Here is a 40,599-nt window from a genome sequence, read left to right as displayed (position 1 = left end):
GTTCTTTTAGTTGTTGATTTCATAACACTCTCCAATTTTGGGGGGTGGAAAGTGTCAACCTTATTTAGGACGGCACAAAATACAAAAAAAGGACCGAATTCGGTCCTTTTTTTTTCGCATATTGTAAAACAATCAGCTATTTAGAACTCAGTACAGCCGCCGGATTCAACCTTGCGGCACGAGAAGCGGGATACCACGTCGCAAGTAAACTAAGCACTATCGCCGTCACTGACACCAATGCCACATCTGGCCAGTGTAGTTGTGATGGTAAGAAGTCGACGAAGTAAATATCACCCGATAAAAACTGATGACCAATTAAGCTCTCTAACCCTTTAATTAACGGGGTCAGATTTAACGCCACTAAGACACCGATAACACTGCCGACGAGACTGCCAAATACACCAGAGAATACACCTTGCCAAACAAAGATCCGTTTGATTAGGCTATCTTTTGCTCCCATTGTTCGCAAAATTGCAATTTCCGCCGCTCGGTCTTTCACTGCCATCATCAACGTAGACACAATATTAAAACATGCCACGCCAATCACCAGTACCATCACCAAGTACATAATGGTGCGCACGAGCTGAATATCGCGATACAAAAAACCAAACTTTTGCTGCCAGCTTTTCAAATACACATAAACATCAACCATGCTACCAACCTCGCGAACAATAGAAGGCGCATTGAGAACATCGTCCGTTTTTAGTGAAATGCCAGTGACCCCTTCCCCTAATCTCGCATATTGCTGAGCATCCGCTAATGGTACTAACGCTAGAGAGTGGTCTATTTGGCCATTCAACGTTAAGAACCCTGACACCTTCACGCGCACACGCTTAGGAGCCTGCACTTTATTTGCGCCGCCTGTTTGCGGAATCATCAACGTAACGTAATCCCCCACGGCGACATTTAGCTCGTTTGCTACACCTCGGCCTAAGATCACTTGCTGCTGACCGGCATAAAAGTTTTGCCAAGCTGCTTGGTCAATAAAATTCGATAAGCTCGACACCGCTTGCTCGAAAGTAGGCTCTACGCCACGAACTTCTATCGCTTTTAACTTACTGCCTTTTTCTGCCAAGCCCGTAAAACGAACATACGGTGCTGCCGCAACAACATGTTCATGTTTTAGAGCTTGATTCATCGTTTTGGTGTAGTCATGAAGTGGTCCATTAACACCTTCTAACTCGCCGTGTGGAATCACAGACAACACACGCGATTGCAGCTCGCGCTCAAAGCCATTCATTGCAGACAAACCGATAATGATCACAGCAACGCCAACCGCAATACCAATGGTCGACGAAAGCGATATGAAAGACACCATCTTGTTGCGCTTTTTCGCTCGACTGAAGCGACCACCAATCATCAAAGCTAAAGAGGTAAACAAAACTAGCCCTCCGCAGATGCTGTATCAGTCACAAAACGATCTACGAGCAAACCATCTTGCATGTGCATTTGACGATCCATTTTTGCTGCCAGCTCTTTGTCATGCGTGACAACCAAAAATGCAATGTTTGACTCTTTATTGAGCTCGCGCATCAAATCATAGATAGACAGTGCCGTATTGTGATCTAAGTTCCCCGTAGGTTCATCAGCCAAGACCAGATCAGGTTTATTCACCAATGCACGCGCAATCGCAACACGCTGACGCTCACCGCCCGATAACTCGGAGGGTCTATGTTGCATCCGATGACTCAAACCAACTTTATCTAACAGCGCTTTAGCCGCCTGTTTTGCATCCGCTACTTTAGCACCGCCAATCATCAGTGGCATCGCCACATTTTCAAGCGCAGTAAAGTCAGCCAACAAGTGATGAAACTGGTATACAAAACCAAGGTGCTTGTTGCGTAATGCCGCCTGTTTGTTCGAGCTCAAAGCTGATAGGTTTTGCCCTAGAAAATCAACTTCACCATGAGTTGCGTCATCTAACGCACCTAAAATATGCAATAAGGTACTTTTTCCCGAACCAGAAGAGCCAACAATAGAAACCAACTCCCCTTTGTCGATATCGAAACTTACGCCTTTCAACACTTCCGTATCTAACGAACCCTCTCGGTAGACTTTACGAATATCACGACATTCTAATAGCTTATTCATAGCGAAGTGCCTCAGCAGGTTTAACAGAAGATGCTCGATAAGAAGGATAAAGCGTAGCAGCAAGGCTAAGAGCAATCGCCAACACCACCACTAAAAGAATTTGCAGTGAATCAATCAAGATGGGTAGATGACCACCAAAGCTGAATAGCGCCACACCAGCAGATTCAAGAATCGCATTTAGATTAAGTGACAAGATCACGCCCGCAGCGCCACCAACAATCGCGCCAATTACACCACTGCTTGCACCTTGCACCATGAAAATGGTCATCACTTGAGATTGAGTCATGCCTTGAGTTTTCAATATTGCGACTTCTGATTGCTTCTCCATTACCACCATGATTAAAGCGGAGATAATATTGAATGCAGCGACACCCACAATTAGACCTAGCATAAGTCCCATCATGTTCTTTTCCATTTTCACCGCTTGGAAAAGCTCACCACGCTGTTCGCGCCAATCACTCCATTCCCATCCATCAGGCATGGGTTGGTCAGCAAAATCCGTCACCATAAATGGGTCAGAGAAAAAGACACGCCAACCAGAAACCGTGTCTTTAGGGAAACGCATCAGCTTAGATGCATCCGTCATGTTCACAATCATTAATTGACCATCAACGTCCGATCCCGTATTGAAAATGCCTGAGACAGTAAAGTTTCGCTGGCTAGGAATACGGCCAAGTGGGGTAAACTGCGTTGCGTTGGTCACCATCAAGCGCACTTTATCCCCGATTGAGACCTTTAGTGAACGCGCCAAACTGTGACCCAAAAATACATTGTAGTCACCTGCTTGAAGTGACGATAATCGTCCGGCAATCAAATGGTTGCTAATCGGATCGCCTTTCTTAGGTTCAATACCGATGAGGTAACCAGCCGTCAGCTGTGCAGAACTCTGAATAACAGCCTCTCCTCTAACGATAGGCTCCGGCTGGGATTCACTCGACATCGCTTGAACAAATGGAGGAGCAGACTCGGTCATAGGCGTTTTTCCATCGTGTTGCGAAACAACGGCATGAGGTAGCACACCTAAAATGCGTTCTTTTAACTGCGATTCAAACCCGTTCATCACAGAAAGAACCGTCACCAACGCCATTACACCGATCGTAATACCCGCCGTCGACATATAAGAAACAAATCGGCTGAACCTATCTCCAGAGCGTCCCCGAAGATACCTTAAGCCAATAAACAATGAGATAGGATGATACATATAAGACAAACCAACTGGTTGTTTTGATATAAAGCTTTAGCGGATTATCTTACCTTACTCTTCTCATTAAGAAGACAAGAGAATCGCTAAATTTGTCAACGACATGCAATAAGTCTGTATTTAGGGCAAAAAGTTCAAGGACAAATCGGCTAAACTTGATAACTTCATTCAGTTAGCGATAATCAGTGCCCTATTTCTCTTTGTTTGTTGAGTGAACAGGGAGCGCTCACTGGCAAAAGGATCGACTATATGACAGAGCAAGAATACTTTACCGTCCATCATAACCTCACCATCAACGTCGAAACGTTAAGTGAGGACTTTGCTTTGCCAGATGAAGAAACGTTTGTCTCCGAAATTCCAGCACCATTTATTGTCGCCAGTGAATTTAGTCACTTAGATATGTTGGCAGACAACGCGCGTCTAGAGCTGAAAAACAAAGAGTTAAAGCATGTGATCAACTTGCTTGATACGCAAAACGCGAAACTTAACCTCTTGTTGAGCTTTATGCTTTCACAACAAGATGACGCCTCCATTCGCTATCAAACGACGCAGTTTGGTGCTAGTCAACTCAGTTTCCGCTCAGATACAGCGTTAACTACTCAACAACTCGTTCGTGTTAAACTGTTCCTCGATCACCCTGCTGCGGCGATTTACTGTTACGCTCAAGTAGAAGAATGTGATGCTTCAGAGCAAGATTTCATTATCACGCTTAGATACAAGATGCTCCGAGAATCTGATCAAGATTTACTGATAAAGGCGGCACTGTATCAACAACAAAAACTTTTACGTCAGCGCTCGATGGAGCGAGATAAAAAATAATTCCTATGACAAAAGCAACGATTCTTTCCGTCACCAACCCTTCAGAGCGTGGCGACAAAAAACAGCTAGGTAATTTGCCGGGCGCAGCTCTACCTCTAGCCATTGCAGAGCTAGCCAAACAGCATTCGAGTCACTCGCTACTCGTTGTGCCTGACCCGCAAATCGCTTTAAAGCTTCAGGCAGAGATTGAGCAATTCACCGACCAAACGGTAAGCCTGTTCCCCGACTGGGAAACGCTGCCTTACGATAACTTTTCTCCGCATCAAGAAATCATCTCTGAACGTATCGCTCGCCTATACCAACTGCCAAGTCAACGTGATGGCATAACCATCGTCCCGGTCAGTACAGTATTGCAACGCCAATCGCCACGTGATTTTCTGTTGCAACACACTTTAATGGTGAAAACTGGTGATCGGCTCTCGCTAGAGAAGTTACGTGTACAACTTGAAAATTCTGGCTACCGCCATGTAGATCAAGTATTTGGACCAGGTGAATATGCAAGTCGTGGGTCTATTCTGGATCTCTTTCCTATGGGCAGCAATGACCCGTACCGCATCGACTTCTTTGATGATGAAATAGATACCATTCGCACGTTTGATCCAGAGAACCAACGCTCTATCGACGATATTCAGCAAATCCAATTGCTGCCTGCACATGAGTTCCCAACCACTAAAGAAGCGATTGAAGATTTCCGTACACGTTGGCGCACCCAGTTCGACGCACGCCGCGAGCCTGAATCAATCTACATGCAAGTGACCAAAGGCACGTGGCCCGCTGGTATTGAGTATTGGCAGCCGCTGTTTTTTGACCATACCGAGACTTTATTTGAATATTTTCCAGAAGACTCTCAAGTCATCACATATGGTGATATCGAATCTGCGGTCGATACTTTCTTAACCGATGTCGAATATCGATACGACCAGAAAAAAGTTGATCCGCTGCGTCCTCTTTTGACTCCTGAACAGCTTTGGTTGAAAAAAGACGAACTTTTCAGTCAACTAAAACAGCTCCCTATCGCTCAATTGAGCCTAGATAAAGTGGTTAAGCGTGCCGGTCGGCAAAACCTACCAGTACAATCGTTAGCCGAGCTTGGCGTTCAACAACAAAATAAAGAGCCGCTCTCGCGCCTTCGTCAGTTTAGTGAGCAATTCAGCGGCAAAATCGTTTTCTCGGTAGAGTCAGAAGGTCGTCGTGAAGCACTAACGGAGCTGTTGCAAGGCATCAAAGTTCGGCCAGTCGTACATGGCTCACTTTACCAAGCTCTAGACTCGGGTGATCGATTCAGCTTGATCTTAGGCGCAGCAGAGCATGGTTTCATTCACGAAGAGCTGAACTTCGCTCTGATCTGTGAAAGTGATCTACTCGGTGACCGTGTTATCCAGCGACGCCGCAAAGATAAAAAAGCCGTCAACAGTGACACCGTTATTCGCCATCTTGCGGAACTAAAACCCGGTCAACCTGTGGTTCATATTGATCACGGTATTGGCCGCTACATCGGTTTACAAACACTTGAAGCTGGTGGCATGAAAACGGAATACGTCACCCTTGAGTATCAAAACGATGCCAAGCTCTACGTGCCAGTTTCATCACTGAATCTTATCAGCCGTTATTCTGGCGGCGCTGAAGAGAGTGCGCCACTGCATAAATTAGGTGGTGAAGCGTGGGCAAAAGCACGTCGTAAAGCGGCAGAAAAAGTGCGTGATGTCGCGGCAGAATTGCTGGATGTGTATGCTAAACGAGAATTAAAACCTGGCTTCAAATTTGAGCTAGATCGTGGGCAATACGCAACATTTAAAGCAACATTCCCGTTTGAAGAAACAGATGACCAAGCGATGGCCATCAATGCCGTATTGTCAGACATGTGCCAGGCAAAAGCGATGGATCGCTTAGTGTGTGGTGACGTGGGCTTTGGTAAAACGGAAGTCGCTATGCGCGCAGCATTTATCGCAACGGATAACAGTAAACAGGTCGCTGTACTCGTACCAACAACCTTGCTTGCTCAGCAGCATTTCGAAAACTTCCGTGACCGTTTTGCCAACTTACCAATCCGAGTTGAAGTACTGTCTCGTTTTAAATCTGCCAAAGAACAAAAAGTCATTTTGCAAGACGTTGCCGATGGTAAAGTCGATATTGTCGTTGGTACGCATAAGCTGCTTTCGAGCGACATTAAATTCAAAGATTTAGGTTTGTTGATCGTTGATGAGGAACACCGCTTTGGGGTTCGTCAAAAAGAAAAAGTCAAAGCAATGCGTGCGGATGTGGACATTCTTACCCTCACCGCAACACCAATTCCACGCACACTGAATATGGCAATGAGTGGCATGCGAGACCTGTCGATCATCGCGACACCTCCTGCACGCCGTTTAGCCATTAAAACCTTTGTTCGACAAAAAGAAGAGCCAGTGGTCCGTGAAGCGGTACTGCGTGAAATTATGCGTGGTGGTCAGGTTTACTTCCTGCACAATCAAGTTGAAACCATTGAAAAAACGGCAGAAGACTTACAGAAACTCATCCCAGAGGCACGCATTACCGTGGCTCATGGTCAAATGCGCGAGCGCGAACTTGAGCGAATCATGAATGACTTCTACCATCAGCGCTTTAATGTGTTGGTGTGTACAACCATCATCGAAACCGGTATCGACGTACCAACGGCAAATACCATAATCATGGATCGTGCGGACAATCTTGGCTTGGCGCAGTTGCATCAATTGCGTGGCCGTGTTGGACGTTCACACCATCAGGCCTATGCTTACTTATTAACGCCACATCCAAAAGCCATGACCAAAGATGCCATCAAGCGTCTTGATGCGATTGCTTCACTGGAAGACTTAGGTGCTGGCTTTACGTTAGCAACCCACGATTTAGAAATCCGTGGTGCTGGTGAGCTGCTTGGTGATGAGCAAAGTGGGCAAATTCAATCCGTTGGTTTTACACTTTATATGGAAATGCTGGAACAAGCAGTGCAAGCATTAAAAGAAGGCAAGGAGCCATCTTTGGATGAGCTGCTTCGTGAGCAAACTGAAGTGGAAATGCGAATCCCAGCGCTCTTACCAGATGATTACATTCCGGATGTAAACACACGACTGTCGATGTACAAACGCATTGCGAGTGTCACAAGCAGTGATGAACTATCAGAGCTAAAAGTGGAACTGATTGATCGCTTTGGTCTGCTTCCAGACGCAACAAAGAACTTACTTGCCGTCTCAGAATTGAAAATTTCGGCTGGTAGTTTAAAAGCGAAAAAGATAGAAGCCCATGATAAAGGTGGATTTATCGAGTTTTACCCTGATGCTGACATAAATCCAGCGTATTTAGTTAAACTGCTGCAATCACAGCCGCAAAAATTTGCAATGGAAGGTCCAACTAAGTTCAAGTTTAGCGTACCATTGGTGGACCGACGTAAACGCATTCAGTTTGTTCAAGACTTACTGAATGATTTTAAACAGAATTTATTACCAACGAGCTAATAGTCGAATGAGAATACTGATCCCGTTATTGCTTCTATGTGTCTCAATGCCCTCTTGGGCACAGCGCCAATTTGATATTGAAGTGATCATTTTCAAGCGAGCAGTCGACGCTGAAAGCACAACAGAATCTTGGCCGAATCAACTGCCAAAAATCGATATGGAAAATGTCGGTAGCCTAGAGAGTGAATCCTACCGCCGCTCTAAAGGCGTGACACTTTTGCCAAGTTCTTCTTTCCGTCTCAACGCGCAAGAAGCGGCACTAAATAATCATGCCGGCTTTAAAGTGCTTAAACACGTAGCCTGGCGTCAAGGTGACCGAGGTAAATCTAGCGCCCCAATTTTCCGCATCGTTGGCGGGCGAGATTTCTCTGATTCTTATCAAGCAGATGGCCGCCCAATCAATGGCAATCAAACATTTTCCAGCGACGGTTACAGTGAAGAGACGGTCAATGGTCCTTTATATGAACTAGATGGTCGATTCCAAATATACGTACAGCATTACCTCTTCGCCGAAACAACACTAGATCTGCGCGAACCAAGTGTTAGAGAGGTGCGTTTTGAACCAACCTCAACTGAGCAATTGGCGGATGACTTAGGTGAAGTCGATGGTAACGTCCAAGTCGGTAACTTGGCAGAAATATCGCCGACAGTAACCGAAGAGAAATTCCTGAAGAGTTATCGAATGGATCAAAAACGTCGTATGCGTAGCAGCGAGACTCATTACCTAGATAACCCGTTGATGGGTATGATCATTCAAGTTCGTCGGGTTCGATAAGCACGAGCAGTTCGACAAAGCGCAGCAAAGCTGCGCTTTGTTTTTATCTGCTATACCTCAGTTATTCCTAACCAACGCAGAGCAAGGAAAATAGCTGCGTTCAAGTATAAATAGACAGCTTTCAATTTACTTACACTCAACATGGAAGTCGTATTAGTTCATGAGTCCAGACTTTGAAATCATTGCGCCCCGCTTAGCGCTCAAGCTCATCCCTGCTGAAGAAGCACATTCACTACAACGATTACTTGCAGAATCCCCTTCGCTGCACCAATGGCTTGACTGGTGTGATAAAAACGTCACATTGAAAACCGCGCAGGACTTTCTGTTGGCAACCCGTCTTAACTGGGTCAAAACTGAGGCTTTTGGTTTCGGTATCTATGAGCGGCAAAGTAACACTTTGGTTGGAATGGCAGCGGTTAATGAGTTATATCATACGTTTAATATGGCGAGTATTGGTTACTGGGTTGCCGACCGCTATCAACGGCAAGGCTATGCCCAAGAAGCCGTTAAAGCCTTAGCAGAATTCTGCTTCGCAAAGCTAAGTTTAACTCGACTAGAGATTGTTTGTGACCCCGACAACGAAGCTAGCCAAGCCTTAATTGAGTCCGTCGGTGCACAAAAAGAAGCCATCGCCAGAAACCGGTTTATTTTTCAGGGTAAGCCTAAAGATGGCGTTGTGTTCTCACTTTTACCGACAGATCTAACATAAAAAAAAGCCACCGACTTGCGGTGGCTTCTGCATTTTTTAAGATACAACACATCCACACAGAGTGGATTTAAAACCTTAGTGCAGCTTAAGGTTTGGACGCAGCACGCGATTAATGCGGCCGACGAGCATCATCAGACCGGTTTTGAATACACCGTGCAACGCCATTAGGTGCATGCGATACAATGAGATGTAAACGACACGAGCAATACGGCCTTCTACCATCATCGACCCTTTAGTTAGGTTCCCCATCAGACTACCAACGGTTGAGAAGCGACTTAGAGACACTAATGAACCGTGATCTTTATATACGTAGTCTTTCAACTCGCGCCCGTTGATCTTCGCGACGATGTTACTAAATGCCTGGCTTGCCATTTGGTGTGCAGCTTGAGCGCGTGGCGGCACGAACGAACCGTCAGACTGGGTGCATTGTGCTAAGTCACCAATAACAAAGATGTCATCATCTCGTGTTGTCTGTAGTGTGTTTTTCACTACAAGCTGATTGATACGGTTCGTTTCTAAGCCAGCGATATCTTTAATAAAGTCTGGAGCTTTGATACCCGCAGCCCAAACCATGATTTGAGCTGGGATCTTCTCACCATCTTTTGTAGTAAGGCCATCTTTTTCAGCTTTAGTCACCATAGTGGCGGTGCGCACGTTTACGCCCAACTTCACCAACTCTTGATGAGCAGCAGAAGAAATACGTGGAGGTAACGCTGGTAAAATACGCTCACCTGCTTCAATCAGATTGACGTTCAACTTGCTAGAATCAAGATCACCGAAGCCATAAGTGCGCAGCTCTTTAACAGCATTATGTAACTCAGCTGATAGTTCAACGCCAGTTGCACCAGCACCAACAATAGCAATATCGACCGTACCGTTACCGTTTTTCGCGTGCAGCTTTAGGAACTCGTTGTTCATTTCTGTACGGAAACGGTGTGCTTGCTCAGGGCTGTCTAGGAAAATACAGTTTTCACGAACGCCAGGCGTGTTGAAGTCGTTTGATGTCGAGCCAATTGCCATCACTAGAATGTCGTATTCTAGCTCACGGCTTGGCATAAGAAGTTCACCGTGTTCGTCTTTAAGCTCACTTAAGATGATCACTTTACGTTCACGGTCGATGTCTTGAAGACTACCCATTTGGAAGTCGAAGCTGTGGTTTTTTGCATGAGCTCGATAGCTCAGTGCATCTACTCCTTCGTCCAAAGAACCTGTAGCAACCTCATGCAATAATGGCTTCCACAAGTGGCTCGCTTTTCGATCGACTAGCGTAATTTGCGCACGGTTTTTGCGACCTAGAGTTCGACCAAGCTTAGTTGCCAACTCAAGACCACCTGCACCGCCGCCTACAACGATAATGCGTGTCACAATGATTTTCCTCTACAAAAATGAATATATGGGGTTCAGCTCGATGCATGACTCACAAACATTTGTGGCATCCATCCAACCGATGAATTCTTGGTTCTTAGAGGTGTCTCAATTACTTGGATTAAAAAACTGCCACTCACCTTGATTCTTTATCTATCAATGACTTGTCAGGGTTTGGCATGTTTATCTGGTACGCATACGACGCCAGAATTTTTTGGGCAAGTTTATTACTCACTCTCAATTTTTTTTGATATTTATCAAATTATTTTAGTCCGGTTCATTATATAGAGACCAACTTTGAAGGCAACCAAAATCCGTGTAACGAGTACGGATTGACTACTTTTCGACTACTCTACAACAAGGTGTTCGTGCTACATAGGAGGGAAGTAAGAAAACGGTAAGGAGAACACAATATTCAAAGCGTTAAACCAAGAAAATGTGCCTTTCAAAGAGACAGTGGCTCGGCATACTCAAGAGAAGGAATCGCAGCAAAGCAGCCGATAAAAACGCCGCTTTACTGTCTACACTCAACATTAATAAGTATTTTTAAATGCCTTTATCGCTTGTAAATGATGAGAGATTTTTTTGAACTTATGAGACTGAGTTTCATCCCAAATGATTTGATAGTGTTTTTCTAACTCAGCTGCCGTTTTCGAATTGTCATGCACTTCATCATCTTTAGAGAGAATCACTAAGCAGTGCGCTTGATTTTTCGCTCGGAACTGATCAACACATTTTGTTGCGATATCTTCATACTCTTCTGGGCGATCGATTCGACCAGCCATCGTTTTTTCTGGGTGCAAGTTCGGGTTGAACATCACTTGCTTGATACCGCATAGAAAACCAATTCGCTCAGACCAGTAACCACCTAAACCTACCCCACAGATTAACGGGTTTGGGTCATCAGATTGATCGATAACTTTAGACACTTCTTTTAACAAGTGTTGCATGTCGTGCTTTGGGTGAAGGGTGCTGTAATTGATAAAACGAACGTCGTCGTCGATAAATTGCAGTTGAAGAACTTTTTCGTGGTTACCCGGGCTTGTGCTGTCAAAGCCGTGTAAGTAAATAATCATCTGTACCTCTCCCTGTGTGTATCTGGTACTTTTATTAAAACTACCACTATTTCCTTACTGTTAAAGGGGAAAATATCACGAGTTCTCAAAACAGTGATCTTCCATACACAATGAGCCTTTCAACTCATACGCACTGTTTAAGTATTGTTCATTTCCCCACAATTTATAGGCAAGTAGATACCAGAGCATCGCCATCACCAAGGTTCTTGGTTGCCAAGCATGTACACCTCTCAGCCAAAGAGACACATCTTCGATACCTCGAATTTGGCAATACTGCTTTACCGCTTCTTCCACAGGCGAATTCGCGACCTGAATAGTTAAGGTCAAATCAAGCCTAGGGTCAGCAATCCCGGCATACTCCCAATCAATGACTTTCACCCCACTCTCCCCTCGCACTAGGTTGTAACACCCCAGATCGAAGTGACATAGGGCAAGCGGAACAGGTGCAACGTTCGGTTCCGTACGCCACTTCATGTACAAAGCCTCAAACTCCGTACCCACATACTGACCATCAAGCTCAAGCCAATAATGATCGATGCGAGAAATATATGAAAATGGAACCAAAGGAATTGCGCTTATCGGATATTGATGAATCTTCGCCGCAATGGATAATAAATCGCTTAGTGCTAAGCCTGACTCCGTCAGTGCCTCTCCTTCTATCCATTCCACCAGCAACCCTTGCTCATGAATAAAAACTGGCTTGGGGCCAATTTCCAATGAAGAGACTGCATTCAGCACTTGATATTCACTGTGACGAGAAATTGAAAAAGCCTTGCAGACATGACTGGTCGGTCGCCAGATGTATGCAAGGCCTTGAGAAGATTCCAACCGCCAACAGCGGTTGGTTAGCCCCCCGGTAACAGTTTGTACTTTTACCGGAGGCTCCGTAAAGAAGCCATCGAGAGCGTTAAGACTCGGATCTAACTGTTTTGCTTGTTGCCAAGAAAACCATGCCATTGATGACTTCTCCACCCTGTTCGATTAAAGACCGAATAGGCTCTTAGATTGCGCTTTACGAATTTCAGTTTCATCCGCCCACTCAATCAAACCTGTTTCTAGGTCCATTAGGCGCATGGTCATCTTGTAGTATACATCTTTATCGCTACCTGCATTTTTCACAATGCTAGATAGGTTGCCGTAAAGCATGTATTGAGCACCAACCATTTTACCAAATTGGATAGCTGTGCTTTGGTTAACAAGCTCATCCGTGTTTTGGAAGTTAAGTTGTTCACGCACAGACTCAACACGATCCATATCAACAAAACGGAACTTACCTGAGTTCAACATCTTAGTAGAGATCGTGTCAGTAATGGATTCAGTGTCAATATGTTCACTGGTTTTGTTCTTAATTCGCTCAACAAAAACGATAGGACGTTGGTCACGAGTAATTGCTGCTACAGAGCCCGACATCATCATGCTATCCACCATTTCAGCCGCGATTTTTTGTAAATCTGTTGAGCCAAAATCGATAGTCGTGGTTTCTGTTGCTTGCGCATCGCCGTAAGAGACTTTGTTAGAACAGCCACCTAAAATGACGGCAAGACCTAAAAGAGCAATAATACTTTTTTTCATGAGAGTTCCTTAGTTTTTCAATACCAGCGCATCGTTAGCGCGGCAGCTTCGGCAGAGCCGTTAAGATTAATCGTCTTGTGCTTCTCTAATTTGCACACGGAATTTTGTGCCATTTGGATTCACAGTAACTTCAGATAACGTGACTTGCTCAAATCCTCGCACAATCATTTTTCGCCACGGACCAGGTTTGGTATTCACTTCTAAACCATTGTTGTCATACCAATAAAATCGGTAAAGAATGTGCTGATCACCTTTGTAATTGCTACTCAACTGCACGACTCCTCGTGGGCGATCATCAACGTAAGTGGTGGTGATGTTGTCAACTAATAAGCGACTACCTAAAACGTTATCATTAAAGAATACTTTTTGCGTTTGGCCATCAATTCGAATACCAGCCGTGTTTTCGGCGCATCCAACTAAACCAATAGCCATTGCTAAACAAACAAGCCATGCTTTCATTACAGTCTCCCTAGCTGTTTATGCCACACGGTTGAGTGTGCTCCCTGACGAGATACCCATACCAATGTAGTCTGCTGTGCAGGCACTTCAAACTGATAGGTTTGATCACCCAAGTTTAAACTTTGTGTTCCCGGTTTCACGATTTTTGAAGCCGTTTTCACTTGCGCTGGCAATGTTTGCCAACTTCTTGTATCTGGCTGTTCGGTCAATGTGTTCCATACATTGAAAAGTATGTTGCCCACATCATCGCCTTTTTTCGCCGCCTCTTTTCGGATTCGATCTTTTGCCCAAACACGAAGAGCTTGACGGATCACTATTGTAGTAAGACGTTCATTAAGATCGTTTTGCGCCATCGCATTAACATCAGTCAGCGTACTGGAAGGCAATACCTGACCATTTAAAACAACATCGCTAAAACGTTGAGCACCTCGGTTCTGATAATAAGGAAGCGCCAACGAATAAATCGCGCCATTATCGCGACTGTCGTAAATCGGTAAATCAATACGCCACCCTTTCATCGCCTCAACAACACCCTGCTCATCAATAACGATGACTCGCCCTTGTGACTGAGTTAATCCAGAAGGTGCTTCGCCATACCGCTTCTCTAGCATGCGCAAGTCTTCACGCATGCCCAGCTTCTTAGCAGCGTATAAGGTGCTTTCCACAACTTGCTTGTTGTCTGGCATTACAGCGAGTGCTCGTCGGTAATCAACATAAGCACTGTTTAAGTCTCGCGACGCTTCATATAACAAGCCAGAAAGATAGAACAGATAACCATTTTGTACCGCGCTTAGTTTTTTACCAGCATCAGGGTAGTTCGCTAACACACTGCCTAAATTGGCAGACATGCCTTGCTTGTTAAGGTCTTTCTCTGCTGCTTTTAGCTCTTTTTCACGCGCCTTTCTTGCTGCTTCCTGAACTTGATTAGCTCGACGCACTTCAACTAGTGCCCCTTCTAAATCGTTTTTCTGTAAGTAATTTAGTCCTAGATACAGGTGCAAAAAGCCAAGTTCGTAATCGGCGGGATGATAGTCTTGGAGATTGTCGTTCACTGCGAGAGAGCCGACGCTCGTTGCCGTGTCTGACACAGATACCGTCGCTCGATCTTGTTGAACACGTACAGCACGATCGCTGCTTTCTAGCGCATTTAAACTTGTTGGGTAATCTTCAGCAAGAAAAGAGATGCGACCTTTTTCAAAATTGCCAAGTATCTCGCCACCCACTTCACTTGATTGAAGTTGTTTTGCTTTGGCATATTCCCCTGCAACAACGGCTTGATAAACTTCTTGATTCTGGTTGCTGTAATGGCTAAACAGATTGCCCGCAGATAAATTCGCGCAGCCAGAGGCCATTAAAGCCCAGCTCATCAGCCCTAACAGCTTTACACCTAGTTTCACATTTATCTCCACAAATGTGTCATTCGACAGGAAAAAGAAGTGGGTGAATCGCCACCCACTTTTAAAAGCTTAGCTCAATACCATTGGACCTAGAGGGCGGCCGCCTAGTAGGTGCATGTGAATATGGTAAACCTCTTGGCCACCATGTGGATTACAATTAACGATTAGGCGATAGCCGTCTTCAGCAATACCTTCTTCTTTCGCTAACTTTCTAGCAACAGTGAACAAACGCCCCATCATTGCTTCATCTTCAGCTTCTACATCATTCGTTGTTGGGATCAGTTTATTCGGAATAATGAGAATATGGCTTGGTGTGCGAGGGTTAATGTCGCGAAACGCAGTCACCAAATCATCTTGATAAAGGATATCGGCAGGGATTTCCTTGCGAATAATTTTACTAAAGATCGTTTCTTCCGCCATGAGGACTCCATTTTATAAACGTAATTAGACCCCAATTAGTATGCGCCAACCAAAAGCGGAGCTCAATAAAAACAGTGTTCACTTAACATTATTAATCAAATGCTAATTAACGAAGCTTTTTTTGTCGTGTGCGTCATAAAATGCGCGTCACAAACTGAATACAATCCAATGAATTTTGTTACTTTTTTAAGACAATTATTATTTTTATACCCAAGTAAACTCAAAATGCTTGGGTAGCTTGTCTATTTTTGGGAGAGGAAGCTCACTTATGCGAGGTTCAGTTATTAAAAGGATGTATGCCGGCTTTGCACTGATCATCATCCTATTTGCCGTCACAATTGCCATTATGATGGGAGGAATGAGTGATATTCACGGAAAATTTGGCACGGTTTCTAAATCATCCCTACCGTTGGTATCGTTATCTAATCAAACCAGTGTTGAGCTGCTTTCTGCCGACAAATCATTTAAAGACTTCCTGACGACAGAGAATAAACAACGCATGGATGAAATGCGTCAGGAATTTGCTAGATCTCAACAGCGCTTCGAATCCACATTGGCTCAACTGAAAACCGCAAGCCAAACCTACCCTTCTCTTGCCGAACCGTTTTCACAGTTAAAAACGTTAGAGCAGAGCTATTTTACAGAAGCTCTAGAGGCCATGGACAACTACGAAGCAATGTTCGCGGCTCAAGAAGAAGTGCAAAAATCCTCACGCCGCTTCCAAAAACTGAATACCGAACTGTCGGTTGGTCTTAAAGAATATGTGGCAGATCAAACCAGCATTTCTGTCAAAGTCATGGCAAAGAGCTACTTTATCAAGTTAAAAGATGCCGAAGTGATTACTTCTGATGCCCTCGCCAGTTCCAACCCTGAGTTTGTTACGCAAGCCGTGGCTAAAAACCGCAAAGCAGTAACGCACTTGAATTACGCATTCCGCGGGTTGGTGACTCAGCTTCCTGAGCTAGAAAAAGCATTTGGCGAATCTGTAGAGCAATTTACTCGTGACGTCGGTATGCGTGGCGGTGTGCTAGACCAACATAATAATTACCTCAATGCTCGCGCCGCTTTGTATAACAATATCGCCAACCTAGCAAATAAAGTGGATTCAACTATGGCGATTCTTGAGCAATTTACGACAACCGCAACAGATAAGCTCAATGAATCATTGGCAGATGCAGGTGACATATATTCGGCGGGTGTAACGAAAGCCATCATCATTGGCGTTATTGTCGTTTTACTCGCGACAGCGATTGGCTACCACATCGCACAAAGCGTTCGCGAGCCGTTGACTCGTATTCTAAAAGTGTTAGAAGGCCTGACTGAAGGTGATATGACACAGCGTATCGATATTCGCTATAACAACGAATTCAGCCGTGTGAGTGGACACATTAACTCACTCGCCGACAACCTTCACGAGATCTTGGTGAAACTCAACGAAGCGTCAGAAAACCTATCGTCAACCGCGACAACCAACGAACGCACCTCTTCGCAAGCACAAATCAAATTGAGCTCTCAACGCGAACAAACAGCAAACGTCGCTACCGCGATGACAGAAATGTCTCATTCAGTGCAGGAAGTCGCGCAAAGTGCGCAAGGCTCGCTAGAAATGGTGCAACGCGTCGAATCTGCCTCTGAAGAAGGCAGAAATGTTATGAGCAGTAATATCTCAACCATTAATCAACTAGAAACACGTTTGAACGAATCGGTCTCCGCAGTTTCTGAGCTACAAAAGATGAGTGGTCAAATTGGGTCTATCCTTGATGTGATCCGCAACATTGCGGAGCAAACCAACCTACTGGCATTGAACGCGGCAATTGAAGCGGCTCGCGCTGGTGAACAAGGTCGCGGCTTCGCGGTAGTGGCAGATGAAGTACGAGTACTCGCATCAAGAACGACTCAATCAACCACTGAAATTGAATCCATGATCAGTAATCTGCAATCTAGCTCGCAATCGGCGAACCAAGTCATACAAAGCTGTATGAGCGATATGGAGATGTCGGTTGAGCAAGCATCAAAAGCGAACAGCTCAATGGAAGAGATCCAAGCGCTAATCATCGAAATCAGCCAAATGAGTACGCACATTTCACAAGCAGCAGCAGAGCAAAGTGAAACATCAACAGACATTGCTCGCAGCATCGAAGATATCAACAGCATCGCCGATGAAAGTTTCCAAGCCATGTCGAATATCGCACAAACCAGTGAATCACTGACCCACTTGGCTCATCAGCAAAATGAATTGGTCCACCGATTTAAGTTATAAATACTTTATAATTAAGAGCATTAATTAGTGCAATCAACTGTATAAGGGCGACTTTTTGTTAAGTCGCCCTTGTTTTTTGTCGGCCATGTCTACATATGATTAATAAGGCCAGCTCATCCCCTTGAACAACTCTTTTCGAGCGGCCTCATAAAAAGGAAAATCTATGGCTGTTCATGTTGGTATTATCGACCAAGACCCAGTGAGATTGGTCACTCCTCTATTAGATAATCGTACGCTAAGCACACATATCGTCTTCATCGGAGACAAGAGCCAGTTAGATATATTTGACCGACTGAGTGCCGTTTTAGATCAACGAGAAATTACTTCTGAATTTTTTGAAATTCCATCCGCTGTTAATACATCTCTGATCAAACAAGCAATTCAAAAACTGGCAAAAGACCTCCATGAACGCGGCGAAGATGTAAAATTGAACGCGAGCTGTGGTCTTCGTCATCGCTTGTTGTCGGTGTACGAAGTTTTCCGTACCTATCGCTGGCCAATTTTTGTGGTTGAGCCTAGTAGCGATAAGCTTTGTTGGTTATACCCTGATGGCAAAGAAGATACCCAAGTCGAAGATCACATTACGATTGCAGATTACCTCACTATCTTTGGTGCACGCGGCGAGTTTCACCACGTTGATTTACCACCTCTTCTTGATAAAAAATTGTATGAACTTGGTGAACGATGGGCCTCAAATGCGCTTGAACTTGGGCCAGGTCTAGCAACACTTAACTACCTTGCAACCACATGCCGCAAAGAACAAAAGCTTGATGTCGAGCTCTCCGAAAAACAGCAGGGCTACCGTGAGCTCAACATGTTGCTTTCAGATTTAGTAGAAGCAGAAATCGCCACCTATGAAAATGGCGTTTTAACGTTTGCAGATGAAGATGCTCGACGCTTTTCAAACGGTGAGTGGTTAGAAACTTTGGTTCACAGCACCGTGAAGCAAATCCAAGACACTATGCCGACGATTCAAGATCGATCGTTAAATGTTCAGGTTTATCGTAAACTTGGTGAAAGTGAAGTACGCAATGAGTTAGATGTCGCAACAGTTGTAAACAACAAGCTGCACATCATCGAGTGCAAAACCAAAGGCATGAGAGATGACGGCGACGATACTTTATATAAGTTAGAATCGCTTCGCGATCTATTAGGTGGCTTACAAGCGCGCGCAATGTTGGTGAGCTTCCGTCCTCTTCGTCACAATGACATTACTCGTGCTGAAGACTTAGGGCTAGCCCTGATTGGCCCTGATGAGCTTAAAGATTTAAGAACGCACTTAACGGCTTGGTTTAAAGACGCGGGCGGTTCAGACGAGATATAGTGCCATTAAGAAAAGCTAAAATTCACAACGATAAAAAGCAGCATTAATGCTGCTTTTTTTATACCTAAATTTTAGCTGTACGCATTTCTATAAGTAGAAAAAAACCAGAGGTTAGCCTCTGGTTTTTTCTGTTTGTTTAAATGCCAACTATAGAGGCTTAAAGCATTTTACGCGCTGCTTCTACAACCACTTTAATTGAACGCGCTTCCGTTTCTTTCAGAGTTGAATGATCTGGAATCTCTTTTTGTGTACGGTTGATGATAACACCAGCCACACAACCCGCTTTTAAACCAGAGCTCGCACACATTGTTAGCAGTGTTGCAGACTCCATCTCGAAGTTAAGTACGCCCATGTCTTGCCATTCTTGCATAGAGCCTTGGAAACGCTTAACAACACGACCAGAGAACGTATCGTAACGTTCTTGACCAGGGTAGAACGTGTCGCTTGATGCAGTCACACCCATGTGAACTGTAGCGCCAGACTCTTCTACCGCTGCTTTCATTGCGGTTGCTACTTCAAAGTCAGCAACTGCTGGGAATTCCATAGGAGCAAAGTGTAGGCTCGCACCGTCAAGACGAACTGACCCCGTCGTTACGATCATGTCACCCACGTTTACATGCGGTTGAATTGCACCCGTTGTACCAACACGTAGGAAAGTGCGAACACCAAGCTGTGCCAATTCCTCAACTGCGATAGAGGTAGAAGGACCACCAATACCTGTAGAACAAACCACAACAGGTTTACCGTCTAGCTCTGCACGGTATAGCGTGTATTCACGATGGCTTGCTAGAAATACTGGATTTTCCATTTGTTCTGCGATTTTTTGAACACGCGCTGGGTCACCAGGAATGATCGCTAGAGTCGCACCATTAAGATCAGCTTCAGTAACACCTAAATGGAATACAGCTTGAGACATAAGTCGCTCCTTATTGTGGCTTATTTTATGAACAATAAGCTCATTAATCAGTTATTGGGTACAGATGCACTGTAGCGAACCTTTCACCAACATAGAGTGATCACAATCACAATGATAAGATGTAATGAAAATGAAATTTCAAACAAAACTGGTATTGATCACACTTTAAGGGGCATTAGATCATTTTGTTGCATAGCAATGCGTGATTTCAAGGACGAGAAAAACGTCTGATCGCATCAGGTGAATACGGTTAAAAAAAGCCCGATACACGAATGCCTCGGGCTATTAATGAGTGGGATCATTGGTTAGGTCAGTTATTTGATCTGTTTGGACTCAAAACGAAGTAATCTCAACGCATTCAATGTCACCAGTGCTGTTGCACCACTGTCAGCTAATACTGCAACCCACAACCCAGTAACCCCAAGTAAACTTGTCACTAAGAATACACCTTTCAAACCTAGCGCTAACGCGACATTCTGACGAATGTTACTTAGCGTCGCACGCGACAGTTCTATCATGGCAGGTAGCTCAATCAAACGGTTGTGTGTTAACGCCGCATCAGCAGTCTCGAGCGCAACATCCGTACCGCCTCCCATCGCAATACCAATGCTCGAAGCTTTCATGGCTGGAGCATCATTGATACCGTCTCCCACCATCGCAACGGTATGTTGTTGTGATAGTTTCTCGACGTAATGCACCTTGTCTGCAGGTAACAAACTCGCTTTATAATCCAAGCCTATTCTATTTGCCATTGCTTCTGCACTTCTCGGGTTGTCACCCGTTAGCATCACCGACGTGACCCCAAGTTCCTTCAACATTGCGATGGCTTGCTTGGCATCTGAGCGCAATGTATCTTGCCATGCGATCACGCCAATGACCTCGTCATCGTAACGAACAATGACAACCGTTTTACCTTGTTGTTCCAACGTAACCACTTGCTCTTTGGCTTCTTGAGAAAGTGGAAAGTCTGCCTTTGAAGGCGTGACCACTTGGACCATTTTTCCATCGACGTAACCAGTGACACCAGAGCCTACTTGCGCGGTTTTATCCAACGCTTCAGGAATAGTAAGCCCCTGCTCTTGCACTTTGGTAACTAAAGAAACCGCTAGAGGATGACTTGAACCAACCTCGATTGACGCAGTTAGGCTAAGTAACTTGTCTTCATCCATATCAAAAGCAAAGACGTCGGTCACTTCTGGTTTACCTTGCGTCAGTGTCCCAGTTTTATCAAATGCGACAGACTCAACCTTGCCAAGCAACTCAAGCGCCGCTCCACCTTTGATCAATGCGCCCCGCTTAGCCGCTGCCGCCAAGCCAGAAGTGATCGCCGCAGGCGTTGAAATGACTAATGCACATGGACAAGCAATCAACAGCAGGGCGAGTCCTCGATAGATCCACGTTTCCCACGGTTGGGCAAATAGTAATGGCGGCGTAACGATAACCATCAGAGACACCAACATCATTAGTGGCGTATACCAACGGCTAAATTTATCAAGAAAGCGTTCTAATGGTGCCTTACGGGATTCTGCTTCTTCAATCAAATGAAGAATTCGATCTATCGCATTCTCGCCCTGACGGGAAGTCACCTGTAAACGAACCACTTTATCGACAACCACAGCCCCGGCCATCACTTTGCCACCGGTTTGATGTTCAACGGGAACAGATTCTCCCGTTAACGCACTTTCGTCAAAACTCGCAAGCGCATCTTGCAAAACACCGTCGGCAGGCAAACGACCTCCGGGTGCGACTTCTATGATATCCCCTGGTTTAAGCTGCGCAGCTGGTACTTCTTTGCGTTCACCATCAATAATTAAAATTGAATTTTCTGGGACTAAGTCCATTAACGCCTGGACACCGCTTCGCGCGCGAGATGATGCATATGCTTCTAACTTTTCACCAATAAGGAAAAGCAATAACACCATTGCGGCTTCGGCGGTTTCACCTAAATATAAAGCGCCGAGCGCCGCTACACTCATTAACGTTTCAATCGCAAAAGGCGTACCGCTACGCGCCAACTTAAATGCTTTGAGCGCGATTGGGTATAAACCAAGTAAACACGTCAAAGTGAATAACCAAGCGCTTATTTGAGGGTCGATCTTAGAAATTACTGCCGCAGTAGCCATTGCACCAGCAATCGAGAGAATTTGGATGTTGTCTCTTATGACGCCAAGCCAGCCTTTCTTTGTAGTGCTTGGTTTTGGAGCATCAAGTGAAGAGAGCGGGAAACCCGTTTTTTGGGCTGTCTGCTCTATCGTAGCTATCAGCTCTAGACCATCAAAATCGACGACCAGTTTTTCTGTTGCAAACAAAACCTTGGCTTGGCTGACGCCTTGTAAAGACGTAATGGCTTTCTCAAGCTTTTGCGCACAAGATGGGCAATCCATACCTGACACAAGCCAAGCGTTCCGAACGGAGGAATTACTCTCCCTTGTGGGATCGTCTTCCTCGCCTGTGTCAACGCTGCAGCCTCCTCCACTACAGCAAGAGCTTTCAGAAACATCAACACTGGCCTGAGAGATATTGAGCGAAGATTTTACTGGCGCACAGCATGACTCGCTTGCACCAAGCGGCACCGCAGTTTTGATTTTGCTAGATTGGCAACCTTGATGTTTTGTACACATAATTTTTTCCTTATTGGTATCGGTGATTTACCTATTGCTAAGGATAAACCTTAGAGTAAGCTCCAAGGTCAAGATAAATTTGTACAGTTCGGCGATAGAAAATAAAAAAGACGCCGAAGCGTCTTTCCAAACCAGTTTAAAAGCAATATTCCGTAAAGTTTAAACAGAGAGGTTAAACGGGATGCTTAAAACACTCATTTAATGTCATTCCTATGGCACGCAGCACGTCTCTTCTTGTGATAACACCAACCAACTTACCTTTGCCATCCACCACTGGATACATTTTCGGCTTTCCAACTTTCATCATGTCAGCCAGTTCAATTACTGACATTTCTGGAGAAACAGATAAGACATCATCATGCATACACTCTTGTACCGTATGTGTATCTTGGCAGTGATAACTTGCTTTCACCAACTTATCTAATAAGTCTTGCTCCGATAAAAACCCAACCACTTTTTCATTTTCATCAATGACAGGGCCACCTAGTGTGACACTTTGCATTACTTTGTTTAAAGCTGCCGAAAGTGACATATCTTTCGTGAAAGTCACCGCTTGCAACGTCATGTAATCTTTTACTTTTAATGAATGCATTCTTATCTCCTTAAGGGCATTTTATTGCGGCCTTTAGATAAGTGTCGCCTAATTTCCTGATTTTACTAAATGGAAAGGAGTAATTTTATTTATAGGCACAGCCTATTGAACTAAAACAAAATTAACTCACCGAACAACATTCACTGTATTTCGTTAAACGCAAGATTCAGCCAGGCTGATTTTTCTAGGCAAAATACAACAAAGCCAGTCAAATAGACTGGCTTTGTTATTAAGTAATTGTTGCATTAGCTATGTTGGCGGCGCATGTTGTCTAAAATAATGCCAGTCGCCATCGCGACATTCAGTGATTCGGCACCGCCAAACGCCGGAATCGTGATCTTATCTGTCACGAATTTTGCTGCGGCTTCACGCACACCATGAGATTCGCTGCCCATCAACAAAATACCTTCAGCAGCGAAATCCGTTTTATGAACGCTCTCTCCTTCCAAAAACGCGCCATATACTGGCAATTTGGCGTGTTCCAAGTAACTTGGCAAATCCACCAAACTCACTTGTACGCGGCCAAAGCTGCCCATGGTCGCACTGATCGTTTTAGGATTATAAGGATCAGCACAATCTGTACTCGCAATAATGTGCTTGATGCCATACCAGTCTGCAACACGAATAATCGTACCTAGATTACCAGGGTCGGATACACCATCTAGCGCAATCATCAAGCCTTTCGCTTGAGGCTCTTTTACACTCGGAATTTCAACCACAGCAATGGCCGCATTATTGCTCACAAGCGTGCTCGCTTTGGTCAATTCATCAAGCGATGCTTCAACACAATCAAAACGATTTAGCGTACCAGCATTTTGTTCGAGAAATGCCGCTGTTGCAAAAACCTGCTTCACCTTCAATGAACTACTTGCTAGCTCTAGTACGTTCTTTTCACCCTGAACTAGGAATAAGCCATGCGCTTTACGCTGTTTCTTTTGACCTAAAGCACGAAGCAGTTTTAATTGGTTTTTTGAAATCATTAAAGTATCCCAGGTGAAAATGGTTATTCGGCGAGCGTACCCTAAACAATCTTCACGACAGTTCGGTATCAAGCGGATGAGATTATAAATTATACCTAAATAACCTCAAGAAGCTTGATCATCAGAAGACGTTGAACACCAAGCGTAGCCAAAATAAAAGAAGGCTCAAAAACGAAAAAAGCCCTGCGATAACGCAGGGCTTTCAAAGGGTGGGACCCCAGCCACATCCCGGCACACAAGTCACACGCTGCGGCTGCTTCCTTCCGGACCTGACCGAGTTCACGAGCTATTGTTGCGAGAGGACCAGAGCCCCATAATTCTTTTCGAGAGGTCTTGCCTCAATCGATGGGGCGATTATTCAGTATCAGCTCTCATAATGCAAGAGCAAAAACCTTGAATTTCATCATTTCATTACCGTTTGAACAAAACTCGATCAATTCATTCCTTTATGATGAAACCGTGCAGTCACGATAAGAGGAGTCGTGCCGTGAGGACTGCTTACTCATGTACATGTCTTCATCAGCCAAATGCATCGCTTGCTCTAAGCTCATGTGCCGTTCCCTTTTTGCAGAGAAACCAATAGAGATACTTATAGACTCCAAATCACTACATAATTTGCCTTTCACGTCGATTCTACTGAGCTCTCTCATTGCTCTAGTTAACTCGGCTTGCGTTGGATAACCCAGCAATATGAACTCATCCCCTCCAATTCGATAACATCTTCCCGACCAGACATAATGAATTTTTAGCGCCAGTAGTTGTAAAACTTCGTCCCCAGCGCGATGACCATAAGTGTCATTGATTCGTTTGAAATGATTAATGTCTAAGTAAAGTATGGATAGATCTTTGTTTACTCCTTTTCGATACTTTACTTGCAACGCACGACGATTCCTTAACCCTGTTAAGTTGTCAGTGTTCGATTGACGGTAAAGATAAAGCGAAACACAAATAGCAAACAATAATACAAAGATAAACACAGCTTGTGTTTGCGTCGCTAATCGAATCTCATATTCAAGTGCGGTACGCCAATCTGGGCGTACATCGTACTGAGCAATGATCTTATCAACTTCTAACATCGCTATCGCTCGACTGAAGAAAGGCGCAAGCATGGCTCCTTTTTCATTCGCGACCAATCCAACAGAGAGTTGTGACTCATAAAACTCGCCAATAGCGGTATCCTGCTCTATCGGAACCAATTCACTGAGACGTAAAAAATGATTAAGCATCGCCGTATCCATCGGAATGTAATCGACTTCTTCATTTAGTAGCCCCTGAATGAGCTCTTGTTGGGTACGATAACGTTTGAGTTCTTTTAGCGGTAACAGTTGCGTCATCATTTGATCGAAAAAGTCATCCTTAACTACGCCAATCCGCTCAGATATCAACTGTGAAACATGAGAGTATGTGCTCGGTTTGTAACCTAAACGCTTGACCATCACCGATGCTGGCGCGTAATGGGGCTTTGGAAAGTAGCTAAATGCGCGCCGCTCACGGCTGACCGTTAACGGCGCCAAAATTTCGAAATTACCTTGGATAAACTCATGGTACATAGAACCCCAGCTTTCACCAGGCTCACTAATGATCAAGCAGTTTAAAGCCAAGATCTCACAGCTTCTCAGGACTACATCAGCCGTCATCCCTTCGACACTACCATCTGCGTTGTATACAACATATGGAAAGATAGATTCGAGCTTAATCCGTATTGGTTCATTAAAATCAAGGGGCAATAAACGAATAGAATCACGCAACGCTGCTCGCCTTAATTCAAATTGATACTGGGAAATTTCTTCGCGAAGCTGCTTTTGCACCGCTTCCCCGTGAATAAACGTAGCGAACGTGTCCAACGCTTCAAGATGATGATCTTTTTTACTGATGATGGATACGGGCTTTATCGAAATCTGATCATTGAGCATCTTGGCGTCAAACCCCTCCATCAGCATCGGCTTGAGCTGGTTAATGGCATCGACAACGCCATCCACAGCACCTGAACGTAGCAGTGTTACTGCTTGTTCGTGACCTTGATAAGAGATCTGTTCTAGCTCAGGGTAGTGTTGTTTAAGTAATTGGGCATAAACTGTATCTTTGGGGACGCCAACACGCGAAATGTCACTCAACGTCGAATCTTTTAAACCAAAGAGGTAGGTATATTCGATATTTGTTGGGCGGGAATAACTAAAACGTTGAGCACGTTCTTGTGTGTAAGTGATATTCGCAGCAAAGTCCGCTTCCCCATTCGCTACTGAATTTAGAATGGCATCAAAGCTGGAGTAGTTCACGTATTGAACGGTAAAGCCAAACTCCTTTGAAGCAGCATTGAAAAGAACACGAGTGACGACATCATCCGCTTCAGTCGCGACTTTATAATGAGCAATTAAAGGGGCTTCGGCTTTTACATTCAAACTCAAGAGGCAACATGCAAAAAGCAACAGTGTTCGAGCAAAAGTTGTCATGACAAACTTATCTTAAATCAACCACTTATATTGTGGTTATTATTATTATTGGAAGTGTAGTAAATATGAAATGAAGAACATATACTAATCTCCATTTTGTTCCACAACCAATTCGATACTCTGCCGCACATGTCACTTTTTACCTGACTAAAAACTCATAATTCAGCCTGTTCATCGCTACTACGTAAAATATAGTCAGTCATCCAAGCCGTCCCTAACAAACAGATCCAAACCACGAAAACAGGGTTTGGCACATCCGTGGTCGGGCTGACGACTAAAGCGGCAAAACCCACAGTCGGCAATGTCCAACATAATAATTTGCTCCAACGAATGGTATGTTGAAGCTTCGCAAGTGCTTCCATTGACGCTAACATTCCCGTCAAACTTAACGCCATAAGAACGGCGTACGGTAGGCCTGCAATCCACAATGGGAGCAACAAAAACAACGGCCACCAGCTGTGTTTATTGGATGGCGTCCAATGCGCAGCCGACCACCACATCGCCATAACCGCAATGGTTTGAACCACTGTAACCCAAGCAGAACCATCCAGCTTACCGCCTTGCTGTGTGACCATAAGACCAACTTGCAGTGTAAGTACAATAAGACCAGCGGTGAGCAACACACCTAAAGAGCTTCTACGAGAAAATACCACCATTAAAAGTGGGAAAAGGATCAAAACACCAACCGACAAAGCAATTGGCTGCATTGAGAGTGTCGCACCAAAAGCCATCATCGCGCCCAGCAATACTAAGCCAGCGAACCCACCTTGTGGCAGAACCCACAGCGCGGGGATCATAAGTGCAAGAACGGGAATGTCACCCTCGCTCAAACTCATCGCCCGAACACAGACAACAGCGAGTAAGGTCGTAACGAAAAATTGAAGTGTCGATAAAATCATAGCGCCTCCTGGCTTCCCCACCTACTTGGTAACTCAACGGCAAAAACTGGGATTGAAAGTCGTTGAGAGGGTCTAGATTCAAGCTTAGCTTGCGTTTGCTTCATGCTGTTTAAGGCTCATCAACCAACGACACTAAAGAACAGAAAATGTAATTCTTCAAAGTGAGTCGCTGGCAACACAAGGGTTAAGAACCGTTAGCAATATACAAGTCCAATGGTTTACCATTCCTTAGTAACCCAAAATAGACACTTTTGAGTATGGACCAATTTTTAGCGCAAATCTTTGCTGTAATTCACCAAATTCCAAAAGGAAAAGTCTCCACCTATGGGGAAATTGCCAAAATGGCCGGTTATCCGGGCTATGCGAGACATGTTGGTAAAGCACTGGGCAACTTACCAGAAGGCAGTAAACTCCCCTGGTTTAGAGTGGTAAATAGCCAAGGAAAAATATCTTTAAAAGGCAGAGACTTAGAGCGACAAAAAAAGAAATTAGAAGCAGAAGGGATTGAAGTATCGGAAGTTGGCAAAACTTCACTTAAAAAATACAAATGGCAGCCTTAAGCTGCCATTTTTTGTTCTCAGTACGTCGTATTAACGTGTTCCAACTAGACGAATATCTAATTGGTGAGTTTGTGCTTCATCTGTAATAACACCGTTATGTGTGTCGCTGATAAAACGCAGCTTTCCATCTACCTCAATGCGAGCACGAACGCTGTAACGATGGTTTGGTTTGATTTCATTGCTGTCGTAACTCAACTCAAAAGAAAGAGGAACTTGCTTACCTTCTGTTTCGAATGTCTGTTTCGCCAACACTTTTGCTGGCGCATCCGCCAAGGACACATCTTCTAACGCAATAGTAACCACTGCGTTTGGTGGCAAGGCAATCCGCTCGCGATAAGCCACTGTACCTGTAATCGTCTTCATTGACGCTTCTGTAGATTCCATTTCTGTATTTTGAGAAGTTTGGCAACCCACTAACGCAGCCCCAAAGAGTAGAGAAGTAACAAGTAGTAGTGTTTTTTTCATATATTCCTCGAAAAGAGCATTAAACCGAGGCAATTATAGGTGTGGAATATAAAACTGTCTGCTTCCTGTCACTTTATTTGACAATAGTTTGACTGAGTTAGAATTTATCAAACAATTGATTTTGTTTCATAATTGGAACAATACTATTTCTAAGTTACTCAATAGTTCTTAACTATGCCACTTCACAAGAGTGAGGCTGTTGAGGTAACTTGGAATGAAAGACAACGGTGAGGAGACACAATGAGTAAACCACTACGAGAATTGCTCAGCCTACTACAACTCGAAAAATTAGAAGAAGGCTTGTTTCGTGGCCAAAGTGAAAACCTAGGTTTGCCTCAAGTTTATGGCGGTCAAGTAATTGGGCAAGCGCTTTCTGCTGCGCGCTACACCGTTGAAGAAACACGCACGGTACACTCCTTCCATAGCTATTTTTTGTACCCTGGCGATCCAGAAAAACCTATTATTTATGATGTAGAAAATCTGAGAGATGGCCGTAGCTTTAGCACTAGACGCGTAAAAGCAATTCAAAATGGACGCCCTATTTTTTACCTAACCGCATCCTACCATGGCGATCAACCTGGGTTTGATCATCAAAAAGAAATGCCAGATATCCCTGGTCCAGAAAACTTTGCCTCAGAGAGTGAGCTCGCAAGCCATATTGCAGAATTTCTACCCAAACGCTTACGCAAAACATTTTGCGGGGAAAAGCCAATCGAAACTCGCCCCGTTACGGTTATCAACCCTTTGAAGCCCAAAAAAGCAGAACCCAAACAGTACCTTTGGATTCGTGCTAATGGTGAAATGCCAGAGAATCAGCTAATTCACCAGTACCTTCTGGCCTACGCATCCGATTGGGGATTCCTTGTGACAGCAATGCATCCACATGAAGTCTCATTAATGACGCCTAACTTTCAAGTGGCCACCATTGACCACTCTATCTGGTTCCATCGTCCGTTTAAGATGGATGAATGGCTTCTATATGCGATAGAGAGCCCAACGGCGAGCAATACTCGTGGGTTGGTCCGTGGCGAAATATACAACCAGCAAGGTCACTTAGTGGCGACCGCCGTGCAAGAAGGGGTGATGCGCTACACGAAATAGCTCGTGTTCGCCAGACGAAAAAAGGAGTGCTGTTCCGCACTCCTTTTTTAAGGGGTATCAAACGATGATTAATTTGGTTGATACTTCATGTTAATAACCGACCATTCGTAAAGTGATTTCGGGTAACCATATTCGCCTTTCCCGTAAATGACATTTGGGTCGGCATAGAATCCACCTTTATTCGTTGCTAAAAATTCACGAACCCCACGACGGTAAGTAATCACAGGTGCTACTAACTCATACTCTACCTTTTCCATCTTCGAGTCATCAATTATTAAGAACCGAGTCATACGAATCGTGCTGCCGTTGGTGCAGTACCCTGGGTCATCATAGTCAATTGCTTCAAAAGGCTTGAGATCATCTTCGAACAGCTCTGATGTACATCCATCAAATCGAGCTAAGTGTACCCACGCTCCTTTTATTAGAGTTTGGTCATCGTTACCCACCGGCTTGAATGCAAGTAGTGCAATCTTACCTTTGCCGTATAATTTCAATTCTTCGTCCGTTGGCTCTCGCACTGAACGAACGTTCATCAAACCAAACTCACTTTCTTCTAAGTTAGAAAACTCACGTGCATTTAGCGTGCTAAACAATACTGTTTGTTCAGTTTCAAGCAATGTATATTGATCCGCAACACCTTCATCTGCAAAGCTTAGATACAGCTGGACTTTCTTACTTTCCAACGCTTTGTAATCTCGAGATTCTCCTTCCGAAACGTCGAGAGAAATCCAACGTCTTTTTACTGGTGGGAGGTCAAGTAACGTCAGCTCTTCCTTATCAACATCTAATGAAGCGACTCCTTTAATTGTTGAGCTGGATATTTGATAGCTGCGGTTTCCTATTGGTGTACCAAAGTCTAGCTTAACCTTTTTAAATGGTTCAAATTCCACCTTCATTGTAGAAGCACTTAAACCAGGGTGATTCGCTTTGTTAATAGTGCCATTTACGACGATTGTTTTAGCTTTGTAGTTGCGCCCAGTAAGAGTAACCTCTAATTGGTACGTGCCTGCATGCAGGATTTTCAAACGCCCTGTATCAGGAGAAACTAGCTCGACCACAGGGTCTTTTTGGTTAATAAGACGGTAACTTGCCTTCGCAGTCCCACCACTCATCACTGGTGAGATAACACTACCAGCGGAGAATTCTACCGTTGGGTAAGTAACCGATACAGGGTTTGTGCCTTGTTTAATCGTGACCGAGAAACTACTTTCACCCGGATCCACTTTGTCGTCCCCCGCATCCGAAACAATAATTTTTGTGCTACCCGCGTTAAGAATTTGCATGGCACCCGTTTGGCTGTTTAAGGAAACCACATCTGTTGCAGCGTTGTCTGCAAATCGGTACGTAACTTCTCCAACCGTACCAGAGATTTTCGGCGCAACAAATGTTTGGCCAACCTTCCAAATCTCTTCCACATCGGATTGAACTTCAATTCGGCTCGGCGCACTCAAAATTGTCACATAGACTTTTTGATCAGGACCAACAGTATAATTCGCGCTCTCTTTTCTGCGCACAGTTAGCGTCGCTTTACCCGCTTTATACACATGGAGACGTCCTTCACTAAAACCACCGACAACATCTGGTGCGGTGTTATCTACAATCTCAATTTGCTCGTCAGCACTCAAACCAAAATCACGGTGAAGATCAAAACTGTATTTGTTGCTGTACACAACGTCATAATCGTGCGTTGCCATCGGTTGGCCTTCAGCCTTTGCAACTTTAATGACGACATTAAATTGAATAGGTTGGTAGAACTCCCCACCATCGTCTTCAAACTTAAGGTCGTACTCACCCGCAGTCACTACCTCCAACTTGCCGTCAGTCATTCGTAAGCCATTAGGTAAGCTGCTAACTAGATTTACGTTACCTTTTTGCCCTTTAAACGCCAGAGGGATTGAAAGATTTGGTTGATAGGTAAGCGGCATTTCAATGTCTTTTATAACGGGATGAGGCGCGCGATTAACTTCAAGATCAAAGCGAGTTTTGCTTGCAGGATAATTACGCATGTCATGCTCGTAAATTTCCACTTCAGCAGCACCAACACCTTTGATCAGTAATGCTTCACCATTTTCAGTTTTAGCGACAACGTCTTCACCACGAATGATTCTCAGCTCATAGTCACCGTAGGCGTTCGTCACCTTAGGGAAAATTCGTCCACCTTCCTCATAAGTTGTGACGATATCCGCTGCCCTGATTTCTTGACGCTTGCCTTGTTTTACATCCACAAAAAATTGCGCTGTTTGCTGTTTATCCAGAAACGCGTCGCTGTAAGTTGCAGTCGCTTCAACCGTTAATCGACCAACATTATGAACAAGAAGTAAACCCGTTTCAGGGTCTAGCAACTCGGCCACCTTGCTGTCTGGTACGCTATTTATAATTTTGTAAGAAATACGTTGCGTTTGAGCTTTATCTAGACGCACTGGTTCTAACGTCAACCCTTCTCGATACTCGTCTTCAAGCAAAGCGAACTGTAATTGCCCCGGAGCTACTGCATGCAGCTTAACCGTAGCGCGAACTTGTTTCGGCAAGTAAAAGTCGTTACCTGAATCAGTAATCAGCACCGATGCCTGACCAACTGAACCTAATGAATATACCGAACCGTTCTCATCAACACGAATCAAGTTATGACCACTTTCTACCTCATAACTCAGTTCGCCTTTTTGGCCACGGACGATCAACGCTTTTCCTTCTGACTCAATCGCATTGAAATTCAGATCACTCACTGAAAGTTCAGTATTGATGCCTCGCTCTACAGTGACAGAAAATCTTGCTTCAGAAGATTCATAAGCAGAGCTACTATCTGTAGCAAGAATAGTCGCCGTTCCTGGGCGCAGAATTTGTAGTATTCCTGAGTCATTAATTTTCACGACATTTGGCGGATTAGAATCAATGACTTGGTAAGATACCGACCCATGTACATTGCTCAGTTTTGCTTCAGTAACCGTTCCCACTCCTTCAAACTTCAACACCGTGTCTTCCACTTTTAATTGCGGACGGTTCTGCTTTGTTATCGTAGTTGGTGTCTTCGTATTGTTCGGCTTAGAGTCTCCCCCACCGCCACAGCCAGCGAGTAAAGCTGCGAGAAAAAGCAAATAGTAATTTCTGTTCATTTTTAGTAATACTTTGTTACATACAAGATGGGGCGATAATAATACGATGTTTTATTAATCACTATCCCCATTTTTGAGTACTTTATTACTTAAGTAATTGCTACTGTATTAATCCTAAAAACAAATAATCAAAAATAGCGACCAAATTACATGAAAACACAAAAAGCAAACGTTTAAATCAAACTCTTCCATTAATTTAGTAAAAATTAATATTCAATAAAATAAAACATGAAAAAGAAAGAGAAAAAATTGCGTTATTTTTTCTTTCGTTATGATGTATAGGATTAATGGACTGCAAAAACAAATGGTTAATGAAAAATAGAAGAGAGAATAAATATCGTTTATATTTATAAAAATCTGGTAGGAAATAGTTTTAAAAGCATAATCAAACTACCTTTTAACATTTAAAATACTAAAAGGTAGAATTAACATTAGATAGAATTCTTATAGGGCGAGTTATTTTAGGATTGGTAACTCTGTTGTGTATTTAATGGACTCCATAGCAAATGTTGAAGTCACATTAGATAGCCCTTTTACGCTATTAACTAACCGCTTATAGAATTCGTCAAAACACTTCATATCTTTGACTAGTACTTTCATCATGTAGTCATACTCGCCAGCCATACGATAAAACTCCATTACCTCAGGAAAGTCACTCACAGTTGTAACAAAATGGTGATACCAACCTTCGGAATGATCAATCGTTTTTAACTGAACAAATGCAATGAAAGATAGCTCGAGCTTTTCTGTACTTAACAACGCCACGCGTTTTTCGATGTAGCCCTCTTCTTCCAACCTTTTCAAACGCTTCCAACATGGCGTCGTTGTCAGATTTACCTGCTCTGCTAACTCATTTAATGACAAGGTGCTGTCGGTTTGTAACAACGCAAGCAGCTGTTTATCGACCCGATCCAAACTCATCCTATAAAACCCACGAAGTGTAGAAAACTTTTCTATCAAAATAGTCATTACCGGCAACTATAGCAAAGTTTTTCTCTCGTATTATAGGTAAATTATTCCCATCTAATGCTTATCTATCGATTTCCAAGGAGAGACGCCATGTGTACTGACCACAACTGGATCAACAATGCAGTGCGTAAAATTGAAGCAGACTTTCAACGTTCTGCTGATACTCATTTATTTAAACTTGAACTGCCTTCTCTTGATGGTATCGATATCTACCTAAAAGATGAGAGCACGCATCCAACAGGCTCTCTTAAGCATCGATTGGCGCGCTCATTGTTTCTTTATGCTATTTGTAATGGATGGATTGGTCCTGAAACCACTGTAATCGAGGCGTCCTCAGGCAGCACTGCCGTTTCGGAAGCGTATTTTGCGCGTTTACTTGGCTTACCGTTCATTGCCGTCATGCCGAAAACCACTGCACGTAAAAAGATCGAACAAATTGAATTTTACGGTGGTAAAGCGCACCTTGTTGAACGATCAGATCAGATTTATGACGAGTCTCGACGCTTGGCTCAAGAACTAAATGGTCACTACATGGACCAGTTTACTTATGCTGAACGCGCTACTGACTGGCGCGGTAACAACAACATCGCGAACTCTATCTTTAGCCAAATGGAGTTAGAAGATCACCCGATTCCTAGCTGGGTAGTGATGAGTCCTGGAACAGGCGGCACATCAGCAACCATTGGCCGTTTTATTCGTTACCAAAAATACGACACTAAGCTTTGCGTGGTAGACCCTGAAAACTCAGTGTTTTACGATGCTTTCCAGTCAGGAAATCACTCATTGAAAGGCGATACTGGCAGCAAAATTGAAGGTATCGGGCGACCACGTGTCGAACCAAGTTTTATTGCTGGTGTCATTGATGAAATGCGCAAAATTCCAGACGCAGCCAGTGTGGCAACCGCCCATTGGGTATCTCAGCTGATTGGGCGTAAAGTCGGCGCATCAACAGGCACCAATCTTTACGGTGTGCTGCAATTGGCTTGTGAGATGAAACAACGCGGTGAGAAGGGTTCTATCGTGACGCTTCTATGTGATTCTGGAGAGCGTTACCTAGATACGTATTATGACTTAACATGGGTAAAAGAGAACATCGGCGATATTCAACCTTACTTAGCTCAACTCGAAGTCATTCAAGCAAAAGGTTGCGTTGAGCCAGCTTGTTGCGGCTCAACTAACGCTTAACGTGCAAACTGGACTTTAAAAAACAGCCCAACTTCATGTGGGCTGTTTTTATCGCTGGGTTTTACTTTTTCTGGCGCGCTTCAAACGCAGCCAATTGTTCTGGCGTTGCCGCTGGTTGATGATTTTGTTTCCATTCATCGTAAGTCATGCCGTAAACACGTTCGCGAGCGTCATCAATATCTAAATCCAAACCGAGATTTTCAGCCTCAGATTTATACCATTTGCTAAAGCAGTTGCGACAGAAGCCCGCAAGGATCATCAGGTCGATGTTTTGTACGTCTTTGTTAGCATCTAAATGCGCCAATAAACGGCGAAATGTCGCCGCGTCTAACTTATCTTGTTCTTCTTGAGTCAAGTTTTTGTATTTGAATTCAGCCACTTTCCTTTCCTTCTCTCTTATTTAGCTAGCTTTCGTCACCATATCTAGTTAGTCGGTAGTCATGAGTAAGAAGTATGCTTTAGCGCAACAATTCCCATTCTAAAATCACTACCTTTGATAAAAGCTGATATGATAATTACCATCCATCCTATTGATTAAATTAACATTTAAACAAATCATTACAACGGTCTTTTACCAAGGTTATCGTCTAGTTATGAAAAACGCCATTCTATTATTGTCTGCCTTGACCATTAGCGTGCCAACTTTAGCTGCTCAAGAACAAGCTCATCAATCTTATTTTTATCTGGGTACTGGTAACGTTGGTTTTGATACACCGTATTTCGGCTCGGATAGAGACAATGAGTGGTCAACACCACATATCACAGTTGGCTGGGGTTACCATATAAACCAATACCTCGCGTTTGAAGGGGTTCTGCGCTATTCACAAAATGAACTTAAGAACGATGCTCTAAAAACTGACTTAGATCTTCACTATTACCAAGCAGGTATGTCTGCTGTTGTAACAAGTGATAACTTAGGCGATACGCCGCTGTCACTGTTTGGTCGCGTAACTGCGCTTGGCACTCAAGCTGAAATGTATGTTCCAAACGAACAAAAAGTCACAGATGATTCAGGCGCGCTATTCAACATCGGTGCTGGTGTCCATTGGGATATGAGCAAAGATATCTGGTTACGCGCAGAGTACATTTATAATGTCGCGGATATGGGTTTTGAAGATTTTTACGACAGCTACGAAGGTGTACAAATCAGCCTAGGGAAACGCTTCTAATCGAACGCTTCCGAGCTAACTTTAAACCGATAAAGAGAAGCCGAGGTTATTACCTCGGCTTTTATGTTTTAACGTTTGATTTAAGGGTGCGCTATACGGCCCTTCGTATCATGGCTAATTGCTTTGTTTAACTCTGCTTCTACATGACCTGGTGCTTGTGTTTTCGCCGAAATCAATCGGTACATTGCCGGGATAACAAACAAGGTCACCAATGTCGCAAACCCCATCCCGAAAAAGATTACCGTACCCACGGCAATACGGCTCTCATAACCCGCCCCTGTCGATACGATCAACGGAATTGCGCCAGCAAGTGTGGTAAACGCAGTCATCAAGATTGGACGTAGACGTCGCGCAGCTGCATCAATGATCGCTTTTTCAAACCCAACGCCACGATCACGTAGCTGATTGGCAAATTCTACGATCAAAATACCGTTTTTCGTCACCATACCAATCAACATGATCATGCCGATCTGGCTATAAATGTTCATACCTTGGCCCATAATAACTAAACCAAGGAAGCCACCAAATACACCCATCGGCACCGTAAACATGACCACTAACGGGTTTACGAAGCTTTCAAACTGAGCCGCCAACACGAGATACGCCACTAGCAGTGCCAATGCAAACACAACAGCAACACTCGCTTGGTTCTCTTTAAAGTCTTTCGACTCCCCCGAATAACTCACCGAAATGTCACCCGGTAAGTTGTCGATGGCTTCCTGGTCTAGGTAATCCAGCGCATCTCCTAATGTATAACCTTCCGACAGGTTGGCAGTAATAGTGATGGACTTCTGTTTGTTGTAGTGAGAAAGACGAATAGAGGCCGCCACTTCTTCAATTTTTGTGACCGCATCTAACGTCACTAGCTGACCGCTATTCGTGCGCAGATAAATCTGACTTAAATCTGCAGCATTATTAAAGCTATTTTCATCACCGCGAAGATACACATCGTACTCTTCGCCACGCTCAACATAAGTCGTTTCGCTTTTACCACCGAGCATGATTTCTAGGGTGTCAGAAATGTCTTGAACACTGACTCCTAGCTCTGCGGCACGCTGTCGGTCAACTGTAACCAATAACTCAGGCGTTTTTTCCGAGTAATCTATCTCTGCTCCTTCCATCATTGGTGATTCTTCTGCTTTGTTCTTTAGCATTTCAGCCCAAACAACGAGCTCATCGTAATCAGAGCCGCCTAATACGAACTGAACTGGCTCACTCGAACCACCTTGGAAACCTGGCATAAATGGGAACACTCGAACATCTGGGATACCTGCCAATTCTTTCCGTACTTTGTTAAGGGCTTGCTGAGCCGTGATATCACGTTCGTTCCAATCTTCTAGAATCATGATCACAAAGCCTGTCTGGTCTCCTGCCTGGCCACCAAACGCTGGCGTTTGGATACTGAATGACTTCAGATAACCTTGCCCTAGTAATGGCATCAATCGGTCTTCGACAATATCCATATTGGCTGACATACGATTGTATGACGTAGCATCTGCACCGCGCACAAACGCGAATATCACACCGCGATCTTCTTGTGGGGTCAGCTGGGCCGGTACCTGATTCATCAAGAAATAGCTACCGCCCAAACAAGCTAGAATCACCAGCGGAGCAGCCCAACGTACTTTCAATGCGCCTTTCAATAATGCGCGATAACCACTCTCAAGCTTGCTAAACAAGCGATCAACCGCTTCATTGAATCGATTTGGTTTTACATTCGCTTTCAAAATCTGACTACCTAATACAGGAGTCAGCGTCAGGGCAATCAAAGAGGAGAATATGACCGACATAGCCAGCAATACAGAAAACTCTGTAAATAGTAGACCTACCATGCCATCCATAAAGGAGATCGGTAAGAACACCATCACCAGCACTAATGTTGTTGCTATAACAGCAAAACCAACCTCTCTTGTGCCTTTATATGCGGCGAGTAATGGCGATTCACCGCGTTCAATATGGTGGAAGATATTCTCTACAACCACAATTGCGTCATCCACCACCAAACCAATCGATAATATCAACGCCATCAAGGTGATCAAGTTGATAGAAAACCCAAAGTAGTACGCGGCAATGAACGAAGAAATCAGAGAAACAGGAACCGTAACCGCAGGAATTAAGGTTGCACGAGCTTGGCCGATGAAAATGTACAACACCAAAATCACCAAGCCGCCTGTGATAAATAGCGTGCTGTACACCTCTTCGATTGAACGCTCGATAAATACTGTCGCGTCGTAATCTATCGCAAGGCGTGTACCTTCTGGTAAGAACTTCTGGATGTTATCGACTTCAGAACGAACCAGCTTAGCAACCTCTAACGGGTTTGCGTCTGACTGCGATACCACACCAAGACTGATGTTTACTACACCATCACTTTTGAAGGTTGAATTTTCGTTTTCTGCACCAATGAAGACATCTGCTACATCTTTTAAATAGATAGGTGTATTGTCGCTTGCGCGTTTAATGACAAGATATTGAAAATCTTCAGGCGTGTTATAAGTACGAGCCGTACGCACGGACATTACTGTTGAGTCGTTGCGAACTTCACCACCTGGGCTTTCTAGGTTCTCACTTCGCAAAGCTGATGTAATGTCCGAAGCTGTAACTGAACGTCCAGCCATTAGTTCTGGCTTAAGCTTCACGTACATGACCTTGTACAAACCACCGGAGAGATCAATGGAGCTAACCCCAGAGATCAGGCTAAAGCGGTCCATCAATACACGTTCGGCATAATCGGTTAATTGAGTACGGTCCATCTCTGCAGAACTGAGATTGATGTAGAGCGACGCCTCTCCCGAGCCATTGTTCTTATAAACAATAGGGTCATCCGCTTCATCAGGTAGCGAGCGCTGAGCACGAGCCACTGCATCACGCACGTCGCTCACACCTGTGTTGAGATCGTAACCTAACTCAAACGTGATCGTGATACGCGACATGCTGTTACGAGTAGTGGAGCTAATTTCATCAACTCCACTGATCCCAGAAAGCTGGTCTTCCAAAACGGAGGTAATTTGGCTTTCAATAATAGTCGCCGATGCACCCTCATAACGCGTACTGATAGAAACGACTGGGCTTTCTATATCAGGCATTTCACGAACGGCTAATTTGGTGAATGACACAAAGCCAAACACACACAACAGCATGCTCAGAACCAACGCCGCGACAGGGCGTTTAACTGAAACGTCGGACAGTAACATTAGTTTTCTTCCTCATCCGATTCACTGTCATTGCGTGTCACATCCGTGGTGTTCGCTTTTAGTGGCGCGACAATTTCTTTCACTTCGACACCATCACGCATGTTAACAATGCCTTGAACCACAATCTTGTCACCAATCTCAACACCAGATTCGATCACCACCTCGTTGCCAACACGAGCACCTAGCGACACTTCTTGACGAGTAGCTTTGTTATTTTCATCAATTACATATACAAAACGTTTAGTTCCGGAGTATTCAAGTGCTTGAACAGGAATGATTGGCGCCTTAATAGCAGGAAATGCTAGTGAAGCGTTCATCAACATGCCCGGCTTCAATTGATTTTCTGGGTTATCAAACTCAATACGCACGCGAAGATTCAGTGTTTCGGCACTGATCCGCGTATCAATACCTGTGACTTGACCAGTAAAGGTCTGGCTACCCCATGCACTGGTTTTAGCGATGACTTCCATACCAATAGAAAGCATCGATAAATAGCGCTCCGGTACTTGTAAATCCAGTTCCATGACGGAAAGATCATCCAACGTCAAAAGTTCAGTACCCGCACTGACCATTTTGCCGCGGCTAAAATCGATAAAACCAACAGTGCCAGAAAATGGGGCAGTAATATGGAGGTCAGCTAAATTGGCTTGAGCAGCATCAAGCCTCGCTTGTGCTATTTCAACACTGGCTTTTTGTGCATCGATTTCAGTTTGAGTAATCGCATTCCGCTTAACCAAACGTTGGAACTCTTTTAACTTACGCTGTTCATCTTTTAGATACGCCTTTGCCTCAATCAAAGCGGCTTGAGCCTTATCGTCATCTAACTTAATTAATAGCTGGTCTTGCTGGACATTTTGATTCGCTTTAACAGCGATTTGATTCACTTTGCCAGCGACTTCCGATGCGACAACCACAGACTCCGCTGCCTTTAATTTGCCGATAAGAGTTAAGGATTGATTGATCTCATGCGTTTCTACTTGTTCAGTCACAACAGTAACCGCTGAGCCTCCTCGCATCGCAGCGCAAACCGATGGAGAACTCAGTAATATAGAAAGCGTTAAAACAGATAACGATAACGTGGCTTTCATGCTCATGATATTGACTTCTAAACGAATAAACTTATGTCATTAAACTGCTTACAGTTTATCAGTAGATACGGTGTTTAACGTCAAGTAGTGTAAATTCAAGTAAAAAGCGCGCCTCTCTTCTGTTCAAAGGACAAACAAAACGCTGACTTTCTACCATCTTTGCCCAAAAAGACAGCATTCAACGTAAAAACGTAAGAAAAACGCTTTACAGCCTGAGCGAGTTTGCTATGATTCGCTCCGCACTTGGGAGATGAGTTGGGAAAACATCTTACTAAGTATAAAAATCCTCTGGAGGGGTTCCCGAGTGGCCAAAGGGAGCAGACTGTAAATCTGCCGGCACTGCCTTCGATGGTTCGAATCCGTCC

Annotated in this window: 32 protein-coding genes, 1 tRNA gene and 1 other RNA gene; 11 read left to right on the top strand and 23 right to left on the bottom strand. The window is 44.2% G+C overall.

All coding sequences use genetic code 11. The annotated features are described in order from the left end of the window. Window positions 1–136 precede the first annotated feature (136 nt). From lolE to lolC, 3 genes are read right to left on the bottom strand one after another with little or no spacing between them, the layout of a single operon-like run. Window positions 137–1,381: a lipoprotein-releasing ABC transporter permease subunit LolE gene (gene lolE, locus R7E51_RS21370; protein WP_064376276.1), complete on the bottom strand. Its 1,245-nt coding sequence runs from the start codon at window positions 1,379–1,381 to the stop codon at window positions 137–139. A 2-nt stretch (window positions 1,382–1,383) separates the two neighbouring features. Beyond that, window positions 1,384–2,091, bottom strand: coding sequence for a lipoprotein-releasing ABC transporter ATP-binding protein LolD (gene lolD, locus R7E51_RS21365; RefSeq protein WP_005378457.1), 708 nt, complete (start codon window positions 2,089–2,091; stop codon window positions 1,384–1,386). Next, entirely contained in the window at window positions 2,084–3,292 is a 1,209-nt protein-coding gene (gene lolC / locus R7E51_RS21360) for a lipoprotein-releasing ABC transporter permease subunit LolC (protein WP_031778997.1), read from the bottom strand. Before lolC ends, lolD begins: the two co-directional genes overlap by 8 nt. A 249-nt stretch (window positions 3,293–3,541) precedes the next feature. Between lolC and R7E51_RS21355 the strand changes: the two genes are divergently transcribed. The 4 genes from R7E51_RS21355 to R7E51_RS21340 all read left to right on the top strand — a co-directional run bounded on the left by R7E51_RS21355 (window position 3,542) and on the right by R7E51_RS21340 (window position 9,062). Then, the gene (locus R7E51_RS21355) at window positions 3,542–4,111 is read left to right on the top strand and encodes a hypothetical protein (RefSeq protein ID WP_025766933.1); all 570 of its coding nucleotides are present in this window, start codon (window positions 3,542–3,544) and stop codon (window positions 4,109–4,111) included. Window positions 4,112–4,116: 5 nt separating this feature from the next. Then, window positions 4,117–7,578, top strand: coding sequence for a transcription-repair coupling factor (gene mfd, locus R7E51_RS21350; RefSeq protein ID WP_206958519.1), 3,462 nt, complete (start codon window positions 4,117–4,119; stop codon window positions 7,576–7,578). Between the two features lie 7 nt (window positions 7,579–7,585). Continuing rightward, window positions 7,586–8,353 (top strand): peptidoglycan binding protein CsiV, encoded by a 768-nt coding sequence (locus R7E51_RS21345; protein ID WP_021707672.1) that lies wholly within the window; start codon window positions 7,586–7,588, stop codon window positions 8,351–8,353. A gap of 160 nt (window positions 8,354–8,513) precedes the next feature. Then, the gene (locus R7E51_RS21340) at window positions 8,514–9,062 is read left to right on the top strand and encodes a GNAT family N-acetyltransferase (protein ID WP_005387823.1); all 549 of its coding nucleotides are present in this window, start codon (window positions 8,514–8,516) and stop codon (window positions 9,060–9,062) included. Between the two features lie 75 nt (window positions 9,063–9,137). Here R7E51_RS21340 and R7E51_RS21335 read toward each other — a convergent pair whose 3' ends face one another. The 7 genes from R7E51_RS21335 to hinT all read right to left on the bottom strand — a co-directional run bounded on the left by R7E51_RS21335 (window position 9,138) and on the right by hinT (window position 15,351). Then, window positions 9,138–10,427 (bottom strand): NAD(P)/FAD-dependent oxidoreductase, encoded by a 1,290-nt coding sequence (locus R7E51_RS21335; protein ID WP_005378463.1) that lies wholly within the window; start codon window positions 10,425–10,427, stop codon window positions 9,138–9,140. Between the two features lie 533 nt (window positions 10,428–10,960). After that, window positions 10,961–11,503: an alpha/beta hydrolase YcfP gene (gene ycfP / locus R7E51_RS21330; protein WP_005378464.1), complete on the bottom strand. Its 543-nt coding sequence runs from the start codon at window positions 11,501–11,503 to the stop codon at window positions 10,961–10,963. Window positions 11,504–11,578: 75 nt separating this feature from the next. After that, window positions 11,579–12,460: a thiamine kinase gene (thiK, locus tag R7E51_RS21325; RefSeq protein WP_206958518.1), complete on the bottom strand. Its 882-nt coding sequence runs from the start codon at window positions 12,458–12,460 to the stop codon at window positions 11,579–11,581. Window positions 12,461–12,484: 24 nt separating this feature from the next. Then, window positions 12,485–13,075, bottom strand: a complete 591-nt coding sequence (gene lpoB / locus R7E51_RS21320; RefSeq protein ID WP_005378467.1) for a penicillin-binding protein activator LpoB — start codon at window positions 13,073–13,075, stop codon at window positions 12,485–12,487. Between the two features lie 66 nt (window positions 13,076–13,141). Continuing rightward, window positions 13,142–13,534, bottom strand: a complete 393-nt coding sequence (locus tag R7E51_RS21315; RefSeq protein ID WP_005378469.1) for a YcfL family protein — start codon at window positions 13,532–13,534, stop codon at window positions 13,142–13,144. Continuing rightward, complete coding sequence (locus tag R7E51_RS21310; RefSeq protein ID WP_206958517.1) at window positions 13,534–14,931, bottom strand: COG3014 family protein; 1,398 nt, start codon at window positions 14,929–14,931, stop codon at window positions 13,534–13,536. Before R7E51_RS21310 ends, R7E51_RS21315 begins: the two co-directional genes overlap by 1 nt. Window positions 14,932–15,000: 69 nt before the next feature. After that, window positions 15,001–15,351, bottom strand: coding sequence for a purine nucleoside phosphoramidase (hinT, locus tag R7E51_RS21305; protein ID WP_005378473.1), 351 nt, complete (start codon window positions 15,349–15,351; stop codon window positions 15,001–15,003). A gap of 268 nt (window positions 15,352–15,619) precedes the next feature. Between hinT and R7E51_RS21300 the strand changes: the two genes are divergently transcribed. Both R7E51_RS21300 and R7E51_RS21295 read left to right on the top strand, forming a co-directional pair. Further along, window positions 15,620–17,611 carry a methyl-accepting chemotaxis protein gene (locus R7E51_RS21300; RefSeq protein ID WP_206958516.1) on the top strand — a complete coding sequence of 664 codons (1,992 nt, stop codon included), beginning with the start codon at window positions 15,620–15,622 and terminating at the stop codon, window positions 17,609–17,611. Between the two features lie 163 nt (window positions 17,612–17,774). Beyond that, entirely contained in the window at window positions 17,775–18,935 is a 1,161-nt protein-coding gene (locus R7E51_RS21295) for a DUF1887 family protein (protein WP_005378476.1), read from the top strand. A 157-nt stretch (window positions 18,936–19,092) separates the two neighbouring features. Here R7E51_RS21295 and udp read toward each other — a convergent pair whose 3' ends face one another. From udp to R7E51_RS21260, 7 genes are all read right to left on the bottom strand, one after another. Further along, window positions 19,093–19,851, bottom strand: a complete 759-nt coding sequence (gene udp / locus R7E51_RS21290) for a uridine phosphorylase (protein WP_005378479.1) — start codon at window positions 19,849–19,851, stop codon at window positions 19,093–19,095. Window positions 19,852–20,165: 314 nt separating this feature from the next. After that, on the bottom strand, window positions 20,166–22,472 hold the full coding sequence (locus R7E51_RS21285; protein WP_206958515.1) for a zinc/cadmium/mercury/lead-transporting ATPase: 2,307 nt from the start codon (window positions 22,470–22,472) through the stop codon (window positions 20,166–20,168). A 172-nt stretch (window positions 22,473–22,644) separates the two neighbouring features. Further along, the gene (locus tag R7E51_RS21280) at window positions 22,645–23,064 is read right to left on the bottom strand and encodes a CBS domain-containing protein (RefSeq protein WP_005378483.1); all 420 of its coding nucleotides are present in this window, start codon (window positions 23,062–23,064) and stop codon (window positions 22,645–22,647) included. Window positions 23,065–23,309: 245 nt separating this feature from the next. Next, the gene (locus R7E51_RS21275; protein WP_005378485.1) at window positions 23,310–24,044 is read right to left on the bottom strand and encodes an RNA methyltransferase; all 735 of its coding nucleotides are present in this window, start codon (window positions 24,042–24,044) and stop codon (window positions 23,310–23,312) included. 212 nt (window positions 24,045–24,256) lie between these two features. Next, window positions 24,257–24,353, bottom strand: an RNA gene (gene ffs, locus R7E51_RS21270) — signal recognition particle sRNA small type. Between the two features lie 137 nt (window positions 24,354–24,490). Beyond that, on the bottom strand, window positions 24,491–26,494 hold the full coding sequence (locus tag R7E51_RS21265) for a GGDEF domain-containing protein (RefSeq protein ID WP_206958514.1): 2,004 nt from the start codon (window positions 26,492–26,494) through the stop codon (window positions 24,491–24,493). Between the two features lie 155 nt (window positions 26,495–26,649). Next, window positions 26,650–27,393 carry a hypothetical protein gene (locus R7E51_RS21260; RefSeq protein WP_005389942.1) on the bottom strand — a complete coding sequence of 248 codons (744 nt, stop codon included), beginning with the start codon at window positions 27,391–27,393 and terminating at the stop codon, window positions 26,650–26,652. A gap of 257 nt (window positions 27,394–27,650) precedes the next feature. On the opposite strand from R7E51_RS21260, the gene R7E51_RS21255 reads away from it, so the two are divergent. Further along, window positions 27,651–27,953: a DNA base-flipping protein gene (locus R7E51_RS21255; RefSeq protein ID WP_005378570.1), complete on the top strand. Its 303-nt coding sequence runs from the start codon at window positions 27,651–27,653 to the stop codon at window positions 27,951–27,953. A gap of 30 nt (window positions 27,954–27,983) precedes the next feature. On the opposite strand, the gene R7E51_RS21250 is transcribed toward R7E51_RS21255, so the two are convergent. Beyond that, window positions 27,984–28,418, bottom strand: coding sequence for a YbaY family lipoprotein (locus tag R7E51_RS21250; RefSeq protein WP_005378572.1), 435 nt, complete (start codon window positions 28,416–28,418; stop codon window positions 27,984–27,986). A gap of 240 nt (window positions 28,419–28,658) precedes the next feature. On the opposite strand from R7E51_RS21250, the gene tesB reads away from it, so the two are divergent. Further along, window positions 28,659–29,519, top strand: a complete 861-nt coding sequence (gene tesB / locus R7E51_RS21245; RefSeq protein ID WP_005378575.1) for an acyl-CoA thioesterase II — start codon at window positions 28,659–28,661, stop codon at window positions 29,517–29,519. Between the two features lie 68 nt (window positions 29,520–29,587). On the opposite strand, the gene R7E51_RS21240 is transcribed toward tesB, so the two are convergent. After that, the gene (locus R7E51_RS21240) at window positions 29,588–32,629 is read right to left on the bottom strand and encodes a cadherin repeat domain-containing protein (protein WP_206958513.1); all 3,042 of its coding nucleotides are present in this window, start codon (window positions 32,627–32,629) and stop codon (window positions 29,588–29,590) included. A gap of 456 nt (window positions 32,630–33,085) precedes the next feature. Beyond that, window positions 33,086–33,550 carry an Lrp/AsnC family transcriptional regulator gene (locus R7E51_RS21235; RefSeq protein ID WP_017820003.1) on the bottom strand — a complete coding sequence of 155 codons (465 nt, stop codon included), beginning with the start codon at window positions 33,548–33,550 and terminating at the stop codon, window positions 33,086–33,088. Window positions 33,551–33,688: 138 nt separating this feature from the next. On the opposite strand from R7E51_RS21235, the gene R7E51_RS21230 reads away from it, so the two are divergent. Next, window positions 33,689–34,783, top strand: coding sequence for a PLP-dependent cysteine synthase family protein (locus R7E51_RS21230; RefSeq protein WP_005389952.1), 1,095 nt, complete (start codon window positions 33,689–33,691; stop codon window positions 34,781–34,783). A 61-nt stretch (window positions 34,784–34,844) separates the two neighbouring features. Here R7E51_RS21230 and R7E51_RS21225 read toward each other — a convergent pair whose 3' ends face one another. Continuing rightward, window positions 34,845–35,162: a DUF1244 domain-containing protein gene (locus R7E51_RS21225; RefSeq protein WP_005378586.1), complete on the bottom strand. Its 318-nt coding sequence runs from the start codon at window positions 35,160–35,162 to the stop codon at window positions 34,845–34,847. 214 nt (window positions 35,163–35,376) lie between these two features. Here R7E51_RS21225 and R7E51_RS21220 point away from each other — a divergent pair, with 214 nt between their 5' ends. Then, window positions 35,377–35,952 carry a porin family protein gene (locus tag R7E51_RS21220; protein WP_053307492.1) on the top strand — a complete coding sequence of 192 codons (576 nt, stop codon included), beginning with the start codon at window positions 35,377–35,379 and terminating at the stop codon, window positions 35,950–35,952. Between the two features lie 80 nt (window positions 35,953–36,032). On the opposite strand, the gene vmeF is transcribed toward R7E51_RS21220, so the two are convergent. Together vmeF and R7E51_RS21210 are read right to left on the bottom strand one after the other, a co-directional pair. Then, window positions 36,033–39,146 carry a multidrug efflux RND transporter permease subunit VmeF gene (gene vmeF, locus R7E51_RS21215; protein ID WP_054576347.1) on the bottom strand — a complete coding sequence of 1,038 codons (3,114 nt, stop codon included), beginning with the start codon at window positions 39,144–39,146 and terminating at the stop codon, window positions 36,033–36,035. Continuing rightward, a complete protein-coding gene (locus tag R7E51_RS21210; protein ID WP_005378593.1) occupies window positions 39,146–40,240 on the bottom strand; it encodes an efflux RND transporter periplasmic adaptor subunit in 1,095 nt (364 codons plus the stop codon). The genes vmeF and R7E51_RS21210 overlap by 1 nt, the downstream gene beginning before the upstream one ends. A gap of 292 nt (window positions 40,241–40,532) precedes the next feature. Here R7E51_RS21210 and R7E51_RS21205 point away from each other — a divergent pair. Then, window positions 40,533–40,599: transfer RNA gene (locus tag R7E51_RS21205), tRNA-Tyr, on the top strand.

The sequence above is a fragment of the Vibrio sp. Vb1166 genome (assembly GCF_033338695.1).
In the GTDB taxonomy this organism is placed as follows: domain Bacteria; phylum Pseudomonadota; class Gammaproteobacteria; order Enterobacterales; family Vibrionaceae; genus Vibrio; species Vibrio alginolyticus.
Note: the sequence above shows the minus strand (reverse complement) of the source record. Positions and strands in the feature narration are given on the sequence as shown.

Excerpts from the sequence above, each read along its gene's own strand:
- R7E51_RS21240 (WP_206958513.1), bottom strand. The coding sequence starts at position 32,629 with ATGAACAGAAATTACTATTTGCTTTTTCTCGCAGCTTTACTCGCTGGC.
- hinT (WP_005378473.1), bottom strand. The coding sequence starts at position 15,351 with ATGGCGGAAGAAACGATCTTTAGTAAAATTATTCGCAAGGAAATCCCT.
- R7E51_RS21255 (WP_005378570.1), top strand. The coding sequence starts at position 27,651 with ATGGACCAATTTTTAGCGCAAATCTTTGCTGTAATTCACCAAATTCCA.
- udp (WP_005378479.1), bottom strand. The coding sequence starts at position 19,851 with ATGTCTCAAGCTGTATTCCATTTAGGTGTTACTGAAGCTGATCTTAAT.
- R7E51_RS21345 (WP_021707672.1), top strand. The coding sequence starts at position 7,586 with ATGAGAATACTGATCCCGTTATTGCTTCTATGTGTCTCAATGCCCTCT.
- R7E51_RS21260 (WP_005389942.1), bottom strand. The coding sequence starts at position 27,393 with ATGATTTTATCGACACTTCAATTTTTCGTTACGACCTTACTCGCTGTT.
- R7E51_RS21355 (WP_025766933.1), top strand. The coding sequence starts at position 3,542 with ATGACAGAGCAAGAATACTTTACCGTCCATCATAACCTCACCATCAAC.
- R7E51_RS21210 (WP_005378593.1), bottom strand. The coding sequence starts at position 40,240 with ATGAGCATGAAAGCCACGTTATCGTTATCTGTTTTAACGCTTTCTATA.
- tesB (WP_005378575.1), top strand. The coding sequence starts at position 28,659 with ATGAGTAAACCACTACGAGAATTGCTCAGCCTACTACAACTCGAAAAA.
- R7E51_RS21315 (WP_005378469.1), bottom strand. The coding sequence starts at position 13,534 with ATGAAAGCATGGCTTGTTTGTTTAGCAATGGCTATTGGTTTAGTTGGA.
- R7E51_RS21235 (WP_017820003.1), bottom strand. The coding sequence starts at position 33,550 with ATGAGTTTGGATCGGGTCGATAAACAGCTGCTTGCGTTGTTACAAACC.
- lolD (WP_005378457.1), bottom strand. The coding sequence starts at position 2,091 with ATGAATAAGCTATTAGAATGTCGTGATATTCGTAAAGTCTACCGAGAG.
- R7E51_RS21275 (WP_005378485.1), bottom strand. The coding sequence starts at position 24,044 with ATGATTTCAAAAAACCAATTAAAACTGCTTCGTGCTTTAGGTCAAAAG.
- ycfP (WP_005378464.1), bottom strand. The coding sequence starts at position 11,503 with ATGATTATTTACTTACACGGCTTTGACAGCACAAGCCCGGGTAACCAC.
- R7E51_RS21300 (WP_206958516.1), top strand. The coding sequence starts at position 15,620 with ATGCGAGGTTCAGTTATTAAAAGGATGTATGCCGGCTTTGCACTGATC.
- mfd (WP_206958519.1), top strand. The coding sequence starts at position 4,117 with ATGACAAAAGCAACGATTCTTTCCGTCACCAACCCTTCAGAGCGTGGC.
- R7E51_RS21250 (WP_005378572.1), bottom strand. The coding sequence starts at position 28,418 with ATGAAAAAAACACTACTACTTGTTACTTCTCTACTCTTTGGGGCTGCG.
- R7E51_RS21265 (WP_206958514.1), bottom strand. The coding sequence starts at position 26,494 with ATGACAACTTTTGCTCGAACACTGTTGCTTTTTGCATGTTGCCTCTTG.
- R7E51_RS21280 (WP_005378483.1), bottom strand. The coding sequence starts at position 23,064 with ATGCATTCATTAAAAGTAAAAGATTACATGACGTTGCAAGCGGTGACT.
- lolC (WP_031778997.1), bottom strand. The coding sequence starts at position 3,292 with ATGTATCATCCTATCTCATTGTTTATTGGCTTAAGGTATCTTCGGGGA.
- R7E51_RS21230 (WP_005389952.1), top strand. The coding sequence starts at position 33,689 with ATGTGTACTGACCACAACTGGATCAACAATGCAGTGCGTAAAATTGAA.
- vmeF (WP_054576347.1), bottom strand. The coding sequence starts at position 39,146 with ATGTTACTGTCCGACGTTTCAGTTAAACGCCCTGTCGCGGCGTTGGTT.
- R7E51_RS21295 (WP_005378476.1), top strand. The coding sequence starts at position 17,775 with ATGGCTGTTCATGTTGGTATTATCGACCAAGACCCAGTGAGATTGGTC.
- thiK (WP_206958518.1), bottom strand. The coding sequence starts at position 12,460 with ATGGCATGGTTTTCTTGGCAACAAGCAAAACAGTTAGATCCGAGTCTT.
- R7E51_RS21340 (WP_005387823.1), top strand. The coding sequence starts at position 8,514 with ATGAGTCCAGACTTTGAAATCATTGCGCCCCGCTTAGCGCTCAAGCTC.
- R7E51_RS21285 (WP_206958515.1), bottom strand. The coding sequence starts at position 22,472 with ATGTGTACAAAACATCAAGGTTGCCAATCTAGCAAAATCAAAACTGCG.
- R7E51_RS21220 (WP_053307492.1), top strand. The coding sequence starts at position 35,377 with ATGAAAAACGCCATTCTATTATTGTCTGCCTTGACCATTAGCGTGCCA.
- lpoB (WP_005378467.1), bottom strand. The coding sequence starts at position 13,075 with ATGAAAAAAAGTATTATTGCTCTTTTAGGTCTTGCCGTCATTTTAGGT.